Consider the following 57,671-nt stretch of genomic DNA (forward strand, 5'->3'; position numbering starts at 1 on the left):
CCAAGCCCTGCCGGATCCCGCGGGCATCAAGGTCCATCACACCCGGGCCGGTTAAGACCCGGCTGGCGGGGAAAATGTCTGTGAGGCACGGCCTCATTTCCCGGGGATCTTGACATGAGGCACTCCGATCCACAACCAACTTTCCCCACGTGACACCCACCACATACCTAGTCGCCCCGTTATCGGCCCCCCGGACTGTGCCCGGTGTTAGCGTCTGTCTATGAGTACGAAGTCCGATGATCAGTCATCCGCGCCTGTCGATCCGTCCGAGTCCGAGACCACAGCGGCCAACTCGACAGCCACGACCGGCGAGACTGCAGTCGCTGCAGATTCCAGGAGTCCGATTGCGGTCATCGCCGGGGCTTCGGGGTTCATCGGCGGCGAGGTTCTCACTGCATTGCGGTCCCGGGGATACGAGACTCGAATGATCGGCCGCTCCCCTGCCCGGTCCACCGTCACATGGGAAGACCCCGACGGTATCGCCGAACTCATCGACGGCGCCGACCTGCTCATCAACCTTGCGGGCCGCAGCGTCGGGTGCCGGTACACGGATGCGAACCGGCAAGTCATCTGGGACTCCCGCGTCGACTCGACTCGCGCTCTCCATGCTGCGGTGGCAGCCGCCTCGGCGCCGCCGCGTCTGTGGATCAATTCGAGCACGGCGACCATCTACCGCCACGCTATGGACCGCCCCCAGACCGAGGACGACGGTGACATCGGCGAGGGGTTCTCGGTCGACATCGCCAAAGCCTGGGAGAAGGAGTTCTTCGCCGGGTCCCTGCCCGCGACCAGAAGAGTCGCTCTGCGGATGGCGATCGTGCTCGGTGACGGAGCAGCGTTGAACATGTTGGCGACCGCGGCCAGGTCTGGAGCCGGCGGAGCCCAACATGAGGGGTGGTGGTTTCCGCACAGGCGCTATCGCGGGATCGGCCCGCAAGCGTCAGGGCCGACGGTCTGGCGTGGGCACCCGCCGACTCATGGGCGGCAGCGATTCAGCTGGGTTCATATCGAGGACGTGCTCCGCGCAATCCGTTTCATCGACGAGCATGAGGAGCTCAGCGGCCCGATCAACGTCTCGAACCCCCAGGTCTCTGACAACCGCTCGCTGATGAAAGCGCTGCGCAAAGCAGTGCGTATGCCGGTGGGGATTCCTGCCCCGCGGTGGCTGCTTGAGACCGGAATGATCGTCCTGCGCCAAGAGTCGGAACTCGTGCTCAAGAGCCGGTGGGTGCTGCCCGCACGACTCGAAGCCGCCGGATTCGATTTCAGATGGACCGATATCGAGGCCGCCGCCAAGCACCTGCTGCGCTGAGCTCGACGGCGGCCCACCATCCCCGGCTTGGTGAACCTGCAGCAGCTCGGCGCAGGGACCATGCTGCTGCAGGTTCACCGAACTGAAGCGATGCTGCGTGCCGACCAGCTGCTCGGGTCACGTCGTCAGCCGGCGGCCGCCTCGGCGGGGATCCCCTGCTCGACGCAGTCGACACAGTAGGGCTGCAGGCCCTTGTCCGTGCATTCGGCGCACCGCAGGTACTGCTTGCGGCACTCGAGGTTCGCACAGTTGACGAACTCCGGAGTCTTCGTATCGCAGGACACACAGTGGCCGATCGATTCGACGTTGTCGCCGAACTCGACGTGCATGCGCTTGTCGAAGACGTAGAGGGAGCCGTCCCAGTAGCCGGAGCTGCCGAAGGTCTCGCCGTAGCGGACGATACCGCCGTCGAGCTGATAGACCTCTTCGAATCCGCGGTTCTTCATCAGCACGGACAGCACCTCGCAGCGGATCCCGCCGGTGCAGTAGGTGACGACGGGTTTGTCCTTGAGGTCGTCGTATTTGCCGGATTCGATCTCGGCGATGAAGTCACGCGTCGTGTCCGTGTCGGGGACGATCGCGTCCCGGAACTTCCCAATCTGCGCCTCCATCGCATTGCGACCGTCGAAGAAGACGACGTCCTCGCCGCGTTCATCGAGGAGTTTGTGCAGGGCTCCCGGTTTGAGATGCTGACCGCCGCCTTCGACTCCGTCTTCTGTCACCGTGATCTCGTCCGGAGTGCCGAAGGTGACCAACTCGCTGCGCACCTTCACGCTCAGGCGCGGGAAGTCATCGCCCTGGCCGTTCGACCACTTGATGTCCGCACCTTTGAACGGCGCATAGGATTTCGTCGCCCGCACATACTGCTTCACATCGAAGATGTCCCCGCCGACAGTGGCATTGATGCCGTCCTTGGAGATGATGATCCGCCCCTTGAGCCCGAGGCTCTCTGCCAGGGTGTGCTGCCACAACTTGACCGCTTCGGGGTCGGGCAGCGGGGTGAAGACATAGAACAAGACGATCTTGGGAGTTGCCATAGCCCCCATTCTAATTGTGGACGCCGGGTGCTCCCTCGCCGAGGCGGCCGACCGTGGACGTCTCCGTTCCCTGACCGTGGCCGTCTCCCCTCCCTGCCCGGGGCCGGGCCGAGTTGTCCGTCGGCGGGCCGTGGACGCGCTTCGCCCGTGTGATGGCGACACGGCTAAGATTGGGCGAGAGTGCCGTGTCGTATGAAAGGGCCCCTTAGAGGACATGTCGTCAAACCTCAGTTCTGCGGATTCCACGCAGGTCGAATCCGCGCAGGACAATGCGAAGCAGGTCAAGGAGACGGTCGAGTTCGCTGCGGCGAATCCCGATGTCGATCAGCCTTACGCCGATCTCGGCCTCAAGGCCGACGAATACGAGCAGATCAAGGAGATCCTCGGACGTCGCCCCACCTCGGCGGAATTGGCGATGTACTCGGTCATGTGGTCCGAGCACTGCTCGTACAAGTCCTCGAAGGTCCACCTCTCGAAATTCGGTGACAAAGTCACCGAGGACATGAAGAAGCACCTGTTGGTCGGCATCGGCGAGAATGCCGGCGTCGTCGACATCGGCGACGGCTGGGCAGTGACGTTCAAGGTCGAGAGCCACAACAGCCCCAGCTTCGTCGAACCCCATCAGGGTGCGGCCACGGGTGTCGGCGGAATCGTGCGCGACATCATCTCGATGGGCGCCCGCCCGGTGGCAGTGATGGATCAGCTGCGCTTCGGACGCATCGACCACCCCGACACCGCCCGCGTCCTCCACGGCGTCGTTGCAGGCATCAGCAACTACGGCAACTCCCTGGGCCTTCCCAACATCGGCGGCGAAACCGTCTTCGACCCCAGTTACCAGGGAAACCCCCTGGTCAACGCCCTGGCCGTCGGTGTCATGCGGCATGAGGACATCCGTCTGGCCAATGCTTCGGGCCAGGGCAACAAGGTCGTCCTCTTCGGTGCTCGCACCGGTGGCGACGGCATCGGCGGAGCCTCGATCCTCGCGTCGGAATCCTTCGACGATACGAAGCCTTCGAAGCGCCCAGCAGTGCAGGTCGGCGACCCCTTCGCCGAGAAGGTGCTCATCGAATGCTGCCTCGAACTCTTCCACGCCGGTGTCGTCGAAGGCATCCAGGACCTCGGTGCCGCCGGAATCTCCTGCGCCACCTCGGAGCTGGCCTCGAACGGCGACGGCGGAATGCACATCGCGCTGGACGACGTGCTGCTGCGCGACGAGACTCTGACCCCTGAGGAGATCCTCATGTCGGAGTCGCAGGAGCGCATGATGGCCGTCGTCCGTCCCGACCGGCTCGAGGAGTTCCTCGCGATCGTCGGCAAGTGGGAGGTCGAAACCTCCGTGCTGGGCGAGGTCACCGACACCGGTCGGCTCATCATCGAATGGCGCGGCGACGTCATCGTCGACGTGCCTCCGCGTTCCGTCGCTCACGATGGTCCTGTCTACAACCGCCCCATGAACGAGCCCTCATGGACCGCCGAGGTGGCCGCCGACACCGTTGCAGCCGCGGGCCTGGCAAAGCCCGAGTCCGATGAGGAGCTGCGCTCGACGATGCTGCAGCTCGCCGGATCCCCGAACCTGGCCTCGAAATCGTGGATCACCTCCCAGTACGACAAATACGTTCAGGGCAACACCGCGCAGGCGTTCCCCGACGATGCCGGAGTCGTCCGCGTCGACGAGGAGACCGGGCTGGGCGTGGCCATCGCCACCGACGCCAACGGTCGCTACACATTCCTCGATCCGGCCCGCGGAGCCCAGCTGGCGCTGGCCGAGGCGTACCGCAACGTCTCCACCTCCGGTGCCATCCCGCGCGCGGTCACCGACTGCCTGAACTTCGGCTCGCCCGAGGATCCGGCGATCATGTGGCAGTTCGCGCAGGCAGTCGAAGGCCTCGCCGAAGCCTGCAAGGATCTGAGCATCCCCGTCACCGGCGGCAACGTGTCCCTGTACAACCAGACCGGCGGAGTCGCCATCCACCCGACCCCGGTCGTCGGTGTGCTCGGCGTCTTCGACGACGTCACCCGCGCCACCCCGAGCGGCTGGCAGGAGCCGGGTCAGACCATCTATCTGCTCGGCACCACCGAGGCAGAGCTCGACGGTTCCGCGTGGGCCGACGTCACGGCCGACCACCTCGGCGGGGTTCCTCCGCAGTACAAGCCAGCGGAGGAGAAGGAGCTCAGCGAGATCCTCATCAACTGCTCACGTGACGGAATGATCGATGCCGCCCACGACCTGTCCGAGGGCGGTCTGTCGCAGGCACTCGTCGAGTCCTGCCTGCGCTTCGGCACGGGCGCGCGGATCTGGCTCGACGAAGTGTGCGAGCGTGACGGCGTCGACGTGTTCACCGCACTGTTCTCTGAGTCGACGGCTCGGGCGATCGTGGCCGTGCCGCGTTCGGAGGAGGTCCGGTTCAAGGACATGTGCACGGCCCGCCGATTCCCGTTCGTGCGCATCGGTATGACCGACGCCGGTGATCCGGAGCCGAGCCTCGACATCGTCGATCACTTCTCGATCGGCCTCGACGAGCTGCGTGCGACCCACGAGGGCACCCTGCCGAACCAGTTCGGCGGAAGCGTTGCAGCGGTGACCGAAACCGCGGTCTGAGCGATAACCGCCGAACACTGACGCTGAGACGGCCTCTCGGCCCCGACATGACCAGCTGCCATTGGTCTCCTCGAGGCTGAGGGGCCGTTTCGCGTCTCGCCTTTTGCCCCGACAGTCAGGAAGTGCGGCAGCTAGGAAGGTGAGTCTGCGGGTGTCTCATTCCGGCCCTTGCTGCGGCGCCATCGATCACGCAGCGGTCCGACTATGCCCCAGACGAGCGCGGTGAAGAGGGCGACGATCGTCCAATAGATCAGCCAGAACGAGTCCGACCAGCCTGCGATCGCAATTCCGACTGCCAGCAGGGCGATGGTGATCGCCGAGGCGGTCAGGCACCGCAGCCAATAGGCGAGGCTGGTGCGGGTCGGCACCGGCGCGACGCGGGCATCGGTGGAGTGCTTCTTCGCGAAACGTCGGTCGACGCGGGTGATGACCTCGGGCCCGAAGACGATGGAGAAAGCGACGTAGAACGCGGCCATTCCATGGCTGAAGTCTGATGATGCGCCCCGGTCCAGATCGATGTACGTCAGGATGATGATGACGATGTCGATGATGGGAGTCGCAACAAGGAGAACCGTCGAGGCAGTGCGCCATCGCAGCAGGTACCTGAAACAGACTCCGGCGAGCAGGAGTATCCAGAACAGTGCTTCACCGGCGATGATGAATAGCAGCATCGATCTCCTCGCTCAGTTGTGTGAGCTTCTCGTGACTCCTTCTCGTCCGACTCTACTGATGATGCTGCGACCATTGTTCGGGCCCCGGCCGCCACTGATTCGGCTGGGACTGGACGGAGCCGCCCGACTGCGGATGCTGCTGCGCGGCGTATCCTTGGAGAGGCGCGTAGCCCTGTTGAGGTATATAGCCGTGCTGCGGAATCGGAGCCGACCCGCTTGGCATCGGCGTCGTTCCCCCGCGCACTCGACCGAGCAGATGACACAGGCCGAGAACCCCGAAAGTGGCGACCAGCCACACGGCTTGAACGACTACCGTGACGACGACTCCGCCTGCCAATTGAGAAGCCAGCATCTGATTGAAGATCGAGTTGACGACGTTGAGCACGACTGCGAGGGCGACGGCGATGACGAGGATCCACCATCGACGGTTGCGGGCGATGTTCCACCCACAGAAGACTGCGGACAGATAGACCCCGCTCACGACCCCCTGGATGACCGTCATGGTCAGCATCGAATCAGCCGGTCCGGCTCCGGTCATGCCGACGATCATCGACATCAGCGGGCTGAGGACCAGCAGGGCGAGGCAGCCGAGCACGAAGACCAACGCCCCGACTGCCCTGCGCACCCACGTCGTATTCTTCACCAGCAGGATGGCGATCGCGCCGAGGATCAGCCGCAGACCTCCGGCTACGATCATTCCGACGCTGAAGAGAACGATGGTGTCCTGTCCTCCGGTGAAGCTCAACGGGGCCAGCACCATCGCCGGGAGCGCCCCGACGATGAGCGCTGACCACAACAAAGACCGCGCGAGCCATCCGGGACGTTGCGATTCCTGCGCGCCGCGGGGTGCCGGTGCGTGCGATGACGGCGACGGGTACGTCGGCGATCCCGCCGCAGGCTGACTCTGCCAAGGGCCGTTGCTGTGACTGCTCTGTCCATAGCTCATGGTCCTACCCTACGATTCGACCGCCGGCACACGTGACCCAAGATGACAGCGAACACACATGCGCAGTCACGAATATGGTTGCCTGAAGGGGACTGTTGCGGCACAACCGCCGCGGCCATACCGCACGATCGACCAAAGGAGTCAGTCATGGCGACGATTCGCACATCCCACGCGGGATCCTTACCTCGCACACCCGAACTCATCGAGGCCAACAAGGTCAAGCAGGCGCAGAACACCGCCCGTCTGGCCGGCGAGTCGGTGTCGCAGGAGCAGGAGCAGGAATTCGACGAGCTCCTTGCCGCCAGCGTCACCGACCTCGTCAAGCGCCAGAAGGATCTGGGCATCTCACTGCCCAATGACGGCGAATACGGTCACGCCATGGCCGCAGACTTCGACTACGGCGCATGGTGGCACTATTCATTCGCCCGCACCGGCGGGCTCGAACTCCACGACATCGACCTCTGGGAGATCCCTGCCAACCGCTCGACGCCGGGCAATATCGTGCTCACGAGCATGCCTGACCGCCGCGACCGCAACCTCTTCCCGAATGTCTACACGGACCCCAATGCCGGCACCGACACCGGGACCCAGCCCCAGTTCCCGAAGGCGACGGGACCGATCAGCTACATCGGCCAGGACCAGGTCAATCGCGATATCGCGAACCTCAAAACCGGTCTGGCCGCCGCCGGATACGACGAACGCGCCGGCTACATCAATGCGCTGTCTCCCGGTTCGGCCTCCCGCATCGCCAACGAGCACTACTCAAGCGATGAGGAGTTCATCTGGGCGTGGGCCGATGTGCTGCGTGAGGAATACCTCGCCATCACCGAGGCGGGGCTGACCGTCCAGATCGACGATCCCTCCCTGGCGGAGAACTTCGACCAGATCAACCCGGAACCGTCGTTCGATGACTACCGGGCGTTCATCCAGATCCGCATCGAGGCGCTCAACCATGCGCTGCGCGGAATCGACCCGGCTCAGGTGCGTGTGCACACCTGCTGGGGTTCCTGGCACGGACCGCACGTCACCGACCTGCCGTTCAACGAGATCGTCGACCAGGTGCTCTCGATCAACGCCGCCGGCATCACCTTCGAAGCCGCGAACGTCCGGCATGAGCACGAGTGGCGGATCTGGGAAGAGAAGAAGCTGCCCGAGGGCAAGTACATCATTCCCGGAATCGTCTCTCACTCGACGAACGTCGTCGAACATCCCGAACTCGTCGCCGAACGCATCGGCCGATTCGCTGGTCTCGTCGGTCCTGAGAACGTCGTGGCGTCCACCGACTGCGGTCTGGGCGGACGCGTCCACCCGGACATCGCCGTCGCGAAGCTGCAGTCCCTGACCGAAGGTGCCGAGATCGCCTCGAAGCGCTTCTGACCCGCCCGAAACACAGTCCCCTCCGCTCGGCTCCCATGCCGAACGGAGGGGATCTCTGTATTACGCCCCTGTGCCGAGCTCCTCATCGAAGCAGTCAGCCAACGTCGGATGCGCGAACTGATATCCGGTCTCTTCGAGCTTCTCGGGCACCACCTTCTGATCGGCCAGTGCCAGTTCCTTCGCCCCATCGCGGCCGAGCATGAGCTCCGTGATGAATCCGGGTGTCGGGATCCATGCGGGGCGACGCAGGTGGGCGGCGAGCGCCTCGGCGAATTCCGCCTGTGACACGAGTTCGGGAGCGACGGCATTGACCGGACCGCGCACATAGTCATACAACACCGCATGCACATAGGCTCGGGCCACGTCGTCGAGGGAGATCCATGCCAGGGCCTGTTCGCCGCTGCCCAAACGACCGCCGGCACCGGCGAGGAACAGCGGCGCCTGCAGTTTGAGCAGACCGCCCAATGAGCTGAGCACGACCCCGGTGCGGATCGACACGCGCCGGATCCCGGCATCTTCGACACCCGCCGCGGTCTCTTCCCACTTCTGGCACACCTCGGCGAGGAATCCGTCGCCGACCGGCCCCGATTCGTCGACCGGCTCATCCGCCTTCGACCCGTAGTAGCCGACGGCCGAGGCACAGACGAAGACCGAAGGCCGCTTGGACTCGGGCAGACCGCGCATCGTCTCGACGAGCAGCCTCGTCGAGTCGATGCGCGAGGACCAGATCTCGTCCTTCGCATGTTTGGTGAATCGAGTGGCGATGGAACGCCCACCGAGGTGGACCACCGCATCCGCCCACGCGAGGTCGCGTGGATTGAGAATTCCCAGATCAGGGTTCCAGTGCACCTCATACGGAAACTTCGGGGTCTCGCGCACGAGGAGGCGGACGAAATGTCCGGCAGTGGAGAACAGTGCGGCCACCTGCCGTCCGATCAGACCGCTGCCTCCGGCGATGAGGATGTGCTTGCCCTTCTTCCGAGTCAGCAGGGGCGCGTTCGTCGATTCGAGGAAGTCGATGTCCATGAGCATGCGCCGGTGCCGGGCCTCGAACGTGGCCTCGAGGTAATGGGTGAGACCGCGATCGATGACATCGAAGCCCTGCGGTGCCATCGAGAACTCGACGTGGTCGTCGATCTTCGTTCCGCCCGCCACCGAGGTGAATTCGTGCGTGTGCTTCCACTGGCTCAGCGGACCCTTCTTCAGCTCGTCGACGAAGGAGAATCGCGACGGACCCTCCGAGTGCACGGAGCTGAATGGCCGTCGCACCAGTCCGTAGGTGCCGGGCACGCTCGTCTTCACCTGCGCCACCGAGCCCGGAGCGATCGGAGGATAGCTCTCTTCGACGATCTCCTGTGCCCAATGCGGTGAGAGACGGGTCAGCGCACCCGGTCGAGCATGCCAGTCGTATGTGGTCTCCGCGCCGAGCGGAACTTCAGATGTCGACTCAAAGATGGTCATGGCATCCCTCCTACCTCGAATGATGCCACCGGTTTCTGAGAATGTGACCCGCAACTCACCCATGTGCAAGTGAATTGTCTTCGATTGGGCACCGGCAGCCACAGCTCATGTCCGCGGCGTGGGGCCGACTGCAACCGCAATCACGAGCCCAAGCAATCCACCTCTCGATCATTTGTATGCGTTTCGCATATACTGGATCGTATGAGCAGAGACGAAAGCACACGGTTGGAAGCGGCCATCGGCGAATGGCATGCAGCGGTCAACGACGGGGACCTCTCTCGATCTGCTTCCGCCGTCGGCGATCCGATCGTCGTCCTCGGGCCGAAGGGTGCTGGCCCGATCACTCCCGCTCAGTTCAGCGAGTGGGTGGAGCGGTCGGGAATTCGGCTCGTCCCTCGTTCGTGGCATCCGATCAGCGACAGCCTGATGGTCGTGGAAGAAGACGCCTCCTGGCCGAACAGCCCTGCGGCATCACCGACTGACAGAGCGCAGCGCGTCGCCACCGTGTTCCGGGTCGGCGGTGGGAAGGTCACGGCCGCCCTGCGACTGCCGGATCTCAGGGCGGCCCTCGATCTTGCCTATGTCTGTTCAGAGATGGCGGCCACCGAATGACCCCTTCTGATGCCCCCGCTCGCGGTCAGGGAGACGAACTCAACGACGGATGCACTGTCGGACCGGGACAGCGCCTCTTCTCTTTCGTCCGCTATTGGTCGCGGCGACAGCTCTCGGCAAAGGCCGATACGACATCGCTGCAGGGCAGGCTCGTCCTCGTCGCCGAGGCGATTCACGGTCTGTCACAACGGGGCGCCCCAACCACCGTCAATGCCGTGGCGGCCGAGATCGGAATCGATCAGAGCGGTGCGTCCCGTCTGATCAACACCGCGAGAGAAGCCGGAATCCTCGAAACGCTTCCGATGGCTTCGGACTCGCGAAGCAGACCGACGCGGGATGCCAGGCGGCGGGAGACACGCGTCACCGGTACCGGTCTGTCCATGCTCGCAGATGCTCACGTCTGGCAGGAGCAGATCTTCTCCGAACTCACCGCGGGATGGACCCAGCGCAGGCGTCGTGAATTTGCAGAAGCGATGGAAGACATCATGAATCGCTCGCATGAGCTCGCCACCGGTCGCACAGGACAGACAGACGCTTCCGCTGCGGCACACCCATAGATGCAGATCGGCCGGTGAGCGCACTGCCCACCGGCCGATCCGGATGCTGTATGAGATCAGCTTTCGGCGGGGATCTTACCGAAGCGGAAGGCCGACCAGAAGTCTCCGCGCACGTAGCCGTGCTCCGGTTCCGGGTCGAAGTCCCAGTGACGGACCCGGCCGACCTTGAGCGCATCGGCGACGAGCTGACGACTGCGCTGCGATCCGAGCACATGGTCCTCGAGGTGCTCGAGGTCGTAACGTGATTCGAGCTCCCCGCGCATCTCCTTCAGCGTCTGGGCATAGGCCGGATCCGCGGCGCGATTGACCAGCTCATCGGGGTCCGACGCCAGGTCGAAGAGCAGCGCCGGGTCGCCCGGGCACACCGTGAGCTTGTGGTCCCCGCGCACCAGAGTGACCTGCGGACGGTAGGTGCCCTCGGCGAAGTACTCGATGACGACATCGCGATCCGCGGGTCCGAGCTCGCCGGCGGCTTCCCGACGGGCGGAATCGAGCATCGAGGTTCCGGTCAGACCTTCATCCGTCGCCGAGGCGGCCCCGGAGTCGGATGTCTCCGTGCCCTCGGCACTCCCGCGGGCGATCTCGAGCAGGGTCGGTGCGAGATCGACGAGGCTGACGGGGTTCGCATACCGTCCCGGGGCGATCACTTCGGCAGGTCCATTGATGATCAGCGGAACCCGGGAGGACTGTTCGTACGGCGACATCTTGAACCACAGCCCCTTCTCCCCCAGCATGTCGCCGTGATCGCTGGTGACGACGATGACCGTATTGTCCGCCAGGTCGAGTTCCTCGAGCCTCCGCCTGATCGCTCCGACGTGATCGTCGATGTAGTTCACCGCCGCATAGTAGGCACGACGGGCCCTGCGCACATCGTCGATGCCCGGTTCGCGTTCGTCGAAGCCGCACATCGTGCGCAGTCGGTGGCTGTGCGGATCCGCTGCCGGATCGGGAACCTCAGGATGTGCCGGATCCGGGATGGCCACCTCGGCGAATCGGTCCCAGTTGGCCTTCGGCGGCTCATACGGGTCGTGGGGGTGGATGAACGAAGTGACCATGAGGAACGGCTGATCGGTCCCGGCGGCCTGGTTCGCGCGCTTGCGATCGTTGAGGTGACGCAGGGTCTTGAAGATCACCTCGTCGTCGAAGTCCTGCTGGACGTTCGCGGTCGCGGCACCGGCGGTGAACACGGGCTCGGCTTCGTGGTACCACTGCAGCTTCTGCTCCAGAGGATGGTTCCAGTCGGGCACCATATCGAGGTCGGCCGGGTACACGTCCGTGGTCAGGCGCTCTTCGAAACCGTGGTGCTGATCAGGGCCGATGAAGTGCATCCGCCCGATCAGCGCGGTGTGGTAGCCGAGTATGCGCAGACGGTGGGCGAAGGTCGGCACGGAGGCGGCGAAGTCATCGCCGTTGTCCAGGCAGTCGATCTCCGAGGGCATCCGCCCGGTCATCATCGACGCCCGCGACGGCGAGCACAGCGGAGTGTTGCAGTACGCGCGGTCGAAGACGGCTCCGTCGGCGGCCAGGGCATCCATGTTCGGAGTCAGCGCGGCCGCGTCACCGTAGGCGCCCAAGGCCTGGGCGGCCATCTGGTCGGCCTGGATGACGACGATGTTCGGGGTGGTCATGAGTGGTCCTCTCTGCGGTCGGAGCTGGGGTCTGCCTCCGGGGCGGATTCGGTCGCCGAGGCGGTCCCGGAGTCCGCGCCGGTCGTCGCGGCGGCGGCCGCCTCGGTGTCGGTGGAGTCCTCGGACGTCGCAGCATCCTCGGTGTCCGTGGAATCGTCTCCGGGTGTCCACCCGTCGGCCCATTCGCCGGTTTCGTAGTCGAAGCCGACGGGGTCGCCGTTCTCGTCCGTGCGCTGGTACCAGTCGGTGTAGTCCTCGTGCTCGGAATCGATTCCGCCGTTCGCGCCGTCACCGGGCTCGGTGGGCACGACCTGGAGGGCGAAGTCGTCACCATAGGCGTCGGCACCGGCGACCACGGCGTTGTCCACCGCGTTGAGCGCATACCGACGTCGCAAGGCGAGCGGGTCTGTGCGCAGCTCCTTGAACCAGGCGACGATGATGAAGAGCATGACGAACGCGAACGGCACCGCGGTGACGATGACGAGCTGCTGGAGCCCCTCGAGTGCGCTGGCGTCGCCGAGGAGCAGCATCACCACGGCGATGCCCGACATCACCAGACCCCAGAACACGACGACCCACTTCTTCGGTTCCTGATCACCACGGCTGGTGAGCATGCCCATGACCACCGAGGCGGAATCCGCGGAGGTGATGAAGAAGATCGCCAGGACGATGATGGCGACGAAGGGCAGCCATTCGACATAGGGCAGGTTGTCGATGAGGGTGAAGAACACCTCGGGGGCTTCCATGCTGTCGGTGAACCCTGATGCTCCGGAACGGTACATCCAGATGGAGGTGCCGCCCATGATTCCGTAGGCGACGAAGAGCAGCGTCGAGGGAATGAAGATCGTGCCGAGGATGAACTGGCGGATCGAACGGCCGCGGGAGATGCGGGCGATGAAGGTGCCGACGAACGGCGACCAGGAGATCCACCAGGCCCAGTAGTAGACGGTCCACACGGACTGGAACTCCTGGGTTTCGGCACCCCAGGACAGGGACCGGCCCATCATGTCGAACATCGAACCGAGGTACTCCATGAGCGCAGACGGCAGCAGGTTGAGCAGGTAGAGCGTAGGCCCGAGGAACAGCACGAGTGCGACGATGCCGACGGTCAGCACGATGTTGATCGACGACAGGTATCGAATTCCCCTCGAGACGCCGGAGACCGCGGAGATGATGAAGCCGAGGGTGAGGACGAGGATGATGATGACGAGGGCGTTGTTCGTCATCGGTCCCGCGTCGGAGACGATGCTGACACCGGTGCCGATCTGCATCGCCGCGATGCCCAGCGCCGCGGCCGTGCCGAAGAGAGTGGCGACGATCGCGAAGATGTCGACGAGCTTGCCGGCGAAACCTTCGGTCTGCCGTTTGCCGAACAGAGTCTGGAAGATCGAGGACAGCAGCAGCGAGCGACCGCGACGGTAGGCGGCGTAGGCGATGGCACCGCCGACGAGGGCGTACATCGCCCAGGCATGGAAGCCCCAGTGGAAGTAGGTCTGGGCCATCGCACCATGGAGCGCCTCAGTGGTCTCCGGATCATTCGTCACAGGCGGCGGTGAGATGAAGTAGGTCAGGGGCTCGGACGGCCCGAAGAAGAGGACGCCGATGCCGATGCCCGCAGCGAAGAGCATGGCAACCCAGGAGAAGGTGCTGAATTCTGCCTTCTCCCCGTCCTTGCCCAAGGGAATCTTGCCGTAGGAAGAGAACGCGAGGATGAGCAGAGAGACCAGGATGATGATCGCGACGAGGTTGAACAGCCATCCCATGTTGAGCGTGGCCCAGTCATAGGCTGTCTGAGCGACGCCGGCGACGCTGGAAGGGCTGGAGATGCCCCAGATGACGAAGGCGACAGTGAGGCTGCCGGCGATGGCGAAGATGATCTTGTCCAGCGAGTATCTGCGCCGCTGTTCGTCGATGGCGATTCCGGGCACGAGGATCGGGTGGGTGTCGTGCGGGTAGTGGCCGTGTGTGTCTTCGAGATCGGCTTTCACGGGACCGCGCGGGCGACGGTAGTCGAACTGGCCGAGGTTGCGCCCGGTCTCGCGCCCCACGCGTTTGGCGTCGTCCCTCACCCTGCGGGCATCGGCCATGATCCGTTCGCGTGATGCACGGCGAGCCGCCTCGGTGGTGGCGTCGGACTGCTGATCCGGCCCCCGATCCTGTTCGTCGGTACGGGTGGAGTCATCTGTCATGTGTCGGTTCACACTCTTTCGATTGTTGCGGAAACTGCCGAAATCGATCGGAGCCTGCACGGAGGCATACGCATCGTGGCCCGATGGCATGAACGCACATCGGGGAGAAGTGGAAGATCAGTGGATGCGACCGGCCGGCGGTCGGCGATCAGGCAGAGGGTCTGCGGATCGGCGATCAGTGACTAGGGCTCTCCGCCCCACCAGCCGACGGCCACGGGTTCCCAGGAATCATTGGCGAAGCCGCAGCTCGGGCGCTCTCGATTCGGGGTCGACCATCCCCAGCGGTGGTGGTCGTCGAATCTGAGAGGGGTCATATCTTCGGACGATAACAGTTTCCTTGAGGGCTTCACAATAAATTCTCAGCAGCGAACGGGCGAACCAATGACCGTGCCGAGGCCCCTCAGACCTGTTTGGGCCCGGCCAGGTCAGCCGATTTCGGTCGGTGAACCGGGTCAGCCGATTTCGATCGGTGAACCGGGTCAGCCGATTTCGACGAGGATGACTCCGACGGTGATGAAGCCGATGCCGATGAGCGCCTTCCGCGTCAGGGGGTCCTTCCAGATCACGCGGGAGAGCAAGCAGACCAACGCGACTCCGCAGGCCGCCCACAGACCATAGGCGACGCCGAGTGGCATCCCCTCGGCAAGGGTGCGCGCGAGGAAGAAGAACGCTGCGGTGTAGCTGAGCGCCACGGGGATGAACCAGATCTTGCGCTGCAGTCCGGCGCTCGCACGCAGGCACAGGGTGCCGGCGACCTCGCTGAGGATCGACAGGGCCAACCACATCCAACTCATTCGGCCACCTCCGCATCGACGGCCTCGGATTTCCCGGAAGCGCCGGATTCGACGAGGATGACGCCGATGATGATGAGGGCGATGCCGATGATGGCGCCGATGCCCAAGAACTCACCGAAGAAGACAACACCGAGCATGGCGACGAGGGCGACCCCGCTGGCCGACCAGGTGGCGTAGACGGTGCCGAGCGGCATGCCGAGTCGCTGAGTGAGCCCGAGGATGAAGAAGGCTGCGGCATAGAGGACGACGACCCCGGGGATCCACACGGGGTCGGAGACCGAGGCACGCAGCATCAGGGTGGCAGCCACCTCGGCGAGGATGGCTGTGACGAGCAGCAGCAGACGCTTCGACTTCAATCGGCCACCTCCTTCTCGGCGGTTCTCTCAGCGGCATCGATGAGTGCGAGGGCATGCCTGCACACGGCGGCGAGATCATCGGAGGGAAACACGCCGGTGGCTTCGGACATCCATGCGCCGTCGGCGCAGAACCGAGCCGCGGTCAGCAGAGACACCGCCCCCTCATCGAGTCCCGTGGTGTCGAACCATGGGCCGAGGTGCTCGCCCCATGCCCGCGCGAGCTTCGGATGGTAGAGCGCGTCGGAGAAGATCCAGTAGTCGGCCCGGGAGAGCTCGGCGGTGGTGGCGACGGTGACATAGGCACGATGCCGCTCGAAGCTCGTCAGCTCGTAGCTCGGGTGCCCGGTGTGCGTGCGCAGTCGCTGCGCCCAGTCTTCGGCGGCATGGTCGACGAGCCCGAGCATCAGCGCTTCCTTGGACGGGAAGTGATACATCAGGCCCGGCTTCGTCAGCCCCGCCTGCTGCGCGACCGACTCGAGCGAGATCGTCACGCCCTGCACCGAATCATGCGCCTCGGCCAAGGTCTTCGCCGCCTGCAGGATCCGCATCCGTCCATCACTTGCCATACTGCTACTTTACCAACCGGATGGTAAAGCCCGCCAGTGCGGATCGGTACGAGCCTGAGTATGCAGAGAGGGCGGCCCACACCCTGTCGGTGCGAACCGCCCACTCGTCCGTGCCTGCAGGCCGTCGACCTGGCCGCGCGTGAAGTCTCGGTTCAGTTGAGCAGTGCCCGGTCGCCCAGTGTCGCTCCCTTGAGTTTCGAGAATTCGCCCAGCAGCGTCTCGACGGTCAGGTCCTTCTTCTCCTCCGACGAAGCCTGATAGATGATCCGGCCCTCGTGCATCATGATCAGCCGGTTGCCCAGCGCAATCGCCTGCTCCATGTTGTGGGTGACCATGAGCGTGGTCAGCCCGTCAGCTTCGACGATCTTCTTCGTCAGCGCCGACACCAGGGCCGCCCGCTGTGGGTCGAGCGCCGCTGTGTGCTCATCGAGCAGCAGGATCCGCGGCTGAGTGAATCCGGCCATGAGCAGGCTCAGTGCCTGCCGCTGACCGCCGGAGAGCAGCCCGACCTTCGTCTTCAGGCGGTTCTCCAGCCCGAGCTCGAGCGTGGCCAGCTCGTCCTTGAAGTGTTCGCGTCGCTCCGCGGTCGTCCCCCGTCCCAGTCCACGCGGCTTTCCGCGTTTGAGCGCAAGAGACAGGTTCTGTTCGATCGTGAGATCCGGAGCGGTGCCGGCCATCGGATCCTGGAAGACTCGGCCCAGATATCTCGCCCGCTTGTACTCGGGCATCCGGGACACCTCGGCGCCGTCGATCGTGATCGAGCCGGAATCGATGGGCAGACGTCCGGAGATGGTGTTGAGCAGCGTCGATTTTCCCGCACCGTTGGAGCCGATGACGGTGACGAAGTCGGATTCGTCGAGCTCGAGCGAAAGGTTCTGCAGTGCCTTGCGTTCGTTCACGGTGCCGGCGAAGAAGGTCTTGGAGATGGTGTCGATCTTGAGCATGGGTCTCAGATCTCCTTCCCAGCTCGTGCACCGGTCGCGCCGGCGGAGATGTCGGCGACCTCGGCAGGGTCCTTCATATCGGTCGTCCCCTGCGGCACCGAGGCGGCTGCGCGGTTTCCGCGGCCGCGCAGTGATGGGATCCGTTTGAGGAAGCCCCACCTGGGCAGCAGCAGTGCGATGACCACGAGCAGCGCGGTGGTCAGCTTCATATCGTTCGTATCCAGGCCCGCACGCAGAGCCATGAAGATGATGAGTCGGTAGAAGACAGAGCCGAGCAGCGCGCCGAGGCTGGCCATGAAGATATTGCGGCTGCCGAAGACGGCCTGGCCGAGGATGACCGAGGCGAGTCCGACGAGGATGAGGCCGATGCCCATGCTGATATCGGAGAATCCCTGGTACTGGGCGACGAGCGCACCGCAGAGGGCGACGAATCCGTTCGACAGCGCCAGGGTGAGCATCGTCGAATTGTCGGTGTTGACGCCGAGGCTGCGGATCATCTCTCTGTTGTTGCCGGTGGCCTGGATGGCCAGCCCGAGATCGGTGGTGAGGAACCAATCGACGGCGAATTTGAGGATGAGGGCGAACGCGAGCAGGATCGCAATCGATACCCAGCTGCCCAGCAGCATGTTCTCGCGCAGCGGGGTGAACACGGTGTCTTCTCGCAGGAGCGGCAGGTTCGCCTTCCCCATGATCCGCAGGTTGATCGACCACAGGCCGATCATGGTGAGGATTCCGGCGAGCAGCCCGTCGATGCCGCCTTTCGTGTGGAGCAGACCGGTGATGTAACCGGCGATGAGTCCGGCGCCGATCGCGGCGGCGGTGGCCAGGAAGGGGTTGACCCCGGCGATGATGAGGGAGGCTGCGGTGGCGCCGCCCGTGGTGAAGCTTCCGTCGACGGTGAGGTCGGGGAAGTTCAGGACCTTGAAGGTCAGATAGACCCCGAGCGCCATCGCGCCGTAGATGAGCCCGAGCTCCAATGCTCCGAACATGGGTTTCCGTTCATTTCTGGTGTGTGGTTCGTGGTGGCCCCGAAGCGCTCGGCAGGACTGCCGGTCGCCTCGGGGCCGGTGACGTCGGTGCGGTTGAAGAGTTCAGGACCCTGCGCACCGAGTCATGGGATGGGGCGAGTTCTGATCACTCGATGACGTTGTCGGCCTCGTCGACGAGCTTCTTCGGAATCTCGACGCCCTGCGCCTTGGCTGCCTTCGGGTTGACGACGAGTTCGAGGTTCGAGCTGGTTTCGACGGCCATCTCGGCAGGCTTCGTTCCGTCCTGGAGGATCTTCAGCGCCATTTCGCCGGTCTGTTCACCGAGCTTCGTGTAGTCGATGCCGCGGGTGACAGCGGCCCCGGATTCGACCTGGCCGGCTTCGGACCCGACGAGCAGAGCCTTGTTCTTCTCTGCCGCCTGGACCATCGTCGACACGGCCGAGACGACGTTGTTGTCGGTGGGCACGTAGTAGGCGTCGACCTTGCCGAGCGAGTCCACGGCCTGTGCGAGTTCGCCCGAATTCGCGATCGTCGCTTCCTTGATCTTCACATCGAGGTCCTTCGCGGCCTTCTTCGCGAGATCGACCTGCACCTGCGAGTTGACCTCTCCGGAGCTGTAGACGATGCCGACGGTCTTCGCATCCGGTTTGACGTCTTTGACCAGTTTGAGCTGCTCCTCGACCGGGTTGAGGTCGGAGGTGCCGGTGACGTTGCCGCCTGGTTTGTCGTCGGAGTCGACGAGTCCGGCCTCTTCAGCGTCGGTGACGGCGGTGAAGAGCACAGGCTTGTCTGTGATCGCCTGGGCTGCGGCCTGAGCAGCCGGGGTGGCGACGGCGAGCACGAGGTCGAGGTCGTCGTTGGCGAACTGCTGGGCGATCGAGGTCGCGTTGGCCTGTTCGCCCTGTGCGTTCTGCACATCCCACTCCACCTCGACACCGGCGTCCTCGAAGGACTTCTTGAAGCCTTCGGTGGCGGCATCGAGCGCCGGGTGCTGCACGAGCTGAGAGACGCCGATGGAAAACGAGTCGTCACTTCCGCCGCCGTCACCGCCATCGCCGCCGGAGCAGGCCGAAACCGCAAGAATCGAACCGACCGCCACAATCGCTGTGGCCAATTTCCTGAGACGCATTCTTCTCCCTTTCGGAATTTCGGTCCGCCGGTGCGGATCCGTCACGAATTCTGCATTCGACGCCGCCGCCCCTCGTGCTCAAGGGGATGCAGGCAATGCAGATGAATGATGTGCCGTCTGGCCTCAGACCCTTCTGAGATCATGACGCACATCACGTCGAATGTGATGATATCCACTCTATGGCCCGGCACTGACGCCGGGTGCCGATTCCGGGTTTTGGAGACAATCGTCCCAGTATCGTTATCTGCGGCGACAGTCGTCCTCTCAGGCCTCTGTTTCGATATCAGATCGTCCCAGCACATCGAGGATCCACGCGTACTCGAAGGCGATCTCCTTCCATGCGTCGTACCGTCCGGAGGCTCCGCCGTGGCCGGCGACCATTTCGGTCTTGAGCAGGGCGTCGGCACCGACCTCGCGGAGTCGGGCCACCCATTTCGCAGGTTCGACGTAGAGGACTCGGGTGTCGTTGAGCGAGGTCACGGCCAAGATCTTCGGATAGGCCGCCTCGGCGACGTTCTCATACGGGGAGTACGAGCGCATGTACTCGTAGACCTCCGGGTCGTGCAGCGGGTCGCCCCATTCCTCCCATTCGATGACGGTCAGCGGCAGCTCGGGCATGAGGATCGAGGTCAGTGCGTCGACGAAGGGCACTTCGGCGCTGATTCCGGCGAAGAGCTCGGGAGCCATGTTCGCGATCGCGCCCATGAGCAGCCCGCCGGCCGATCCGCCGCTGGCCACGAGCCGGTCCGGACTCGTCCAGCCGGTGTCGATGAGGTGGCGGGCGACGTCGATGAAGTCGGTGAACGTATTCTTCTTCGCCGTGGTCTTGCCTTCGTCGTACCAATGCCGGCCCATTTCGCCGCCGCCGCGCACATGCGCGATGGCGAAGACGACGCCGCGGTCGAGCAGCGACAGCCGTGAGACCGAGAAGTACGGATCCATGCTCGCTTCGTAGGAGCCGTAGCCGTAGAGAAGCAGCGGCGCCGGTTCCCCCTTCACTGAGGTGGAGCCGGCGTTCCTCGTCTCCCCGCCGTCGCCCGCGCCCGCCATCACCGAGGCGGAGCTGTCGTGATCGGCGATTCGGTGGAGATCCCTGCGACAGACGATCGAGATCGGGATATCCGTGCCGTCCTCGGCCTTCGCCCACAGCAGAGTCTCCGTGTAGGCGGCCAGGTCGACGGAGCCGAGAACCGGCTGACGTTTGAGAACCGTGTCAGTGCCGTCTGCGACGCTGTGGGAATAGAGCACGGCGGGTGTGGACATGGAGGTGAAGTGCAGTCGGATGCTCGTCTGCGCGAACTCGGGGTTGCCGCCCAGCAGCAGCGTTCCGGTCTCCCGGCCGAAGGGCAGCTCCTGCAGCGGGCCGAAGGGAGAGGCGGGATCGCCCAGGCGGATGATGCCGACGCGCGCGAAGCCGCCGCGGCGGTAGCTGAGCACGATGAAGTCGGCGAAGGCGTCGACGTCTTCGATGCGCAGGTCTTCGATGCGCAGCTCATGACTCCCGCCTGAATGGGCGCCGGGCGCGATGACCTCACGGCCGGTCGCGGTCGGCTCGCCGGCCGGGACGTCGACGAGGTCGAAGTCGGCGCGATTGCGGTTGTGGGTGATGAGGAACCGGTCCTCGCCGCCGATGACGGCGTGCTCGACGGTGTATTCGACACCGTCGACTCGGGGCCAGATCTCCTGCGGCTCTGCTTCGAGGTCGTCGGCGCTGAGGCTCCAATATCCGGTCGTCGTCTTCGATCCGGTGACGACGAACATCATCCGGCCAGAACGCGAGAATCCCGACCCGACGAAGAAGCGCTCATCAGGTTCTTCGAAGATGCACACGTCTTCGCTGCTGTCGGTGCCGACGGCATGGCGCCACACCTTCTCGGGTCGCCAGGCGTCGTCGACGGTGGTGTAGAAGACGAAGCGTCCGCTCGGGTCGAGGGAGGCTCCGGCGAAGGTGCCTTCGATCGTGTCGGCGAGGTCGTCTCCCGTGGCCAGATCGCGGACACGCAGGGTGTAGCGTTCGTCGCCGGTGGTGTCGACGCCGTAGAGGAGTCGGCTGCCGTCGTCCGAGAGTGAGAAGGATCCGAGGGAGAAGAATTCCTGGCCGGCGGCTGCGATGTTCGAGTCGAAGACGACTTCCTCTCCGGGCAGCGGCTCTTCTCCGACTTCCGGCGGGGTCCAGTCATCGGGTCCGGAGATCGGAATGCGGACGCTGATGCCGTAGTCGAGTCCGGCCTTCGTCCGGGAGAAGTACCAATAGCTCCCCCGCCGGTTGGGTACGGACATGTCGGTCTCTTTGATGCGCGTTCTGATCTCGGTGAAGATCGAATCCTGCAGTCCGTCAAGGTGAGCGGTCTGCGCACTCGTCCAGGCGTTCTCAGCTTCGAGGTGGGCGATGACCTCGGGCGATTCCTTCTCACGCATCCATTCGTAGTCGTCGATGAAGGTATGGCCGTGGTGCGTGCGCTCGAAGGGAATCTTCTTCGCCACCGGCGCCGCCGTCGGGGTCGTGGTCGATGCCGAGGCACTCCGGTTCGTGATCTGCGACGCGACACTCGGAGTCGTGGCCTGCGCTGTGGCAGCGGAGGCCTGAGAATCAGAATCAGTCATGTCCACTACCCTAGCGACTGCTCTCACTCACCGGAGCGGCTGATGATCACGCCTCCCACGACGAGTTCTTCGACCGCAGCGGTGAGCGAGCGGCGAACCAGCCAGTGCGCAGAATGCACTCAATGCGCTCAATGAGCAGAACGCGCAGAGTGAGCACAAGCTCGCAGTCGACACTCAGGAACCTCTAAGGTGAGTCTCACATCACACCTGCCTTCAAAGGAGAAGTCCGTGCCAGAGGCGTCACCTCCCGAGGGTTCCGTGCCGGAATCCTCCCATCCCTCGCGACGTATGTTCGGTCGCATCGCCTATGGGGCGATCGCCCTGGCAGCGATCGGAACGGCGACAACGTACTCGGTCAAGGCCGCCTCGGCGAAGGGTGACCTGGCCTCGAACCTCACGCTCATCGCTCCGGCCGGCGCCGGCGGCGGTTGGGACGGCTTCGCCCGAGAGACTCAGCAGGCCATGCGCGTCGACCGGCTCGCCAACAACGCCCAGGTCGTCAACATCCCCGGAGCCGGCGGCACCATCGGCCTCGGCAAATTCTCGACCATGCAGGGCCAGGCGGACACGATCCTCGCGACCGGTACCGCCATGACCGGCGGCATCGCACTGAACAAGTCTCCCGTCGGCTTCGACAACACGACGCTGCTCGCGCGGGTGGCAGAGGACTACGACGTGCTCATCGCCGCGGCCGACGCTCCCTACGACACGATCGACGACGTCATCTCGGCATGGAAGAAGAAGCCGAAGGACTTCGTGTGGACAGGCGGTTCGGCCGGTTCCGTCGACCACCTGACGATCGCCCAGCTGGCTCTGCTCGGCAAGATCCCCGCCGCGGACATCACCTACATCCCGAAGTCCGGCGGTGGTGAGGCGATCCAGACCCTGCTCTCAGGCACGACCGACTTCGCCTCCTGCGGCTTCAACGAGGTCTCCGACCAGATCGATGCCGGACGGGTCAAGGCCATCGGGGTGGCATCGCCCGAACGCGTCAAGGGCTTCGAAGACGTTCCGACCATGTCCGAGCAGGGCTATGAGGTCACGCTGACGAACTGGCGGGGTTGGCTCGGCGCCCCGGACATCACCGACGACGAATCCTCCCAGCTGCTCGAAGTGCTGCAGAAGACCCGCGGCAGCGCGGCATGGAAGGACGCACTCGATCGGAACCAATGGACCGATGTGTGGCTGACCGGCGACGAATTCGCCGAGTTCATCAAGGAGGACACCTCCCGGGTGGAGAAGCTGCTGAAGGAGCTGGGACTGTGAGCACGCAGACGAAGACGAACACGGCCCGGACGGGCCACCTCGGCGAAGGGACCTGGTGGCAGGGTCGGTCGGGACTGCTCGTTCCGCTCATCATGGGAGCGTTCTCGACCTATCTGCTCGTCGGTCTCCTCACCATGGAGGTCGCTGAGGACGCAGACAAGCCGGGTCCGCAGTTCTTCCCGATGATCATCATGATCGTCGGTTACGCGCTGACGATCCTGCTGGTCATCGCCTATATCCGCAATCCCGAACCGGTCGACGTCACTGACGATGTGCCGGCCTCGGCCGAGGAGGACAAGGCGTTCTCGACTCCGGTCACCTCGGCAGTGGCGGCTTCCCGCCTGTCCCCGCACGAGGAGGACGAGCCCGAAGACGACCGCCGCGCACTGGCCGCGGCTCGGGCTGCCGATTCGAAGCACCGCACGCACAGCGATTTCGTGTCGCTGGCGTGGGGCGCCGGCGGGTTCGCAGCCTTCGCCCTCATTCTCGAATTCGCCGGCTGGATCATCGCCGCCGCGCTCCTGTTCTGGTGTGTGGCCCGGTCGATGGGCTCGAAGAAGCCTCTGTTCGACCTCACCCTGGCTCTGACGTTCTCATCCCTGGTCTACATCGCCTTCGCGGTGATGCTGGGGCTCAACCTTCCTTCGGGAATTCTGGGAGGTGGCTTCTGATATGGACGCTCTCATGTCCCTCTTCGAGGGCTTCTCACACGCGCTGACGCCGATGAACCTGCTGTGGGTCCTCGTCGGCTGCTTCCTCGGCACCGCTGTCGGTGTGCTGCCGGGTCTCGGGTCGTCGATGGCCGTGGCGCTGCTGCTGCCGATGACCTTCGCGCTGGACCCCACGGGTGCGTTCATCATGTTCGCCGGCGTCTACTTCGGTGGGCTCTTCGGTGACTCGACGATGGCCATCCTCATGAACACTCCCGGTCAGGCCTCGGCGATCGCCTCGACCTTCGAAGGCCACAAGATGGCGAAGGCGGGCAAGGCCCCGCAGGCTCTGGCCACGGCCGCGATCGGTGCGTTCATCGGTGGGTTCATCTCCTGCTTCCTCGTCGTCTTCGTCGCCCCGGCGCTGGCGGATCTGTCGACGAGCTTCGGCCCGGCTGAGTTCTTCGCCCTCGCGCTCTTCGCCTTCGTCGCCACCTCCTCGGTGGTCGCCGATTCCGTGCTCAAAGGCCTCTTGGCGCTGGTGCTGGGCATCGGCTTCACCGTCATCGGCATCGACTCGGTCTCGGGCACGGAGCGCTTCACCTTCGGCGTCCCCGAGCTCTTCGACGGAGTCTCACTGGTCACGGTGACTGTGGGTGTGCTCGCCCTCGGCGAGGTGTTCTTCATCGCCTCCCGCATCCGCCGCGAGGCCAAGGACAACACGATCAGCTCGTCGGGGCGCCCGTTCCTCTCCCGCAAGGAAGTCGGCGAGGCGCTGCCGGCATGGCTGCGCGGCACCGCGATCGGCCTGCCCTTCGGTGTCATCCCTGTCGGCGGTGCCGACGTGCCGACGTTCATGGCCTACGGCCTTGAGCGCAAGCTCGACTCCCGGCGGAAGGATCCGCAGTTCGGCAAGGGTGCGATCCGCGGTCTGGCCGGCCCCGAGGCGGCCGGTTCGGCCACGACGGGCATTGCGATGGGTGCGCTGCTGGCTCTGGGGCTGCCGATCTCGGCGACAGCGGCGATCATGCTCGCGGCGTTCCGTCAGTACGGCATCCAGCCCGGACCGCTGCTCTTCGACCGCTCCCCCGAGCTCGTCTGGGGTCTGCTGGCGAGCTTCTTCATTGCGATGATCGTGCTGCTCATCATCAACCTGCCCTTCGCTCCCCTGTGGGCGAAGCTGCTGAAGATCCCGGATCCGTACCTCTACGGCGGCATCGCGGTCTTCTGCGGTCTGGGCATCTACGCCACCTCGGCGTCGACGTTCGAGCTCCTCATCCTGTTGGCCATCGGCGTCATCAGCTTCGTGCTCAAGCGCTACGGCGTACCGCTGGCTCCGCTGATGATCGGCATGGTGCTCGGACCGCTCGCCGAGTCGAGCCTGCGCGATGCCCTGCTGGCCTCCGGTGGTCAGGCGTCGACGCTCGTGTCCTCCCCGATCACGGTCGTCATCTACATCGTCCTCATTGCGGCGCTCATCTACACCGGCGTCGGTCGCGTGCTGGCGCGCCGGCGGCAGAAGGCCGCGGCGCAGGAGAGGCTCGCTCCGACGCGCTGACCTTCCGGCCCTCGTTCAAGCCGAAGCGCGGTGCTCGGCCGTCGATCAAGGCCAAGCGCGGATATCGAGTCGTGTACGTTTCGATATCCGCGCTTGGCCTTGATCGGGGGCATGTGGTGCGTTCGCCCGGCAACCGGACACCACATCGGGACACTTCTTGCGGCCGCTCAGCCGAACCTCGGCTCTGCGCATCGGCCGCTGCGCTCTTCGATGCGGTAAGTGAACGTCCCGGTGTATTCGTAGACGCGTCCGATGATCGGCGTATCGACGACAAGGGCCACTCTCTGCCGGTCAGAACTGTCATCGAAGGTCTCGTTCAAGGCGACGACCGGGCAGATCGCTTTCGGTACGGGCACCCGCAGCCGTCCGAGCCGAAGTGCGACCCGGCGGCTGCGCAGTCGCAGTCCCTCGTCGACCACATCGACGTCGAATTCGGCGTCGACGATGGACGGGCTCCCGAGCACGTCGATGACGCCGCCCCGAGACCCGCAAGCACTATTGCCGCCCCGAGACCTGCGCGCTCTGTTGCCGCCTGACCCTGCTGGGCGTCGACCGGGGACGAAGGAGACCGCATCCACCATCGACCAGGCACCCTTGTCGAAAAACAGCGTCCGCGTCGCGGTCTGCTTGCCGTCTTCCGTCCGGTTTTCGACACGGAACGGCACCTCGCGGTGCATGCCGGGCACGATCACCCGGCACCGTCGGGCAAGGGCAAGGATCGGCAGCAGCCACCGCTGTTCGGTGCCGAAACGGTCGAAGACTCCCTCGCCGATGCCGACCCATCCGGCAGGGATCGCCGCGAAGTAGCGGCGGAGCACAGGGTGCAGCTCATCGAGACGGGACCCGAGCGCCCGCTCGTACGGGGATCGGATCTCTCGGCTCATGCCTGCGAGTGTAGGGCATCGCCTTCGGTCGCCTCGGTATTCGCGCCGGTCATGAGCCGCCCGGCGCCCTTGAGCCCGAAGCTCGTGAGCACGGCGGCGATGAGAACGAGGACGACGGCAGCCCCGGCTGCCCACTGCACGCCGAAGTCGAAGGCTGTCACAGCCGCCTCGGTGATCCGCTCACCAGCCGATGCGCTCATCCCGGACGCGTATTCGAGGGCAGAGCCGAGCGTATCGAACTGGGCTTTGTCCGCTCTGTCCCCGATCGCGGACTGCAGCGCGGATCCGTACATGAAGGTCGAGAGCCCGCCGAGGACGGTCGTGCCCATGACGGATCCGAATTCGTAGGCGGTTTCCGAGATCGCCGAGGCGGCTCCGGCCTTGTGAGCGGGGACTGCGGCGAGGATGAGGTCGTTCGTGATGACTTCGGCCGCGCCGAGTCCGATGCCGAGGATGAGGAAAGCCAGCAGCATCCCCGCCACGGAGTGTTCGGGTGTGAAGGCGATGATGCCCATGCCGATCGCATTGAGCCCGAGCGCGCAGGGAACGACGACGCGCGGTTCGAAGCGGGAGATGAGCGGAACCGCGAGGTAGCCGGCCGCGACCGAGGTGATCAGGCCCGGGATGAGCACGAGGGCGGCGTCGATCGGAGAGAGTCCGAGCACGAGCTGGAGCAGTTGGGTGCCGAAATAGAGGAATCCGGCCAGTCCCATGATGCTCAGCAGGTTCGATACCACCGCCGAGGTGAACACGGAGTTCGCGAACAGGCGGACGTCAAGCATCGGGTTCGATGTGGCGAGCTGGCGGAGGACGAAGCTTGTTCCCGCGACGATCGCCACGGACAGACTGAGCCAGAAGAGGAAGTCCGCACCCGATGCCAGACTGTGCTTGATGGCGAAGACGAGTGGTGCCAGGGCCAGCATCGACAGGATGATGGAGAGCGGGTCGAAACGGCCGGGGTTCGGGTCGCGCGATTCGGGCAGCAGAAGTGCGGCCGCAGGGATGAAGAGCGCGATGAGCGGCAGGTTGATGAAGAAGACCGAACTCCAGTGGAAGTGTTCGAGCAGAAAGCCGCCGAGGATCGGGCCCAGCGCCGCACCGCCGGAGAACATCGCGGCCCAGGTGGCGATCGCGATGCGGCGATCCTTGTCATGGTCGAAGATGTTGCGGATGAGCGACAGCGTCGAGGGCATGAGGGTGGCCCCGAAGATGCCAAGCAGGGCACGGGCGAAGATGAGCATCTCGGCCGTGGTGGAGAAGGCTGCCAGCAGCGAGGCCGCACCGAATCCAGCGGACCCGATGATGAGCAGTTTGCGACGTCCGACCCGATCACCGAGGCTGCCCATGGCCACCAGCAGACCGGCGAGCATGAGCGCGTAGATGTCGACGATCCACAGCAGCTGCGTGCCCGTCGGGTGCAGGCCGGTGCTGATGGCCGGGATCGCGAAGCCGAGGACCGTGTTGTCGATCGAGATCAGCAGCACGGGGACCATGAGCACCGCCAGTCCGGCCCATTCGCGCCGTCCGGCCCGCAGCTGAGGAGTCAGTGTCGTCGTCATGCCCCCAACTGTACCGTCTAGACGGTACAGCGAAAAGTCAGACCGCGGCCTCGGCCCAAATGCTCAGCGATTGCGCAGGCTGCGCCGCCGGCCAGACCTCTGCGCGAGCGGATGGACTAGGCTCGACGTCATGGCACGCAATCCGACCGCAACCAAGGAGAAGCTGCTCGACGCATTCGATGCTCTCCTCGACGAGCACGGCACAGCGGGAGCGACTCTGGACGCAGTGGCTGCGAAAGCGGGGGTCTCCAAAGGCGGTCTGCTCTACCACTTCGGGTCGAAGGCAGAGCTCATCAAGGGCAGTCTGGACCGACTCGACCTATTGGTGGCAGAAGACATCGAAGAGATGAAGGCCGCCGGAGAGCGCCTGCACTACTACTACCTCGAGACCTCGGCCGAGGTCGGCACGCCCCTGGATCGCAGCCTCATCGCGGCCGGATGCCTCGCACTCGAGAACGAGGAGGCCAAGGCGGCTCTGCGCAAGACCCGGGAAACCTGGTTCAACCTGCTCAAGGGCCACCTCGGCGATGCGGATCTGGCGATGACGATCCAGCTCATCGGCGACGGCATGTACTTCAACCAGAACTTCGGGCTCTCGCAGGACGAAGCCCTCGACCACGTCAAGCGGATACTCGCGCGCCTCGGGCTCTAGAGGGCCTTCCTCCGCGCAGCTCCACCGGCAGACGCACTGGGTGGTCGAAATGGTCACGTTCGCCGCAACGCAACGTGAGCATTTCGACCACCCTAGAGCGGGTTTCCGGCCGCGATTCAGCTCAGGTGGTGGACCTCCTGCAGCCCATACACCGGGGTGTCGATTCCCTCATGACGGGCCTTGAGCTGGAGAGCCAGGTACAGCGAGTAGTGGCGTGCCTGGTGAAGGTTGCCGCCCATGAACCAGAGGTTCTCCTGCTGGGTCGGCTTCCACATGTTCCGCTGCTCGCCCTCCCACGGGCCCGGGTCCTTCGTCGTCTCCGATCCCAGGCCCCAGCACTTGCCGACCCTGTCCGCGGTCTCCTGATCGACGAGGTCGGCGACCCAGCCGTTCATCGACCCGTAGCCGGTGGCGTAGACGACGAGGTCGGCCGGCAGTTCGGTGCCGTCATCAAGGACGACGGCATGCTCGGTGAGGTGGTCGACCTGCCCCTTGGCCAGCTTCACTTTGCCGTCGGCGACGAGTTCGGCGGATCCGACGTCGATGTAGTATCCCGATCCCCGACGCAGGTATTTGAGGAACAGGCCGGACTCGTCGTCTCCGAAGTCGAGGTCGAATCCGGCGTCCTCCATCCGCTGATAGAAGTCCTTGTCCGCTTCCTTGATCTGGTCATAGAGCGGGATCTGGAACTCGTGCATGATCCGGTACGGCAGCGACGCGAAGATGAGATCCGCCTTCTCTGTCGTCACTCCGCTGTCCAGAGCGCGTTCGGAGTACAGGTCCCCCATCGCGATCTCCACGAGCGAATCGCTCTTGACGATATGCGTGCTCGAGCGCTGCACCATTGTGACGTCCGCGCCGTTCTCATACAGGGCTCCGCAGATGTCGAAGGCCGAGTTGTTGCTGCCGATCACAACCACCTTCTTACCCGCATAGGCGTCGGGGCCCGGATGCTGTGAGGAATGCTGCTGTTCGCCCTTGAAGATGTCCGAGCCCGGGAAGGTGGGGATGCTCGGTTTGCCCGACATTCCCGTGGCCATCACCAGATGGGTCGGGCGCAGTGTGACCTTCTCCCCGTCCCGTTCGACCTCGACCGTCCACTGGCCCGCCGCTTCGTCATATTTCGCCGAGGTGGCTGCAGTCGATGACCAGTACGGAATCTCCATCACCTTCGTGTAGAACTCCAACCAGTCCGCGATCTTGTCCTTCGGTGCGAACACCGGCCAATTGTCGGGGAACTTCAGATACGGCAGGTGGTCGTACCAGACCGGATCGTGCAGGCACAGCGACTTGTACCGTGACCGCCACTGATCGCCCGGCTTCTCCCACCGGTCGATGACCAGGGAGGGCACCCCGAGTTGGCGGAGGCGAGCGCCGAGGGCGATCCCGCCCTGCCCGCCGCCGACGACGAGGATGTAGGGATCGGCGGTCTTGCCCCAGGCGGCATCCTCCTCGGCGAGCTTCTCCGACCAGCTCTTCCGCTCGGGGTCGACGCCGTGTTCGGCACCTTTGACGCGTCGGGTGCCGCGCGGCTCCTCATGCCCGGTGATCTCCTGCAGCGAAGTGAGCACGGTCCAGGCCTTGGTGCCGTCTTCGTCGATGAGGCGGACGAGCCCCTTACCGCGCCCCACCGAGGTCGTGAAGGTGAACCACGCTTCGGTCACCCCGTCGGCAGTCGCCGCGGGCTCACTGAGCTCGAACTCCTCTGGTAAGACCCGGTCCAGATTGTGCGTGAGCAGGTCCGTGACCCCTTCGGGGTTCTCCACCGTTTTGAGATTCCAAGTGAAGGACACGAGGTCCCTCCAGTAGCTGTCCGTGGCGAACAGTCCGGCTGCGGCCGGAATATCCCGGCGGCTCAGCGCCGATTCGAAGTCCTGCAGCCACCTCATTGCGATGTCATCGGCAGTCAGCTGGGGACGATCAAGCGTCGTTGTCATTTCACTCCTCCTCGTTGAGCTGTGTGCACCCACGCTATGCCGCCGGGCGCGGTCCGCAAAGAGTTGCATCGGATTGCATGGCCGCGCACCGAGGTGGGATTCTCACGGACGCCTCGACCCCATGGTCAGAGGGTCCTTCCCGCCTTATACTCAAGGCATGCTTCAGCCGGATCTGGCGCACCTCGCCAGAGATCTGACACGCATTCACGATGCCGTGATCACCGGGGCTTCGCCGCCGGTGCAACCGCGCGCGCTGGTCAGGCGCTCGTGGGATCGGATGCTGCGCTGGGGCCTGGACCCCGACGGTGCGAACGCGCGAATCGTCGCCGACGGGGCCGAGCTGGAGACCCGGCGACGGAAGTCACGGCTGCGTCTGGTCGTCGAGGAGATGCGATCCGTTCTGCTGCGCGCCCCCGACGCAGCACCCTTCATCCTCGTCGTCACCGATGCCGATGGGGTCATACTGTGGCGAGACGGTGCGGCTTCTGCCAGGCGCCAAGCCGATGGGCTCGGATTCGTCGAAGGAGCGCATTGGTCCGAAGCCACGGTCGGCACGAACGCCATCGGAACTGCACTGACCGAGGAAGCGCCCGTCCAGCTGTTCTCCGCCGAGCACTTCGAAGCGTCACAGCATCCTTGGTATTGCAGTGCCGTGCCCGTGCACGATCCGCATGACGGGACCCTGCTCGGCGTCGTCGATATCAGCGGCCCGGCTCTGACTCTTCACCCTGCGGTGCAGTCTTTGGTGACGACGGCGGTGCGCCTGGCCGAGGCCCGGCTGATGATCGCTCAGCAGGAGGCGCTGAACACTCTGCGCGACCGGATGTCGGCGATGCTCGCCGGCTCTTCCGGTCCAGCGCTCGTCGTCGACGACGCCGGGTGGGTGGCGTACCAGCAGGGAGTGCGCAGCCGGGACCGCATCGAAGTGCCCGCCGCCGACCGTTCGATCCTCATCCCCGGCGCCGGTCTGTGTCTGCCGGAGAAGATCACCGGCGGCTGGCTGCTGCGCCCGTACGGTGACCGGCTGGCCTCCGTCGTTCTGCGCACCTCGGCGGATCCGCCCGTACTCGACATCCACTCCGGCGCCGAACCGCTCGTCGTCCCGCTCACGCCACGGCGGGCGCAGATCCTGGCGGCGGTCACCTCGGCGGGTGCTGCTGGGATCAGCGCTGCCGACCTCAGCCAGCGCCTCTACGGCGACGGCGACCATGTGGTCACCGTCCGCGCTGAGGTGTCTCGGCTTCGCCGCTCGGTCGGGGCGCTGCTGGCCACCCGACCGTACCGGTGGGCAGAAGGCGTCGACGCGCAGGTGGAGTGAGGGGCTCCGGCCAGAGGACCGCGTCGACCGCGGCGTACAAGGTCTCCGTCTCCGCTTGGGCGATCGTGTCCTCGCTCGGCAGCGCCCGTTTCAGGGCCAGTCCTTCGAGCACGGTGTTGAGGAAGCGGGCCCGGCGGGGGATGTCGTCTGCGGCCACAGCGTCCTCGTCGGCGAGCACGCGCAGCCAGTCCTCTACGCGGCGCTGACCGTCGCGCTCCATCGCCAGATAGGCCTCGCGCACCGGGGCGGTCTGCTCGACGGCGATGAACTCCCGGGTCAGGGTGGTCATGGCGTCGCGTGCCTGCTGACCGACTTTGGCCGACCCAAGCACCTCGCGCAGACACTCGACCAGCCGCTCCCGTGCAGGAACCGAGGTGTCACGGATGCGCTCTGCGGGGACCACCCAGTCGTAGATGCGCCCCATCAGCTCATCCCGTAGCGCCTGCTGGGTGGGGAAATGGTGACGAAGCGACCCTGCGCTCACCCCAGCTCGTGCGGCGACCCTGCGAACGCTGAGCCTCGCTGCCATGCCCTCCTCGCCGAGGATCGCCGCGGCCGCCGCGAGAATCCGCTCGCGAGTGCTGATCTCCTCCTGGTCGGTCATCCGGCTTCACACCTCCTACCAATCCACTCTAGCAACACACCGTATTAACACACTGTGTTAGTGTTGCAGTGTTCAACCAACACAGTGTGTTGGTGAGTCGTTGAGTGGTGAGGAGGCACCGTGATGCAGCCATCGTCTCGCCGGCACACCGAGATGCGCTTTCAGCCAGTTCGCGAACGCGTGCAGCGCCCGCACCGCCATCGCTGCGACAAGACCGCAGGAGGATGACCATGCCGACCTCACCGCACACCACCCGCCCTTTCGGCGCTCATCTGAGCATGGCCTGGTGGAGGCCGTTGCTGCTCGTTCCCGGGATGTTGGTCCTGTTCCTCGGGATGCAGGTCTCTTTCTACGCAGCCTCCGCACTGATCGACGGCCGAGACCAGGTGCTGACCCCGGACATGACTCCGACGATCCAACTCGCGAACAACCTCAGCGTCGCAGTGACGGCACTGATCGCGCTCATCGTGACAGCGCGTCTGGCGAAGGTCCCGTGGCGTAGCCTGCTCAGCTACCCGCGGACCTTCGACGTACACCGACTCTGGGTCTACGGCGCCGTCTCCGTGGTTCTGGTCGCAGTCGGGGCCGGGGCAACAGCGATGATAGCGCCCGAGACAACCGGCTGGGTGGGGTTCGGCCTCAGCGGGACGACGTGGGCGCTGCTGGCTGTGTCGGTGCTCACTTCGCCGTTGCAGTCCGCCGGCGAGGAGCTGATCTTCCGCAGCGCCATGATGCCCGTGATCGCTTCGTGGGTTCGGGCGGTGCGCCCGGCCATCGCCATCGGCATCGTGATCTCGAGCATCCTGTTCGCCCTCCTCCACGGCTCCGCGGACCCGTGGCTATTCGCCTACTTCACGGTCGTGGGCCTCGGCACCGCGGTGATGGCGGTGATCAGTCGGGGCATCGAGGCGCCTGTCGCCTTCCATGTGGCCAACAACCTCGTCACTTCGGTCCTGAACACCACGCTCGCCGCCGGCGAGGCACCGGTCTTCGAGCGCTCCGCCGGTGCCGGCTGTCCCTCCTACCTCATCCTCATTGCGGTCAACGTGGCCGCCGTGGGCGTGGTCTGGTGGCGCGAACGCCCCCGGAAAGCGGACCTCCGATGATCAGGAACTTGAAGCGCCGGTGGCAGATGGGCAAAGTCAGGCCCGGCGACGGAAGCCGTCTTAAGCCCTTCCGTTGGTGGCAACTGCTCAGCAGGTGCCTGTTCTACATCCGATTGATCGACCAGACCGGCCCACCGCACCTCTATGCGGTGGACGTTCACCACATGACCGATGCGAAGTCCAAGTCCGACCATGAAGCGGGTAAGGGCACAGCTCCCGCCGCGCTGTATCGGGACGGGGTGCAGATCGCCCGATCCAATGTGCCCACCATCTTCACCGTGCCCGGCGGGACCATCCAGGTCGCCACCAGCGGATTCGGCGTCAAACGCATGCACTACATCCCCGACGACGGCGCTGAGCACATGCTGCGCCCTGACCCTCGATCACAGGAAGGACGTCGCGCGAAGTTCGCCGACCGGCATCCTGCGCTGAGCAGAGGTGTGGGGCTCGTCTCGCTGGTGGTTCTGCTCTTCGCGCTGAGCTTGAGCATCCTGCAAGGTGTCGAGTCGATCACCGCGATACCACCGGTTGCCGAGCACATCGGAACGTTCAACTCACCGGTGAGGCTTCCCGCCTGGGCAAACATCGCAATGATCCTGGCCGGACTGCTGGCCGGATACGAACGAGCCACACGACTGCGTCACCATTGGCTGATCGACTCAGCTGCAACATGATGGGAATGCTTTCGCAGCCGCTTCATCATGTGGGACCCCTGCCTTGATCGGACGCTCACGTTGGGGGCTGACAATGACGATCCATCACGCCGTCGACGGCAGAGGTCGGCCCACTGGCAGTGGAAGTCACTGGTGGACAGAGCCATAACGGAGTGCCCCTGCCGCAGGTGCTGGCTGATATCCGAGTACCGCGGCATCTGAGCGGTGATCGCGGAGAAGAAGGACCAGATCGCAACTCGCAAGAAGCGCGACAGCAGAGGTGGACGACCGCCGAAATTCGACGCCGGTGCTTGCTCGTTTGCCTACGGCAGGCAATGGCGAGGATCAGCGACGAGATATGACAAGCTCGCCATCACCTTCCGTGCGGCAGTCGTGATCAGCGCGATCCCGATATGGGTCCGCCGATAAAGGAGACATGCACTTGCTCCGGCCGGTCTACGTAGACGCCCCGCAGTAGGTGCCCACCGACCACAGCACACCTTCGGGGTCCTGGATGCTGAAATCGAGCGATCCGTAGTCCTGTTCGGTCAGCCCCATGACCTCGGCGGCACCGGCGGCGAGCGCACGCGAATGAAGTTCACGGACGTTTCCGGAGGCCAGATAGACCGACCCCGAGGCGACTCCGGTCCTGGTCATCACCCCACCGTCATCGCGGACGGACCCGAGCATCACTCCCCCGCCCTCGGGCCAGGCCAACTCGGCGTGGTCGACGCGGTCCGGATTGTCAGCATTCGTATATTCGGCGATGACTTCGAAGCCGAGCGCCTCCTGCAGAAATGCGATCGCGGCTTTGGCATCACGGTATCGAAAGGTGGGCCACACGCTGCATGACTGAGCGTTTGCGGATTCGGCGGACATGGGGACTCCTTCTCTGTGGGTGTTCTGGAACCTCCATCATCGGAGCTCCCTTCCAGCCGGGTCTTGGACGAATGGGAACAGTTCAATCCCTCGCCGAGGCGGGCCCTTCCGAATCTGTTCCCGCCGTGTGCCTTCGGGCCACGTCATCGGCGGCCAACCACCGGCTCGGACTGAGACCGACGAATTCCCGGAAGTCTCTGTTGAGGTGCGCTTGATCGGCGTAGCCGCAGTCCACGGCGATCTCCGCCAAACTGGCCCGGCCCTCCGGGATGAGACGCCGCGCCCGGTCGAAGCGCACGATGCGTGCGGCATCCTTCGGACCGATCCCGTATTCGGACCGGAACTGGCTGCCCAGATGGCGTCGGCTCCACCCGATGTCATCGGCGACGAGGGAGACGGGCACACCGCCATGGCTGCCGATTATCCGATGCCAGGCGGCGACCACCTCGGCGCGGGGACGATTCGCATCATCGATCGTGCGGATGAGCACGTCGTCGATGGCGGCGAAGCGAGCGGACCATTCCGTCTCACGGTTCACCCGCTCATGCAGTTCCGCGGTCAGTGGTCGCGAGATCCGAGCAAGGTCGACACTGTGGTGAGCGAACTCTGCGGCGGGGATTCCGAACAACGCCCGCGGTGCCATCGGACTGAAGTTGATCTGGATTCCCGACATGGCACCGTCATGCCTGATGAGCGTCCTGCGCAGGTGGAGCCCGGCGAGCAGCACATCATAGGCGTCGGCACCGTCGGTCGCCTCGTCGACCTGGAGAAGCGGGCGGTCGAGCGCGACGATGAATGTCAGCATCCCCGATGGCAGGCCGAGATGCGTCCCCGCGGGCACGCCTGCGATGTCGTAGCCGACGTAATCGCCGACATAAGGTCGCAGACGCGGATGCGGGGCACGAACGAGGCCATCGGGTCGCACCGCGGACATATGGGCAGTCTAGACCTCAGAGCGCTGGATGCCTTCGATGGAAGTCGGTGACCTGTTGGAAAGCATCGGCGATCCTCACCAGCGTCCTTTCACTCAACGCCCTTCCGACGAGCTGCCCAGCGACCGGGAGTCCCTCATTCGCCGTGAAGCCTGTGGGGAATGTGATTGTAGGCATTTGACTCATTGTGAACGGCACAGTGTAGCGGTGCACTTCGGCCAGCTGGTCCGCTCCCATCGTCATCATGTCGGCAGCAGGCGGTGCTTCATAAGGCAAACCTGGAATCAACATCGCATCGACTTCGGACAGCACGTGTGCGACAGTACCTTTGAAGTCTTCGCGCCGCCGGAGCACCTCCTGATAGTCGACTGCCGAAACGTTCTTTCCGATGTCGATCACTTCTGCGAGTGCATCCCCATATTCGCCACGATGAGCCTCGAACCAATCACCGTGCGCACGAGCTGTCTGGACTCCACACACCGTGAACCAGTCATCATTGATCAGCTCCGGATCGGGGAAATTCACGGGCACGACCGTAGCCCCAAGTTCTTCCAACGTCGCCACAGCGGACAGCAGACTTCGGCGTACTGTCTCCGACACACCGGTCAACGCCCACCAGTAGTCGATCCCGAGGCGCACACCGCTCAGGTCCCCACTCGAGCGAGTTTCGAAGTCCTCGACCGGAACCGACAGTGAGGTGGGATCGTTGGGGTCGAATCCGGCAATTGCACCGAGAATGATCCCGGCATCGCGCGCCGATCGCGCCATCGGGCCGACGTGGTCGAGAGTGCCAGCCAATTCGAAGACACCGTAGCGGCTGCATCTCCCCCACGTGGGTTTCAGGCCGGTCACTCCGTTTGCCGACGACGGCATGCGGATTGACCCTCCGGTGTCAGACCCCAAAGTGGCTATTGCCAGACCCCCTGCCGTCGAGGATCCGCTGCCACTCGACGACACACCGACCCATCTGTCCAGGCCCCACGGGTTCCGAGGTGGTTCAAATGGAAGCGTGTGTTCCCCGTACACGCCCTCAGTGGTGTGGACACGACCGAGGATGACTGCCCCGGCCTCGCGGAGACGTTCGACCACTGTAGCTGTGACTGATGCGTTGAGCCCTCGACGACTCGGCATTCCGATTTCAAACGGGCGACCAGCGTCTCCGTAGATGTCTTTGATGGCAATCGGAACACCGTGAAGCGGACCACGCCAAACCCCTTGGGCGTAGGCTTCGTCAGCGCTCCGTGCTTCGGCTAGCGCCGCATCTTCATCAATAGACGAGTATGCCTTGAGAACTGGATCCACTTCGCCGATCCGGCTGAGCATGTGCTCGATGACTTCGACAGAGCTGAGCTCCCGTCTGGCAATACGCCCGGAGACTTCTTCGATTGATTCGTAATGCAGTTGATCACTGGTCATTGACTTCTCCTTCAAGAATCGTGTTGTCTTCAGTCGTTGCCTTCCGCGAATAGAACCGCCCCTGGGTCATTAGCGTCAGTAGGATGTGAATGACAGGGCCGACGAACATAGCAATGAACGACGCGTAGTAAACCGGGTAGAGGCCGGCGAGTCCGCAGCCGCCGATCGCCACGGCAACTGCCATCGCGATCATGCCGCATGGGTTCCAATCGCGAATCGCTTGCTCGTCGTACTCGATCTTCTCCGATGGCGCGAATTTGAAGCACTTCCGGCAGATGAAATAGTCAGCGAGAAGAATGAAGATCCACGTGTTCGTCATGATCCCTGTAACTGCCAGGAAGGTGTCGGTGTACTGAAGAACATTCACCGGATAGAGAATGATGCCCAACAGCAGAAGCCCGACCATCCACCAATTTCGCCGGATCGGCTTCTTCGCAAATGCATCCCACGTGTTCGAAAACGCCAGTGAACCCGAGTACAGGTTCATCACATTGATTCTGATCTGCGTGATGATTGCGAAGACCACTCCGAGGAAGCCCATGACGAGGGCGAAGACGAAGCCGGGATCCGTTGAGTAGAGCACAGGATCGCCTTCGGTGATGCTCGGATAAATGGTGAAGGCGATGAGAGAGCCGAGCACCAGAACGACGGCGATCATGATCATCTCACCAAACATGATTCCCGCGGTACCCCGGTAGCCGATCTGCGGTCGCGAGAACCTCCCATAGTCGGTGGCAAGCAGTGCTTGGAACACGATCTGTCCGTTCACGAGAGAGAAGGCCTGCCACATGACAGTCGGATCGTCAGGAGAGAGCGATTCCCACTGTCCTGGCCCAACGATTCCATGCCCCTGAGAAAGCATGAAGATGCCGACGATGAACAGCACCAAGAAGATCGGCATCCCGAATTTCTGCAGGATGTTCATCGAATGCATCCCTCGCCAAGCAAAGAAGAGAGCCGCTGCCCCGACCAGAGCGAAGATGATGCTGGCGGTTACCGATCCTTGTCCAACGCCGAAGTACTGGCTGAGGGCATGCGAAACGATGCTTCCTTCGAAGATGAAGTAGAAGATGTAGTTGATTCCGTAGATGAATGACGCCACCGCTGAACCCTTGGCTCCAAAGCCGAGCCCGCGGGTCAGCAGGACGAGGCTCAGCCCCTCCTTCGAAGCTATTCGCATGATCAAGGATCCGAGGACAGTTGACACGACGACAAGATAACCGATCGGAACGAGCATCATCGGCCAGCCGACCAAAAAGCCGATCTGCCCACCAAGGGTAAACCAGAACATCGCGGTCACATTTCCGGTCAGAATCAGCAGAATGGCGAAAGCGGGCCATCTCTGAGAGCGGGGAACTCTTTCTGTTGCGTAACTTTCCATCTGGTCGTCCAGCGACGTTGCTGGGCTCTGGAACGCGTCTTTGAGCGCCAATTGGACCTCTTTCTTAGAAGGTTCCTGCCAGACTCACACCGCCGCCATCGAACCGCAATAGTTCCGGACACATCATCTCGGGCCTTAAGACTGCATTTTTACACAGCAATTGTGCGCGGTTTGCTATCAATACATGTTTCCGCAGAATTGCGATAATACGAACGTGTCGAGAGAAACCGAAATCACCGTCGCCGTAGACGGTTAGGAAACGAAATCAACCTGAGCGCCCCCGCCTCACAACCGTCTTGAAGTAAAATCGCACCAACGGATCTCAGACTTCGACGAACGGTTCCCCCTACATTGACTCTCTCCGAACAGGCCTACGGTGCCATCGAGGACATGATCATCCACGGCAGACTCGAGGCCGGGTCCTATGTCACGGAGAACCAGATCATTGAGAAGGTCGGCCTGGGGCGCACCCCGGTTCGTGAGGCGTTGCAGCGTCTCTCGCACGAACATATGGTGACGATCCGTCCGCGCAAGGGCATCTACATCCCCATCCTCGACTTCGAAACCGAGCTGCGGATCCTCGAGGTGCGACGCGAGCTCGATGTCGTCGCCGTCCGCCTGGCGGCGAAGCGCGCCACCGAGGAACAGCGGATACAGATGCGAGCCATGGCCGAACGTCTCCAGCACCTCGACGCCGACCTTGCAAACTATGCCGAGACTATCCGCGAGACCCACCAGCTGCTCGCCGATGCCACGAAGAACCCATACCTCATCGAATCCATGTTGCCGTTGCAGAATCTCTCGCGGCGCTACTGGGTCTCGAACATCGTCGACCCCGCCCCGGAGATCGCCACCACCGCCGACTGCCACGCGCGGATGCTGCGAGGCGCGGCCGACCGTGACCCGGAGTCAGCCGAAGCCGCCGCTTACGAACTCAACGACTACCTCGTCGATTTCGCCACCAGGTCTGCCCGCGATTCCTGATCGCGGCAAAGCCCTGCTGTGACCGATCCCTGACAGCCGCGGAACATTGATCCGGGCCCACGCCTCGCACCGATCCAGCCCTCAACGTAGTGAGGACCGAAGCCGGGATTCACAGCAGACTCCGGACCCCATTCACGAAGCGAACGCGAACTGACTCAGGTCGGGTTTCCCGACAACCCCGCCTGCGCGTCCCCATCGGCACCCGGCACGCGCATCTCGAAGGTCTCGGTGACGACGGTGTAGTCGAAGTAGCCCATCCGCGCGATCGGCTTGGCCTTGAGGATGTCGATCTTCCCGTCCTCCGTGACGTAGTCGTCGTTGAGGTGGATGCGCTCGACCGAGGCGTAGACGATGTCGATGCTTCCCACCTTGGAGTTGCCGGGCAGCCGGTGGGTGGAGATGTACTTACACTCGTACTGGAACGGGCTCTCGGCAATCATCGGCGTCGCGGACAGGTCGGCAGACCGGCGGGTGACGTCCATCTGATCGAACTCCGACTCATGAGCACCCATCACCTGGGCACTGATGTTGACCTGTTCGCGCAGATCCCACGTGGCCATATTCCACACGAACCAGCCGGTCTCCTCGGCGTTGAGCACGGTGTCCTTGCGACGACCGTCGGGGTACTGATTGGCCGCGAACATCACCATCGGAGGGTCGAAGGTGAGGTTCTGCCACTGGCTGTATGGGGCGATGTTCTCCACTCCATCGGTGCTGACGCTCGAGAGCCAACCGATCGGCCGCGGCACCGTCAGTGCCTTGAATGGCGAATGCGCGAGCGGGCGGTTCTTCGACGAGGGATCGTACTTCATCTGGTGTTTCCTTTGTTCGTGGTTAGGTCGGGGGAACAGAACGTGTGCCGGTCTATACGGCGGACCTGAGGCGACGGCGCAGCTTGCCGGTCATGAGGAAGTAGAGAGCTGCGGAGACGACGACGCCGAGGATCCAAGCGATCTCGGCTCCGTTGAGCAGGTAGGCGATTGGGCCGACGTAGACCGCGCTGTTCATGAACGGGATCTGCACGATGACACCGGCAAGGTAGGCGACATAGGCGATCCAGTTGAACTTGCCGTAGATCCCGTTCGGGTCGAACAGCGCCTCGATGTCGTACTTCTTATGCCGCACGAGGTAGTAGTCGACGAGGTTGACCGCCGACCAGGGGGTCATGAAGTACAGGAGGAAGAGCAGGAAGTTCTGGAAGACGGTGAGGAAGTCTTCGCTCGCGGCCAAGGCGATGACAAGGGCGATCACGGTGACGCCGAGGATGAACAGCGTACGTGTGTACGGCCGCAGCTTCTCCTGCTTGGTGAATGCCGAAACGATGGTCGTGATCGACATGAAGCCGCCGTAGGCGCTGAGGGTGTTGCCCGCGAGCTTGCCGAGGATGACGGCTAGGAGGACGATGACGCCGAGTCTGCCGGCCAGATCGGTGATGAAGCCCACCTCGCTGCCGTTGAAGGCATCGCCGCCGAGGAATGCTGCGAACGCGCCGACGGTCATCGCGAGGCTGGCGCCGAGGACGCTGCCGAAGAACGTCCATCCCACTGTCGCGTTCTGAGAGGTGGTCTCCGGCAGGTAGCGGCTGTAGTCGGCGATGTAGGGCCCGAAGGTCAGCTGCCAGGAAGCCGAGAGCGAGACTCCGAGGACGAACGGAGCCAACGCGAATCCATTGCTGGCGCCGATCGCCTCTCCCATGTCCCCTGTCGACATGACGACGATGAGCCAGACGAAGACGACGGCACTGAGAAATGCGGGCAGATGGGAGAATCGGTGGATCCAGCGGTAGCCGACGATCGCAGAGACCGCACAGAAGACGGCGAAGAGTATGGCCCCGATCTGCGGAGTCACGTGGAAGAGCAGCCCGAGGGCCTGCCCGCCGAGGACGAGTCCGGTCGCATAGAACCCGATATAGATGAAGAGGGCGAGGATCAGGGGGAGGATGGCTCCGTAGAAGCCGAATTGGGCCCGGCTCTGGATCATCTGAGGCACGCCCAGCTGCGGCCCCTGGGCCGAATGCAGCGCAGTGATATAGCCGCCGAGGATGTTGCCGAGGATGATCGCAGGAATCGACCACAGAGCGGAGTTGCCGAGAATCGTCATCAGAGCGCCTGTGACCAGCGCGGTGATCGAACTGTTCGCGGCGAACCAGACGAAGAACAAGGACACAGGGCGTCCATGCCGCTCGGTTGCCGGGATGTAGTCGATCGACCGCTTCTCGACGAATTTCGGTTGGGGCGCGGGTGCTGCAGTCATCATGTCCTCCGTTGCACAGCTGCGTTGGGTGCTGTGCCGTGAAATATATCACCAATATATTTAGTGACACAAGACTCCTGCAAGAGGAACCTGGCACCGAGGCTGACCGCTCAGGCCCAGCAGGACCTCGTCAGGAGACCTCGACCCGAGCCCAGATCAGATCCGTGATTTCGCGCCGAAGTTCGACCCCGAACTCCGTACGCAGCACGTCAGCGAAGTCAGCGGCGTCGGTGACCTTCCGTTCGCGGCGCTCGGGTTCGTCACCGGGTCGCAGGCTGCGCAGGTGGCGGCCCTCGAGCGAGACCTTGCCGCCGTTGTCGAGCGTCTTTGCCACTACAGGCGCACCGGTGAAGCGCGTGCCGGGCTTGGTCGCGGTGAACCAGTTCGACACCTCGAGGTCGGCCTGTTCACGGGGGACGTCTGCGAAGGCATAGACGGTGCGGAACTCCTGGTCAGAGCTTGTCCGAGACTGCAGAGCCCATTCGGCTTCCGCGCGCATCGCGGGCTCCAGCACTGTGTCTGCCGGGACCAGTCTGTGCTCTCCGTGCTCGGTCATGCGCGGTCTCGACTCCGCATCGAGTTCGAGTGCGGCCTCCGGAGTCCCGCCTCCGAATCCGGGGTCGACGAGGAACCGCCGTCCCGCGAGGTCGACGATCGTCGCCTGGTGCGTCTGTCCTCCTGGTGCGGTCCTCCCGTCGCCGAGGTGGACGCGAGCGAGGATCGGGTACGCGCTCAGCCCGAGTTCACAGAGCACGGCGCGGATGAGTGTCGCGTGTTCGTGGCAGTAGCCGCCGCGGCCGGCATCGAGGAGCTTCGCCGTCAGAGAGTCGAGGTCGGTGGGTATGCTCCGAGCTTCCCCTGCGGCGAGTGTGGCGATGACGTCGAGGTTTTCGAAGCAGATCGCCCGCACGTGGGCGGCCAGCAGTTCGTCGATGAGGTCGACGACCTCGGCGGGCCTCCCGCGAGCCCGACGCCGCAGATCCTCTTCTGTGTTGTCCAGTTCGAGCCGACGGGCGTACCGGGCGACGAGCGAAGACGATGACATGCGATTCCTTTCGAAGGTGGGCCGCGCTCAGGCCCACGGCTGGGGACGGAGTCCGTGGCCGCCGCGATAGTTCGGGGACGTCGGTTCGGTCCACTCGCCGAGGAGGCGCTCGGGCAGCCGATAGACAGTGACGTTCAAAGGGTGGCAGTTCTCCACCGGGTCTGACGAGCCGTCCCCGAACATAGGCGCAGAGAGGTCGCCTCCGGGGCAGGTCGACAGTGCCGCGAGCAGGTCCTGCTCGGCGAAGAACTCGAAGTAGTCTCCTGGTCGCGCAGGGCAGGTCTTCATGAAGTATTCGTCGCGGTCGTTCAGTCCTGTGCATTGGAAGACGTTGAGCACATCGTGGACGTCGAATTCGGTGAGCCCGTACGGCAGGATCGCGCGGACGAGGTTGGAATGGCAGTGGTAGTCGAAGTCCACGCCGCTCAGCATCTGCGACACATAAGGATCGCATCGGGTGCCCAGGGTGTCATGCAGCCGACCGCCTTCCGGGTCGGTGCCGTAGTCGGCCAGGGTGTCACCGACGATCGTGGCCATGGGCCGCAGGAACGGCAGCGTCGACCACAGACGGTCGAAGGTCGAGACATGGGCGGCTTGCAGCTGCCGGGTCCGTGCCGCCCAGAATCGTTCCCTTGGGTCGTGGCGGTTCCACAGGTTGAGGTCGCCGACCTGTGGGCCGTCGACGGTGGAGATGCGGCAGACATGGCCGGCAGGGACCTCCCACGCCTGTCCCGAGCGGATGGGGATGGTGACCTCGTCGACGATTTCTCGTGACTGTGTGTGGTCACCGATCTGTGAGTAGAAGTCCCGGTCGACGTCGAGTGCGGCACCTTGATAGGCGGCTTCCTGCAGACGGTTCTGTGTCACTGTGCGCGTCCTCCTCCGTGGCGATGTTGCCTGTGTTGCCTGCGTTGCCTGTGTTGCCTGTGTTGCCTGCAACGATGCCAGCTTCTGCACTGCTTCCCAAGGGGCTGTTCGTCGGGTCTATGCTGAAAAGAGCGAACCGACGCAGCTGAGTGGGCCGCGCCGTCGCGTGGGCCGAACCGCGTGTACCGAGCATTGGGAGGTCGGAATGGCTGAAGAGAAGATCGACGTCGAGATGCAGGACACGGGAGAGTTCCTGGCCAGCATCCACACGGCGGCAGGAACCGATGAGATCGTCCTGATGTTCGCAGATGCCGAAGAGGCCTCCGACGGCGTCTTGGGCAATGATGAAGCCACTGCTCGCGCGGCTGTGGAGTTCCTGTTGCGCCATCAGCCCTCCGGCGACCTGCCGGACCGGATCGACCTCGTCGACATCGCCGCCGCCTACGACGGCGCCATCGAGTCCATTCGCAAGCTGCGCGACTAGGGTATGTCTCCTTTATTGGCGGAGCCATGTCAGGATCGCGCTGATCACGACTGCCGCCCGATAGGTGATCGCGAGCTTGTCGTATCTCGTCGCTAACCCCCGCCATTGCTTGACGTAGGCAAACGAACGCTCAACGACGTTGCGGTTCCGGTAGACACCGGCGTCGAACGCCGGCGGTCGCCCACCATTCCTGCCGCGCTTCTTACGAGTCGCGATCTGGTCTTTCTTCTCCGGGATCACCGCTCGGATGCCGCGGGAACGCAGGTATTCGCGGTTGCTTTTGGACCCATAAGCACGATCCGCCAGAACAGCGTCCGGACACGTGCGAGGACGACCACCGCCGACCCGCGGTACTCGAATGTCAGCCAGGACCTGCGGCAAAATCACCCCGTCATGTCGCTGTCCGCCGGTGACCACGACAGCTAAAGGCCGACCCTTACCGTCGACGGCATGATGGATCTTCGTCGTCAGCCCACCACGTGAGCGACCGATGCCGTACCCGGCCGGTTCACACTCCGAATCGGGCAGATTCTTGTAATTCGACGTAGCCCCCTATGTCCTGATCGGGGCGCGTCGTGTTCGTCGCGTGCTGGTGAGCACGATTGATGGTGCCATCGACGGAGACGTTCCAATCGATGTCACCGGCAGCATCAGCATCAGAAAGCACGTTGGCCAGGACTCGGTCCCAGGTGCCGTCAGCGGCGTAGCGGCGGTGACGTTTCCATACCGTCTGCCAGGGACCGAAGTGCTCACGAGGCAGGTCGCGCCAGTCGATGCCGGCACGATATCGGTACACGATTCCCTCGACGATTCGACGGTTGTTCTCAAACGGTCGGGCTCTCTTACCGGCATTCGAGGGCAGAAGAGGTTTGATTCTCGCCCACTGCTCATCAGTGAATACTCGGTGTCTAGGGCATGTCTCCTTCATCGGCACAGCCACGTCAAGGACGACGTGATCCCGTAAGCCTCTGGATACGTTCGCTGTCGGAAGTTTGCCATACCGCATTGCTGAGATGCGCCAATGCTAGACGTAGGGAAACGAACGCTAGACGACGTTACGGCTCCGCTACGCAGCAGCTTCGCTTGCCGGCGTTCAGGGGAAGAAGAGGTCCGATTCGCGCCGACTACTCTTCAGTAACGACTTGATGACGATGCTGTGTAGTCGATTATCCAGCCCGACGGCTCCACAATCTCAAATAGAAGGACATGCCCTTTCACGTGTGATGTAAGTGTCATCTGAGTCGGAGGACAGGGCCGGCGAGGATAATCTCGCTGGTGGAGTAAGCGGCACGTTAGGCATAGCGAGTCGCCAGGTCGCGAAACTACGTGAATCGGTTGAAGCACCACTCGACCAAGTTCCAGCGTTTAAATTCCTCTCGTTTGTGTAGAGAAGCAGCAATCGGTAGCGCACGTGGAACGAAGTGGTGTGTAACCTCGCGACATCGTAGACACTGAATCTCACCACTTCCGGGACAATCGATCTCAGAGCTTTGTATATTTCATTACACGCGTGCTAACGAAAACCTGTTCTCTACAGTTGATCGCCTTCCACACCTTCCGCACCCCGTAACAGGAATAGTTCGCCCCATAGACCTCCTGGATGACCACCATCAGCGCCTGGTCCCGACGGGCCCTGGCTGATAGTTCGCGTTTCTTGAACGCGTAATACGAGCTCACAACAATCCGTGCAACAGTCCCGGATAGGGCGCGCACGATTGGCTCGACTCCGAACTCGTGACGATTGTCGTCGGTGAAGGCGACGATCACTTCGATGGGCGGTCGAGCTCCGCCGCGAAGAAAGCCGAGGCTCTCTTCAGAATCTCGTTGGCCCTCTTCGCTTCAGCCAACTCAGCCCGCAGCCGACGGTTCTCCGCTTCCAAATCGACTGACTCAGCTGGTGTGGCCTTGCCGGAGTCTTCACGCTTACGCACCCAGACTCGCAACGTCTCTTTACTCACACCGAGCTCGCCGGCGACACGAGTGATCGCCCCGTTCGCGGTGTCCAGATCGGCCTGGGCGTGGATGACGAGTTCGACGGCACCAGCCTTGAGCTCGTCGGTGTATTCCACTGGCAAGAGAGAATCTCCTTCTTCCAATCTCCCTGCCTCTATTATCCCCGGGGCGATGCATTCTATCGTTTTAGTGGTTTCGTTATCTTTTTTGAAACAGCCATCGCTCCCAATGGTGCGAAGCTCGTCTCCCGTATAAACAGAAAAGCTGTAGCACCGAGCATGGCTACAGCAGTCGGATAGATCCACACCAGATTGAGATGACCACCCTCTGCGATAGCTGTGATGAACAATGGTGCAGTGCCACCAAACAGCGCCACCGCGATGGCGTAGGGCAGACCGATACCGGTCGAACGGACGCGGGCCGGAACATGTTCCACCAATACCGACGTAAGTACTGCCAGATAGGGGGCCAGGATAAGAACCATGGTGAACTGTGTCAGGAAGTAGGCCACCAAACCGTTGCCGATTAGCGTGAAAGCTGGCCATGACAGGCATACGCTACCGATGGTGGCAAAAAGTAGCAGTGGCTTACGCCCGACACGGTCGGACAGGTAACCGAACAGCGGCAAGACTACAACGAGTAATACTGTAGCTAAGGTTTGCGCCATGAGAACTGTTTCTAGAGCATACCCGTAGGTTGTAGAGGCGTAAGACGGCAGGTAGGTGACCCAAATGTAATGCAACAGAGAAATCGGTGAAGCAATGAAGATCACCCAGAGTACAGATTTAAAGTGCTCGGTGAAAAGCATCTTCACAGGAGCTTTGATCACTTCCTGCTCTTGCCTCATTTCCTCGAAAGTCTCGGACTCTCCAACGTTACGTCGATATAGATAGGCCGCGAAACCCAAGGCGGCAACAGCAAGAAAACCTATGCGCCAGCCGAAGGAGCTCATCTGCTGATCATCGAGGGCGACAGTGAGGATGCCTGCGATAACGCTGGCCAGCAGAATGCCCAACGAAATTGATACCTGCTGGAATGATCCACTCAGGCCCCTGCGCTTTGCTGGTGCTGACTCCACCATGTATGTCATCGAGGTGCCGTATTCGCCGCCAGCAGCAAACCCCTGGGCCAATCGGCCAATGAGCAGGATCAAGGGAGCGGCTAGACCAATGATCGAATATGTAGGCGTAACAGCAATCAAGACGCTGCCACCAGACATAATGAGGACAGAAATCGCAAGCCCCACTTTGCGGCCAATGCGATCGCCCAGGGAGCCGAGCATTGCACCGCCCAGCGGTCGCATCACAAACCCGACGGCGTAAATGACCAGTGTCCCGAGTAGTGCTGCAATGGGGTCCCCTTCGGGGAAGAACTGGGAAGCAAAGACCGGAGCCAGTAGGCCGTAGAGAGCCCAGTCCACGTACTCTAACGAGTTGCCTATGGCCCCAGCGGCAATTCGCTTCTTCTGGTCAGGGAGAAAATGGGTATCGTCCCGTATTGATTCTTTCATAGCAACTGATGGTCCTCTGCACTTGTGCGTGTTCCGCCCGTAGCTTCGGTCTCAACATTGAGTGACGAGCTGACGGCGATTTTGGAAATTTTGATGCTTCCGTGATTTGCAAGATGAGCTTCCCACCCGGATTGGACAACGATAGTGGTGTCCGCTTGTTCGATGACCGCAGGCCCTGCAATAGACTCCGTAAAAGCGGATCTGTTAATGATCCTCGCTTTGACGTAACTATTTTTTGCAGGGTCCCAGAACGGCGCCGAGGTCTCGGTGGCAGCGCTGTCGTCGAAATTCTCGCCACTGGGTGGAGGCACTGGTCGATAGCCAGTGACGGCGATCTTGTATCCTGTGATCTCGCACTCGCTGCGGTCATCGAGTTGGCCGTATCTGTCGAAATGCATCTCATCGAAATCTGAACGAAGGCTCGCAGGAGCCTCTGCGTTGAGGATCGGATCGATGTCGATTGGCAGATCAAGCTCATGCGATTGCCCTAGGTAACGCATGCTCAGAGTCACCGAGGTCACGACTTCTTCGGAGTCCGCTGCCTTACAGTCTGTCTGGTCCTGTGCCTCGCTAATTGCTCTAGCCAGCTCGGCATGTAGCAGTGTCAGCTCGTCGTGGACCAACCTGGTATGCCAGGTCTTCCATACATTTGTCACAGTGTCTGAAGCCAGTAGTCCATAGGCCGAAAGCACCCCTGGGAATGGTGGGATGATGATGGTGTCAATACCGAGTTCATCAGCGATTCCGCATGCATGCATCGGGCCGGCACCACCGCAAGGGAAGAGCGCATAGTCGCGAACATCGATACCTCGTTTGATTGAAACGACCCGTGCTGCGTTGGCCATACCAGCAACTGCGACACGATGGATGGCCCAGGCGGCCTCGGCTGTAGTCTTTCCTAACGGTTCGGCTATTTTCTTTGAGATCGCTTCTTCAGCTAGCTCCCTGGAAAGCGACATTGAACCATCAGCCAATTCCTCATTCGGCAAGTAGCCGAGGACTACGTTCGCATCGGTGACGGTGGGCAACGTTCCACCGTGTCCGTAACACGCTGGGCCGGGGTCAGCCCCAGCGCTTTCCGGGCCGACTTTGAGTCCTCCCGAGATATCGAGTTCGCCGATCGAGCCTCCACCGGCCCCGACGGTATGTACGTCGACACTGGGGAGACGAACATCGAAGCTTCCGACTGCGCCCTCATCGCTGAGAGCGGACGCCCCGTTGTCAATCAGGATGACATCCGTGCTCGTGCCACCCATATCTACGGACAAAAGATTGCGCTCACCTAGCACCCCGCCTACCTTAGCTGCGCCAATGGCACCGCCGGCCAGTCCCGACATCAGCACGGATACAGCGGCTTCTTCGAGCAGCTCGGCATCGATGATGCCGCCGTGAGATTCCATCATGTACAGGGGCTGGTGCACGTCGAAGTCAGTGAGCTTGGCGCGCAGTTTTTGAACATAACGTGACACCAGTGGTCTGATATAGGCATCTAGAGCGGTGACGACCAACCGTTCGTATTCGCGCACTCGGGGGTCAATGACTGACGAGCAACTTACGTAGATGTGGGGATATCTCGCATTGATTCGGGCGGCGATGTCCTGCTCAACCTTCGGTGCCGTATAGGAGAACAGTAGATTGAGCGCAATAGAGTCAACACCCTGGTCATTGACTAGATAGTCGACTGCCTCATCAATCTCGGCCTGACTCGAAGATGCGGTGAGCTGTCCCTGTGGATTGAGCCTGGTGGCAATTTCCACGGTGTCCTGGCGCTGTGCGAGGAAAATGGGGGTCTGATAATCTAGCCGGAAATCGTACATCCGCTTCCTCTTCGCCCGGCCTATTGCCAGAGTATCGGCGAATCCGGTTGTGCAAATGACACCGACCCGGGCTCCTCGCCGCTGCAGGAATGCATTAATTCCCACTGTCGAGCCGTGCACCAAACGACTTACTTCTTGCGGAGTGGAACCGGCTTTCTGTAGGCCCGTCTGCAGACCGTTCATGAATGCAATCGATGGATCTTCCGGAGTGCTTTGTACTTTGGTGGTGGTCATTCTTGCGCCGTTCTCGGCGTAGACCACGACATCGGTGAAAGTACCGCCAACGTCAATGCCAACCCACGTGCTCATTCCATCTCTCCCGTCGTTGTCGTGTTCATCTCGCTCCGTAGGCGAAGGGTTGATTCTTTACTGACCGTGCCGTCGTCGTTGAGAACCACCCCGTATACATCGTGGGCAATCAGGCGACTAACGCGGCTGTTTCGCGCATCGCGAGCAACATCCTCCGCGCTCCGTGACAGTGGATCGCCGTAACCCCCACCTCCGGAGAGGTGGATTGTGAGTTCATCGCCGGTATGTAAATCCAACATCTGTTTCGATCTCAACTGCTCAACTGTGCCGTTGGCTCGGCTGATTTGTGCTGATGTGTGTGCGGCTGCCATTCCGCCTTGCGCACCCCACGGAGCGGTAGTGTGGCGCTCTCCTCGATAGTTCGCCACGATGTCATCGCTTAGGACCTTGAAAGTCTTAGAGGTGCCAAGTCCGCCACGCCATCGTCCGGGGCCTGCGCTGTCCGTGGTGAGCGACCAGTCCATGACCTGAATAGGGGCTTCCAATTCCAGCGTCTCGGCTGGGACGTTCATACAGTTTGTGGCATCGGTTTCGACGGCGTCTATGCCGTCAAGGCCCAGGCGGCCGCCCATGCCACCCACGCCGAGTTCGCTACTGACAAAATAACCACCGTCTTCGGTGCGACCAGCGAAGTTCATGACCAGCAGTTGCCCGCAAGATGCGGCCGGAGCCTCGTCGGGAACGATCTGCGTAAAACAGCCAAGTAGTGTGTCACCAATACGCCGGACGGTCGCGGTGCGGGAGTTCACAGGCGCAGGGCGGTGAGGGTTGACGATGGTGCCTTCGGGAAGACGCAGAGTCAATGATTGGTAGCAACCGCTATTGTTGGGCACATCGTCGCCAATGACTGCTCGCAACACATAGTACGTCGCGGCGATCGAGGACGCGGGAACACAGTTGAATGGGCCGCGCACCTGCGGGCTGGTGCCAGTGAAGTCGATTGTCAGGCTGTCACCGTGGATTTCGACGGTGGCAGTAATCGCGATCTGTTGGCCGACGTCAACACCGTCGTCGTCCATGTAATCTGTGAAGGTGTATTTGCCATCGGGCATTTGTGTTAGCCGGTTTCGGGTGAGGATGTCAGCCTGCCGGATCAGACCGTCGATCGCAGCGCGCAGATCATTGAGCGGTAGGGTCTCATTGAGCTCCTGGAGTTTTTCGTCACCGACTTTGCATGCGGCCAGTTGAGCCCGGAGATCACCCAACACGACGTTCGGGGTCCGCACGTTGCGTTCCAAGATCTTAAATACTTGGTCGACGGGTTGCCCGGCGTCGACGAGTTTCATCGGTGGTAGTTGCAATCCTTCCTGGAAGATTTCAGTAGCATCCGTGGGCAGACTACCGGGCGTCTTGCCACCGACTTCTTGATGGTGGGACATGGTCACGGCGAAGCCGAAGAGTTCATGAGACAAGAAAATTGGCTTAATGATGGCGATATCAGGAAGGTGGGTACCGCCAGCGTAAGGGTCGTTCAGGATATAGATGTCTCCCGGGTTGATGGTCTCGGGAGGAAAGTCTGCAACTATGCGCTCAACTGCGGGGATCATACATCCCAGGTGAATCGGAATCGCTGCTGCTTGCGCGATGTTGCGCCCGTCCTTATCGAAGATGCCGGCTGACGCGTCGAGTCCTTCTTTGACGATGGAAGAATAGGCGACTCGCAGCAGGGTGTGTTCCATTTCATCGGCGATGGCGGTGAGGCGATAGCGCACTACTTCTTGAAGGACGGGGTCGATAGTCACTTCAATGGGAGATATAGACATCGGCTGCCTTCTTTCTATTTGGTCACCAGCATTTGGTGCTGCTGAAGAGTGCTGAGTTGAGTGCGTCACAAGACGGCATTCGGAGCTTTGAATGCTCCGGCGTTGAACCTGTCAAGGCGAAAGTTGCTGAGATCGAATGATGACTGGCTACGCAAGACGAGGTCGCAGATGATTGGACCCAATGCTGGTACCAGACCGTAACCGTGGCCGCTGAACCCGGTAGCTATTACGAGGCCGTCGGGGCCGCCTTGCGCGTCTATGACCGGCAGAGTGTCCGGGGTGGAATCGATGACACCGGCCCAGGAATCTTGCAAACGAGCGTTTTCCGTCCCCGTCAAAGTCTGTTGTAGCTGTTTGAGCGCTCGGATCGGTTCACTCGTGCGAACGCGAGCCGCAGGAGGTCCGATCTCACGAATCGTCTGTCCTCCACGAATCACAGCGTTGAGATCCTTGGCTGGTCGTATGCCCGGTCGCAATGCGAAACGGCGCCAATTCTTGCGAAAGGCAGAGAGAAATAGTGGTGCTTGCAGGATCGAGTCCGTATTGAGTCGTACCACGCCGCCGCCGCCGACCGAACAGACGAACCGACCGTCGCGGCGCTGTCGGAAGGAGAAGCCCCCTCCCCATACGGTGGCATTAGTCAGCGGTGCCACCGGAGTGGTCAGGGCGACCGAACCAACCACGTAGTTCTGTGGCAGATCGATGCCAGCAGTGCTCAGCAATTGTCGAGACCAGGCGCCGGCCGCGACGACCGTAGTTCCCGCCTGGAGTATTCCGGCTTCGGTCTGGGCACCAATGATGGTGCTGCCGCGACGTAACAAGGTTCGTACTGGGGTATCGGCCAGAAGTTGGACACCGACTTCTCTACATGCAGCAATGTAGGCGGCGACCACGGTTTGCGGGTCTGCGTGGCCGTCCTCACCGGCAAAGATTCCGCCGCGTACAGAACGTTTCCAGTTCGGAATGTGCTGCTTGATGCCGTCAAGGTCCAAGTAGTTGGTATCGATACCGCGGCTGCGTCCCTCCCGCATCCACTGTCGGTAGCTCTCTTCTTCGTCTGGGGTATCGAAGACTGCAAGGTTTCCACCTTTCTCCCAAGACACTTCCTGCTCCAGGAGATCGCTGAGTTCTTGCCAGCGCTTGTTGGCTTCGATCATGAGATCAAGCTCGCCCAATCCGCGACCCTGCTGCCGAACGAACCCCCAGTTCTGAGAGGATTGATGCTCTCCGAAGTGGCCGGAATCTACACAAATCACCTTGGCGCCTGCCCTGGCCAGAGAATGCGAGGCCGCCAGTCCGACAAGCCCGCCCCCTATAATCAGAACATCCGCATGGAGATTTTTCTCGTTGCTCATTGGGCTCCAGTCCATGAATTTCTTCCTTGAATTTCTTCGACAGTGAACCATCTAAGTCGACTTCAGAGCGGTACACAATGTCTCAAATGGGACACGTTCCGCCAGCGGGTGTCCGCATTGGGAAAGGAGAATAAGTGTTGACTCTGGATGAGATTTTGCAGTTTGAACCGTTACTCCAAGCGCAAGCTGAAGTGCTGGTGGGAGGCGAGTCACTTGACAACGCCGTCGTCTGGGTGCATATCTGCGAAATGGAGAGTCTGGCGCATATTTTTGATGGCGGAGAACTACTACTGACGCAGGGCCGCGGCATACCACGCACTCCCCGACGTCAACGGGCCTGGGTTCAAGCCTTAGCGGATGCGGGGGTCTCCGGCGTTGCCATCGAGCGCGGTCATGTCCTTGACGAGGTGCCAGCTGCCATTGTCGAGCAGGCCGCGGCGTGCAGTTTGCCTTTGATACACATGCAACGGCCTGCCTACTTCATTGAGATCACTCGGGCCGTGCACTCAGTCATCATCGGTAGTCAACACGATGCTTCTATGCGAGTGGAGGAATTTAGCCGCCGACTCGCCCGACTAATGATGGCCGGTGGCGGCTTGCAAGAAGCCTTGGATGAGGTTGCTAGCGCGCTCAGCCACCCAGTGGCTCTTACCGGGCCCAACCACTTTCTTGAGTTCGTGTCGCCTCGCAATGATCCCGGCGACACAGCCGGTTACGACTGGCGCAGACATACCAAACATGATCACGATCTAAGCGGCAGCAAAGGTGCTTGTGTGACCATGCAAGACGGAGGCCGTTGCCTACATCGCGCCATCGTCTTTCGAGGAGAAATTTGGGGTTGTTTGCATGTGCTTCTGGGGGACTGGGAGCCGAATGACTTGCTGTTCCGTGTCCTTGATCAGGCGGCGATATCGTTAGGTCTTTCGCACGCTGTGCAGCAGAACCTCAACTCTGTGGGAACTGATTATCGCAGCGAAATCATCCACGAGCTGATCACGACGACCAAATCATCAGCCAATGATTTGCAGCGGCGCCTACATTGGCTGGGTCTCGATCCTTTTCAGAGCCTGCGGGTCGTTCTCGCTGCGCCGATCGACTCTGTTAATGAGAATCGCGCGATTGCGAACGAGCGCCGTCGGTTCGGTGCTCTTCAGGCGTTGGGCGAAGACTTTCGCGATGCATTGGGGCCTGGTGCGGTAGTTGGCTATTTGGACGATATGGTGGTCGCGCTAGTAGCCGATGATGGAAGTCTCGAATCCTTGGGAGCCTGGGTCGAAAATGAGAAAACAATGGCCATCATCGGTGCCAGCGGGCAGTCGAGCAGTGTGCACTTAGTTCGTGCTCGGAAAGAAGCTAATGAGGCAGTCCTATATGCACAAGAGTCTGGACAGGGAGCTGGCCTCTACTGGGCAGAACGCTTGGTCTTGCAACGTGCCCTACTCAAACTCAATGAGGACGGCACTCTCAATCGGTTAGTCGAACAGGAGCTTGAACCCATCCTTGACTACGACGAACGGGCACAGACTTCATTGCTCCTGACTCTGGAGGCCTACTTCGACTGCGTGGGTCGAAGAAATGAAATGGCGCAGGTTCTGCACGTTGATCGACGTACGGTCCATCATCGGATGGCTCGCATCAGCGAACTTATCGGAGAAACGTTTGATCAAAGCGATAAGCAACTCTCGCTTCATATCGCGGTGCGTGGGTATCGACTTCTGGCCGTTCACAGATAGAGCTTTGTGGTCGTACGTGATGTGAGGTCGGTGGAAGGAACCTGAGACTCCCGGGAACGGGTCGGTGGTACCGACGGCATTCCATCGAAGTAGCCAAGACATTGGCCGGAGTGGGCGGAAAATCGGTCCGTGGATGCGTGTAACAATGTGCTCCCTGCTGACGGTTCAGGCCCTGACCAGGTCGCAACCGGCCTCAGGCTTTCCCAACGACGGTCGGCGCTCCGGAACGTCGCAGCCATCTCTATGTCCGGCACGGCCTCAAGCCTCAATGAATCCTGCGAGAATGAGACAAGCAGCCTGAGCGCCCAGACGGGTGTTCCCACCCATCGGGCAGATGCCGAAGGGCGGAGCCGACGCACTGTCAGTTCCGCCCTGCGCCAATTGATTCGATCCGAGATGCTCCCGGGAACCTGCTCAGTCCAGCAGGTCGTGGCGCACGATGGACTGCTCGCGGTCGGGTCCGACGCCGATGACCGACATCCGACAGCCCGAGAGCTCCTCGAGCGCGAGCACGTACTTCTGCGCGTTCTCCGGCAGGTCGTCGAAGGTCCGGGCCTTCGTGATGTCCTCGGTCCAGCCGTCGAAGTATTCGAAGATCGGCTTCGCGTGGTGGAACTCGGTCTGGGACACCGGCATCTCGTCCTGGCGCACTCCGTCGACGTCGTAGGCGACGCAGACGGGGATCCGGTCGATGCCGGTGAGCACGTCGAGCTTGGTCAGCACGTAGTCGGTGAAGCCGTTGGTCCGTGCCGCGTAGCGGGCGATGACCGCGTCGTACCAGCCGCAGCGGCGGGGCCGTCCGGTGTTGACTCCGAACTCGCCGCCGGCCTTCTGCAGGTATTCGCCCATGTCGTCGAAGAGTTCGGTCGGGAACGGACCGGCACCCACACGGGTCGTATAGGCCTTGACGATGCCGACGACGCGGTTGATCCGGGTCGGTCCGATGCCCGTGCCCACACAGGATCCGCCGGCGGTCGGGTTCGACGAGGTGACGAACGGGTAGGTGCCGTGGTCGACGTCGAGCATGGTCGCCTGACCGCCCTCCATGACGACGACCTCACCCCGGTCGAGCGCCTCGTTGAGCATGAGCTCCGTCTCGGCGACATAGGGGCGCAGACGTTCGATGAAGGGTTCGAAGTATTCGACGATCTCTTCGACCGACACTGCCCGGCGGTTGTAGACCTTGACGAGCAGCTCATTTTTCTGCCGCAGCGATCCTTCGATCTTCTGGCGCAGGATGGACTCGTCGAAGATGTCCTGGACGCGGATGCCCAAACGCCCGATCTTGTCCATATAGGCCGGTCCGATGCCGCGGCCGGTGGTGCCGATCGCCCGCTTGCCGAGGAACCGTTCGGTCACTTTGTCCAAGGTCTGGTGGTACGGAGCCACGAGGTGGGCGTTGGCCGAGATCCGCAGCTTCGAGGTGTCCGCACCGCGGGATTCGAGTGCGTCGATCTCATCGAAGAGCGCCTCGAGGTTGACGACGACGCCGTTGCCGATGACCGGAGTGACGTTCGGTGACAGGATTCCGGCGGGCAGCAGCTTGAGTTCGTACTTCTCTCCCCCGACGACAACCGTGTGGCCGGCGTTGTTCCCACCATTGGGCTTGACCACGTAGTCGACGCTGGTGCCGAGGATGTCGGTGGTCTTACCTTTACCTTCGTCGCCCCATTGAGCGCCGACGACAACGATTGCTGGCATGAGAGTACTTCACCTCGAAGTGAGAGGGGGATTGCATTACGCGCTAAGTCTACTGGGTCACACCGACACGGCCGCCATCGGGCGCTGTCCCTCACGAAGGCGGCCGCGGGCAGGAGACGAAAGCCTCCCACCCGCGGCCGCACCGAGACCCGAAAACGGATTCCCGAACCCGGACTCACTCCATGCTCATCCCCTTGGCCGGAGCGATCCTCGACATCGACCGGGCCGGTATCGCCGAAGCGAGCACGGCCGCGAGCACCGCCGCAACCCCGATCAGCCCGACCTGCACCCACGGCACGGACAGCACCGGATCCGCCGAGGCGGGCATCAGCGATGCTGTTCCGACCCAGCCGAAGAACGTGCCTACCGCGGCTCCGACGGCGAGTGCGATGAGCGTCATGAGCAGCGATTCGATCGTGATCATCCGCGACATCGCCGCCCGGGTGAATCCCAGCGCGCGCAGTAGCGCACCTTCCCGACGTCGTTCGATGACCGAGAGCGTGAGTGTGTTGCTCACGCCGATCACGGCGATGACCACGGCAGCCGCCAGAAGTCCGAGCACCACGCTCAGTGCGACCTGGAACAGCGAGGCGAACTGCGCACGATTCTGCGCCGCAGCGTCATCAACTTGAGCTCCGACGGCATCGAGTTCGGAGGTCAGGGCCTCGATCTGTGAGCTCGACGCGTCATCGGCGATCTTCGCCCAGGTCTGTTCGGCCACATCGTTGCCGGCCGCCGCGTCGAGGGTCTTCGCATCGGCGCCGCTGACCAGGGCCGTCCCCGCGGGGACGTCGACGGAGGTTTCGATCGTGAGATCGAGATCCTGCCCGCCGAGGCGGACGATCGCAGTCTGTCCGTCGACTTCGGTGTCCGCCTCCTCGAGTCCCACCGACCTCGGGTCGATGACGATCGTGCCCTCATCGACGTCGTATCCGTGACTGCGCATCACCGAGGAGTCGGCGGCCGCCTCGGCGCTGGTGATCGCCACATCACCGGACCCCTCGGTCCCGCCGATGTTCACCTCTGCGGTGGGGGCCGGGACGTTCACGCGGTTCTCGACGATCGGCGAATCATCGAGCACGGAGCCGATCTTCGCCTCGTCGGCACCGCCCTGACCTGCAGCGGAGACCACGAGGTCGACCGGAGTGTCCTCGGCGGTGGCGAGCTCGAGGGTCCGCTGCAGGCTCGCCGAACCGACGACCACGGCCGTGACGAGGGTGATGCCGATGAGCAGAGCCCCCGTCGTCGAGGCGGTGCGTCCGCCCGCGGTGCTGGCCGAGCGTCCGGCCAGCTTCACCGCCGGCGAGCGCCGAGTGACGAGCCCGACCACG

At 62.8% G+C, this 57,671-nt stretch carries 49 protein-coding genes and 1 other annotated feature (1 of these 50 running past the window's edge); of the genes, 15 read left to right on the forward strand and 34 right to left on the reverse strand.

What is annotated here, in order from left to right; genetic code table 11:
- The first annotated feature begins 220 nt into the window (after positions 1 to 220).
- Positions 221 to 1,312, forward strand: coding sequence for an epimerase (locus EB835_RS10150; protein WP_135809354.1), 1,092 nt, complete (start codon positions 221 to 223; stop codon positions 1,310 to 1,312).
- 125 nt (positions 1,313 to 1,437) lie between these two features.
- Here EB835_RS10150 and EB835_RS10155 read toward each other — a convergent pair whose 3' ends face one another.
- A complete protein-coding gene (locus EB835_RS10155; protein WP_135809355.1) occupies positions 1,438 to 2,349 on the reverse strand; it encodes an oxygen-dependent tRNA uridine(34) hydroxylase TrhO in 912 nt (303 codons plus the stop codon).
- A gap of 214 nt (positions 2,350 to 2,563) precedes the next feature.
- Between EB835_RS10155 and purL the strand changes: the two genes are divergently transcribed.
- Positions 2,564 to 4,948 (forward strand): phosphoribosylformylglycinamidine synthase subunit PurL, encoded by a 2,385-nt coding sequence (gene purL / locus EB835_RS10160; RefSeq protein ID WP_135809356.1) that lies wholly within the window; start codon positions 2,564 to 2,566, stop codon positions 4,946 to 4,948.
- 131 nt (positions 4,949 to 5,079) lie between these two features.
- On the opposite strand, the gene EB835_RS10165 is transcribed toward purL, so the two are convergent.
- Both EB835_RS10165 and EB835_RS10170 read right to left on the reverse strand, forming a co-directional pair.
- Entirely contained in the window at positions 5,080 to 5,619 is a 540-nt protein-coding gene (locus tag EB835_RS10165) for a hypothetical protein (protein ID WP_135809357.1), read from the reverse strand.
- A gap of 52 nt (positions 5,620 to 5,671) precedes the next feature.
- On the reverse strand, positions 5,672 to 6,565 hold the full coding sequence (locus EB835_RS10170; RefSeq protein ID WP_135809358.1) for a hypothetical protein: 894 nt from the start codon (positions 6,563 to 6,565) through the stop codon (positions 5,672 to 5,674).
- 147 nt (positions 6,566 to 6,712) lie between these two features.
- Between EB835_RS10170 and EB835_RS10175 the strand changes: the two genes are divergently transcribed.
- On the forward strand, positions 6,713 to 7,942 hold the full coding sequence (locus EB835_RS10175) for a cobalamin-independent methionine synthase II family protein (protein ID WP_135809359.1): 1,230 nt from the start codon (positions 6,713 to 6,715) through the stop codon (positions 7,940 to 7,942).
- Positions 7,943 to 8,002: 60 nt separating this feature from the next.
- On the opposite strand, the gene EB835_RS10180 is transcribed toward EB835_RS10175, so the two are convergent.
- Positions 8,003 to 9,403 (reverse strand): TIGR01777 family oxidoreductase, encoded by a 1,401-nt coding sequence (locus EB835_RS10180; RefSeq protein ID WP_135809360.1) that lies wholly within the window; start codon positions 9,401 to 9,403, stop codon positions 8,003 to 8,005.
- A 201-nt stretch (positions 9,404 to 9,604) separates the two neighbouring features.
- Between EB835_RS10180 and EB835_RS10185 the strand changes: the two genes are divergently transcribed.
- Both EB835_RS10185 and EB835_RS10190 read left to right on the forward strand, forming a co-directional pair.
- Positions 9,605 to 10,015 carry a hypothetical protein gene (locus tag EB835_RS10185; protein WP_135809361.1) on the forward strand — a complete coding sequence of 137 codons (411 nt, stop codon included), beginning with the start codon at positions 9,605 to 9,607 and terminating at the stop codon, positions 10,013 to 10,015.
- Positions 10,012 to 10,572: a MarR family winged helix-turn-helix transcriptional regulator gene (locus EB835_RS10190; protein WP_135809362.1), complete on the forward strand. Its 561-nt coding sequence runs from the start codon at positions 10,012 to 10,014 to the stop codon at positions 10,570 to 10,572. Before EB835_RS10185 ends, EB835_RS10190 begins: the two co-directional genes overlap by 4 nt.
- 56 nt (positions 10,573 to 10,628) lie before the next feature.
- Here the strand turns inward: EB835_RS10190 and betC are convergent, their stop codons facing one another.
- From betC to EB835_RS10235, 10 genes are all read right to left on the reverse strand, one after another.
- Positions 10,629 to 12,200 (reverse strand): choline-sulfatase, encoded by a 1,572-nt coding sequence (betC, locus tag EB835_RS10195; protein WP_135809363.1) that lies wholly within the window; start codon positions 12,198 to 12,200, stop codon positions 10,629 to 10,631.
- Entirely contained in the window at positions 12,197 to 14,389 is a 2,193-nt protein-coding gene (locus tag EB835_RS10200) for a BCCT family transporter (RefSeq protein WP_240688665.1), read from the reverse strand. The genes betC and EB835_RS10200 overlap by 4 nt, the downstream gene beginning before the upstream one ends.
- 182 nt (positions 14,390 to 14,571) lie before the next feature.
- Positions 14,572 to 14,703 carry a hypothetical protein gene (locus EB835_RS20780; RefSeq protein ID WP_276605997.1) on the reverse strand — a complete coding sequence of 44 codons (132 nt, stop codon included), beginning with the start codon at positions 14,701 to 14,703 and terminating at the stop codon, positions 14,572 to 14,574.
- A 165-nt stretch (positions 14,704 to 14,868) separates the two neighbouring features.
- Positions 14,869 to 15,183: a DMT family transporter gene (locus EB835_RS10205; RefSeq protein ID WP_135809364.1), complete on the reverse strand. Its 315-nt coding sequence runs from the start codon at positions 15,181 to 15,183 to the stop codon at positions 14,869 to 14,871.
- Entirely contained in the window at positions 15,180 to 15,539 is a 360-nt protein-coding gene (locus EB835_RS10210; RefSeq protein ID WP_135809365.1) for a DMT family transporter, read from the reverse strand. The genes EB835_RS10205 and EB835_RS10210 overlap by 4 nt, the downstream gene beginning before the upstream one ends.
- Positions 15,536 to 16,105, reverse strand: coding sequence for a TetR/AcrR family transcriptional regulator (locus EB835_RS10215; protein WP_135809366.1), 570 nt, complete (start codon positions 16,103 to 16,105; stop codon positions 15,536 to 15,538). The genes EB835_RS10210 and EB835_RS10215 overlap by 4 nt, the downstream gene beginning before the upstream one ends.
- 152 nt (positions 16,106 to 16,257) lie before the next feature.
- Positions 16,258 to 17,049 carry an ABC transporter ATP-binding protein gene (locus EB835_RS10220; protein WP_135809367.1) on the reverse strand — a complete coding sequence of 264 codons (792 nt, stop codon included), beginning with the start codon at positions 17,047 to 17,049 and terminating at the stop codon, positions 16,258 to 16,260.
- 5 nt (positions 17,050 to 17,054) lie between these two features.
- Positions 17,055 to 18,038 (reverse strand): ABC transporter permease, encoded by a 984-nt coding sequence (locus EB835_RS10225; RefSeq protein ID WP_135809368.1) that lies wholly within the window; start codon positions 18,036 to 18,038, stop codon positions 17,055 to 17,057.
- Between the two features lie 145 nt (positions 18,039 to 18,183).
- Positions 18,184 to 19,167, reverse strand: coding sequence for an ABC transporter substrate-binding protein (locus EB835_RS10230; RefSeq protein ID WP_135809369.1), 984 nt, complete (start codon positions 19,165 to 19,167; stop codon positions 18,184 to 18,186).
- A 264-nt stretch (positions 19,168 to 19,431) separates the two neighbouring features.
- Positions 19,432 to 21,771, reverse strand: a complete 2,340-nt coding sequence (locus EB835_RS10235; protein WP_135809370.1) for a S9 family peptidase — start codon at positions 21,769 to 21,771, stop codon at positions 19,432 to 19,434.
- 228 nt (positions 21,772 to 21,999) lie between these two features.
- Here EB835_RS10235 and EB835_RS10240 point away from each other — a divergent pair, with 228 nt between their 5' ends.
- From EB835_RS10240 to EB835_RS10250, 3 genes are read left to right on the forward strand one after another with little or no spacing between them, the layout of a single operon-like run.
- On the forward strand, positions 22,000 to 23,037 hold the full coding sequence (locus tag EB835_RS10240; protein WP_240688666.1) for a Bug family tripartite tricarboxylate transporter substrate binding protein: 1,038 nt from the start codon (positions 22,000 to 22,002) through the stop codon (positions 23,035 to 23,037).
- Positions 23,034 to 23,708, forward strand: coding sequence for a tripartite tricarboxylate transporter TctB family protein (locus tag EB835_RS10245; protein ID WP_240688667.1), 675 nt, complete (start codon positions 23,034 to 23,036; stop codon positions 23,706 to 23,708). The genes EB835_RS10240 and EB835_RS10245 overlap by 4 nt, the downstream gene beginning before the upstream one ends.
- Before the next feature lies 1 nt (position 23,709).
- Complete coding sequence (locus tag EB835_RS10250; protein ID WP_135809372.1) at positions 23,710 to 25,245, forward strand: tripartite tricarboxylate transporter permease; 1,536 nt, start codon at positions 23,710 to 23,712, stop codon at positions 25,243 to 25,245.
- A 167-nt stretch (positions 25,246 to 25,412) separates the two neighbouring features.
- Here the strand turns inward: EB835_RS10250 and EB835_RS10255 are convergent, their stop codons facing one another.
- Together EB835_RS10255 and EB835_RS10260 are read right to left on the reverse strand one after the other, a co-directional pair.
- Positions 25,413 to 26,129 (reverse strand): DUF4166 domain-containing protein, encoded by a 717-nt coding sequence (locus EB835_RS10255; protein ID WP_135809373.1) that lies wholly within the window; start codon positions 26,127 to 26,129, stop codon positions 25,413 to 25,415.
- The gene (locus EB835_RS10260; RefSeq protein ID WP_135809374.1) at positions 26,126 to 27,688 is read right to left on the reverse strand and encodes an MFS transporter; all 1,563 of its coding nucleotides are present in this window, start codon (positions 27,686 to 27,688) and stop codon (positions 26,126 to 26,128) included. The genes EB835_RS10255 and EB835_RS10260 overlap by 4 nt, the downstream gene beginning before the upstream one ends.
- A gap of 130 nt (positions 27,689 to 27,818) precedes the next feature.
- Here EB835_RS10260 and EB835_RS10265 point away from each other — a divergent pair, with 130 nt between their 5' ends.
- Positions 27,819 to 28,340, forward strand: a complete 522-nt coding sequence (locus EB835_RS10265; protein ID WP_135809375.1) for a TetR/AcrR family transcriptional regulator — start codon at positions 27,819 to 27,821, stop codon at positions 28,338 to 28,340.
- 116 nt (positions 28,341 to 28,456) lie between these two features.
- Here the strand turns inward: EB835_RS10265 and EB835_RS10270 are convergent, their stop codons facing one another.
- Entirely contained in the window at positions 28,457 to 30,277 is a 1,821-nt protein-coding gene (locus tag EB835_RS10270) for a flavin-containing monooxygenase (RefSeq protein WP_135809376.1), read from the reverse strand.
- A gap of 157 nt (positions 30,278 to 30,434) precedes the next feature.
- Between EB835_RS10270 and EB835_RS10275 the strand changes: the two genes are divergently transcribed.
- Positions 30,435 to 31,595: a GAF domain-containing protein gene (locus tag EB835_RS10275; protein WP_135809377.1), complete on the forward strand. Its 1,161-nt coding sequence runs from the start codon at positions 30,435 to 30,437 to the stop codon at positions 31,593 to 31,595.
- On the opposite strand, the gene EB835_RS10280 is transcribed toward EB835_RS10275, so the two are convergent.
- A complete protein-coding gene (locus tag EB835_RS10280) occupies positions 31,492 to 32,199 on the reverse strand; it encodes a TetR family transcriptional regulator (RefSeq protein ID WP_135809378.1) in 708 nt (235 codons plus the stop codon). The two genes, EB835_RS10275 and EB835_RS10280, sit on opposite strands and share 104 nt — an antisense overlap.
- 230 nt (positions 32,200 to 32,429) lie before the next feature.
- On the opposite strand from EB835_RS10280, the gene EB835_RS10285 reads away from it, so the two are divergent.
- Together EB835_RS10285 and EB835_RS10290 are read left to right on the forward strand one after the other, a co-directional pair.
- Positions 32,430 to 33,305, forward strand: a complete 876-nt coding sequence (locus EB835_RS10285) for a CPBP family intramembrane glutamic endopeptidase (RefSeq protein ID WP_240688668.1) — start codon at positions 32,430 to 32,432, stop codon at positions 33,303 to 33,305.
- Entirely contained in the window at positions 33,302 to 33,979 is a 678-nt protein-coding gene (locus tag EB835_RS10290) for a hypothetical protein (RefSeq protein ID WP_135809380.1), read from the forward strand. Before EB835_RS10285 ends, EB835_RS10290 begins: the two co-directional genes overlap by 4 nt.
- A gap of 435 nt (positions 33,980 to 34,414) precedes the next feature.
- Here the strand turns inward: EB835_RS10290 and EB835_RS10295 are convergent, their stop codons facing one another.
- From EB835_RS10295 to EB835_RS10310, 4 genes are all read right to left on the reverse strand, one after another.
- A complete protein-coding gene (locus EB835_RS10295; RefSeq protein WP_135809381.1) occupies positions 34,415 to 34,837 on the reverse strand; it encodes a VOC family protein in 423 nt (140 codons plus the stop codon).
- A gap of 82 nt (positions 34,838 to 34,919) precedes the next feature.
- Positions 34,920 to 35,771, reverse strand: a complete 852-nt coding sequence (locus EB835_RS10300) for a helix-turn-helix transcriptional regulator (protein ID WP_135809382.1) — start codon at positions 35,769 to 35,771, stop codon at positions 34,920 to 34,922.
- 16 nt (positions 35,772 to 35,787) lie between these two features.
- The gene (locus EB835_RS10305) at positions 35,788 to 37,185 is read right to left on the reverse strand and encodes an amidase (RefSeq protein WP_135809383.1); all 1,398 of its coding nucleotides are present in this window, start codon (positions 37,183 to 37,185) and stop codon (positions 35,788 to 35,790) included.
- Positions 37,175 to 38,617, reverse strand: coding sequence for a purine-cytosine permease family protein (locus EB835_RS10310; RefSeq protein WP_135809384.1), 1,443 nt, complete (start codon positions 38,615 to 38,617; stop codon positions 37,175 to 37,177). The genes EB835_RS10305 and EB835_RS10310 overlap by 11 nt, the downstream gene beginning before the upstream one ends.
- Before the next feature lie 300 nt (positions 38,618 to 38,917).
- Here EB835_RS10310 and EB835_RS10315 point away from each other — a divergent pair, with 300 nt between their 5' ends.
- Complete coding sequence (locus EB835_RS10315; protein WP_135809385.1) at positions 38,918 to 39,550, forward strand: GntR family transcriptional regulator; 633 nt, start codon at positions 38,918 to 38,920, stop codon at positions 39,548 to 39,550.
- A gap of 155 nt (positions 39,551 to 39,705) precedes the next feature.
- On the opposite strand, the gene EB835_RS10320 is transcribed toward EB835_RS10315, so the two are convergent.
- From EB835_RS10320 to EB835_RS10335, 4 genes are all read right to left on the reverse strand, one after another.
- Positions 39,706 to 40,362, reverse strand: coding sequence for a flavin reductase family protein (locus EB835_RS10320; protein ID WP_135809386.1), 657 nt, complete (start codon positions 40,360 to 40,362; stop codon positions 39,706 to 39,708).
- 52 nt (positions 40,363 to 40,414) lie between these two features.
- Positions 40,415 to 41,803, reverse strand: coding sequence for a purine-cytosine permease family protein (locus EB835_RS10325; RefSeq protein WP_135809387.1), 1,389 nt, complete (start codon positions 41,801 to 41,803; stop codon positions 40,415 to 40,417).
- 130 nt (positions 41,804 to 41,933) lie between these two features.
- On the reverse strand, positions 41,934 to 42,848 hold the full coding sequence (locus tag EB835_RS10330; protein ID WP_135809388.1) for an arylamine N-acetyltransferase family protein: 915 nt from the start codon (positions 42,846 to 42,848) through the stop codon (positions 41,934 to 41,936).
- 27 nt (positions 42,849 to 42,875) lie between these two features.
- Complete coding sequence (locus EB835_RS10335; protein ID WP_135809389.1) at positions 42,876 to 43,715, reverse strand: urea carboxylase-associated family protein; 840 nt, start codon at positions 43,713 to 43,715, stop codon at positions 42,876 to 42,878.
- Positions 43,716 to 43,920: 205 nt separating this feature from the next.
- On the opposite strand from EB835_RS10335, the gene EB835_RS10340 reads away from it, so the two are divergent.
- Entirely contained in the window at positions 43,921 to 44,199 is a 279-nt protein-coding gene (locus tag EB835_RS10340) for a hypothetical protein (RefSeq protein ID WP_135809390.1), read from the forward strand.
- A gap of 12 nt (positions 44,200 to 44,211) precedes the next feature.
- Here EB835_RS10340 and EB835_RS10345 read toward each other — a convergent pair.
- The 6 genes from EB835_RS10345 to EB835_RS10370 form a co-directional block, all read right to left on the reverse strand.
- A protein-coding gene (locus EB835_RS10345; protein WP_240688677.1) for an IS5 family transposase occupies positions 44,212 to 45,127 on the reverse strand; the annotation gives its coding sequence in 2 pieces (ribosomal slippage) (positions 44,212 to 44,751 and positions 44,753 to 45,127; 915 coding nt in all).
- Between the two features lie 755 nt (positions 45,128 to 45,882).
- Positions 45,883 to 46,002: a sequence feature (AL1L pseudoknot), on the reverse strand.
- Positions 45,963 to 46,268, reverse strand: coding sequence for a transposase (locus EB835_RS20280; protein ID WP_240688678.1), 306 nt, complete (start codon positions 46,266 to 46,268; stop codon positions 45,963 to 45,965). It overlaps the preceding feature by 40 nt.
- 62 nt (positions 46,269 to 46,330) lie before the next feature.
- Complete coding sequence (locus EB835_RS10355) at positions 46,331 to 47,662, reverse strand: MFS transporter (RefSeq protein WP_135809392.1); 1,332 nt, start codon at positions 47,660 to 47,662, stop codon at positions 46,331 to 46,333.
- Complete coding sequence (locus EB835_RS10360; RefSeq protein ID WP_135809393.1) at positions 47,659 to 49,788, reverse strand: hydantoinase/oxoprolinase family protein; 2,130 nt, start codon at positions 49,786 to 49,788, stop codon at positions 47,659 to 47,661. Before EB835_RS10360 ends, EB835_RS10355 begins: the two co-directional genes overlap by 4 nt.
- On the reverse strand, positions 49,785 to 51,551 hold the full coding sequence (locus EB835_RS10365) for a hydantoinase B/oxoprolinase family protein (protein WP_135809394.1): 1,767 nt from the start codon (positions 51,549 to 51,551) through the stop codon (positions 49,785 to 49,787). The genes EB835_RS10360 and EB835_RS10365 overlap by 4 nt, the downstream gene beginning before the upstream one ends.
- Before the next feature lie 65 nt (positions 51,552 to 51,616).
- Entirely contained in the window at positions 51,617 to 52,906 is a 1,290-nt protein-coding gene (locus tag EB835_RS10370; RefSeq protein WP_168216697.1) for an NAD(P)/FAD-dependent oxidoreductase, read from the reverse strand.
- A 134-nt stretch (positions 52,907 to 53,040) separates the two neighbouring features.
- Here EB835_RS10370 and EB835_RS10375 point away from each other — a divergent pair, with 134 nt between their 5' ends.
- Entirely contained in the window at positions 53,041 to 54,639 is a 1,599-nt protein-coding gene (locus EB835_RS10375; protein WP_135809396.1) for a PucR family transcriptional regulator, read from the forward strand.
- A 414-nt stretch (positions 54,640 to 55,053) separates the two neighbouring features.
- Here EB835_RS10375 and EB835_RS10380 read toward each other — a convergent pair whose 3' ends face one another.
- Both EB835_RS10380 and EB835_RS10385 read right to left on the reverse strand, forming a co-directional pair.
- Positions 55,054 to 56,340, reverse strand: a complete 1,287-nt coding sequence (locus tag EB835_RS10380) for an adenylosuccinate synthase (RefSeq protein ID WP_135809397.1) — start codon at positions 56,338 to 56,340, stop codon at positions 55,054 to 55,056.
- A 175-nt stretch (positions 56,341 to 56,515) separates the two neighbouring features.
- Positions 56,516 to 57,671, reverse strand: partial view of an ABC transporter permease gene (locus EB835_RS10385; protein ID WP_135809398.1) — the final stretch only. The gene runs 1,388 nt beyond the window's last position; the window shows 1,156 of its 2,544 coding nt (coding positions 1,389-2,544); its start codon lies beyond the right edge, outside the window; it ends in the stop codon at positions 56,516 to 56,518.

The organism is Brevibacterium sp. S22, assembly GCF_004745485.1.
Lineage (GTDB): Bacteria > Actinomycetota > Actinomycetes > Actinomycetales > Brevibacteriaceae > Brevibacterium.

Coding starts and splice junctions, on each gene's coding strand:
- EB835_RS10250 (WP_135809372.1), top strand. CDS start 23,710: ATGGACGCTCTCATGTCCCTCTTCGAGGGCTTCTCACACGCGCTGACG.
- EB835_RS10275 (WP_135809377.1), top strand. CDS start 30,435: ATGCTTCAGCCGGATCTGGCGCACCTCGCCAGAGATCTGACACGCATT.
- EB835_RS10295 (WP_135809381.1), bottom strand. CDS start 34,837: ATGTCCGCCGAATCCGCAAACGCTCAGTCATGCAGCGTGTGGCCCACC.
- EB835_RS10170 (WP_135809358.1), bottom strand. CDS start 6,565: ATGAGCTATGGACAGAGCAGTCACAGCAACGGCCCTTGGCAGAGTCAG.
- EB835_RS10340 (WP_135809390.1), top strand. CDS start 43,921: ATGGCTGAAGAGAAGATCGACGTCGAGATGCAGGACACGGGAGAGTTC.
- EB835_RS10215 (WP_135809366.1), bottom strand. CDS start 16,105: ATGGCAAGTGATGGACGGATGCGGATCCTGCAGGCGGCGAAGACCTTG.
- EB835_RS10330 (WP_135809388.1), bottom strand. CDS start 42,848: ATGTCATCGTCTTCGCTCGTCGCCCGGTACGCCCGTCGGCTCGAACTG.
- EB835_RS10305 (WP_135809383.1), bottom strand. CDS start 37,185: ATGACCAGTGATCAACTGCATTACGAATCAATCGAAGAAGTCTCCGGG.
- EB835_RS10365 (WP_135809394.1), bottom strand. CDS start 51,551: ATGTCTATATCTCCCATTGAAGTGACTATCGACCCCGTCCTTCAAGAA.
- EB835_RS10260 (WP_135809374.1), bottom strand. CDS start 27,688: ATGACGACGACACTGACTCCTCAGCTGCGGGCCGGACGGCGCGAATGG.
- EB835_RS10325 (WP_135809387.1), bottom strand. CDS start 41,803: ATGACTGCAGCACCCGCGCCCCAACCGAAATTCGTCGAGAAGCGGTCG.
- EB835_RS10285 (WP_240688668.1), top strand. CDS start 32,430: ATGCCGACCTCACCGCACACCACCCGCCCTTTCGGCGCTCATCTGAGC.
- EB835_RS10265 (WP_135809375.1), top strand. CDS start 27,819: ATGGCACGCAATCCGACCGCAACCAAGGAGAAGCTGCTCGACGCATTC.
- EB835_RS10220 (WP_135809367.1), bottom strand. CDS start 17,049: ATGCTCAAGATCGACACCATCTCCAAGACCTTCTTCGCCGGCACCGTG.
- EB835_RS10150 (WP_135809354.1), top strand. CDS start 221: ATGAGTACGAAGTCCGATGATCAGTCATCCGCGCCTGTCGATCCGTCC.
- EB835_RS10205 (WP_135809364.1), bottom strand. CDS start 15,183: ATGAGTTGGATGTGGTTGGCCCTGTCGATCCTCAGCGAGGTCGCCGGC.
- EB835_RS10355 (WP_135809392.1), bottom strand. CDS start 47,662: ATGAAAGAATCAATACGGGACGATACCCATTTTCTCCCTGACCAGAAG.
- EB835_RS10185 (WP_135809361.1), top strand. CDS start 9,605: ATGAGCAGAGACGAAAGCACACGGTTGGAAGCGGCCATCGGCGAATGG.
- EB835_RS20780 (WP_276605997.1), bottom strand. CDS start 14,703: ATGACCCCTCTCAGATTCGACGACCACCACCGCTGGGGATGGTCGACC.
- EB835_RS10370 (WP_168216697.1), bottom strand. CDS start 52,906: ATGAGCAACGAGAAAAATCTCCATGCGGATGTTCTGATTATAGGGGGC.
- EB835_RS10165 (WP_135809357.1), bottom strand. CDS start 5,619: ATGCTGCTATTCATCATCGCCGGTGAAGCACTGTTCTGGATACTCCTG.
- EB835_RS10175 (WP_135809359.1), top strand. CDS start 6,713: ATGGCGACGATTCGCACATCCCACGCGGGATCCTTACCTCGCACACCC.
- EB835_RS10155 (WP_135809355.1), bottom strand. CDS start 2,349: ATGGCAACTCCCAAGATCGTCTTGTTCTATGTCTTCACCCCGCTGCCC.
- EB835_RS10380 (WP_135809397.1), bottom strand. CDS start 56,340: ATGCCAGCAATCGTTGTCGTCGGCGCTCAATGGGGCGACGAAGGTAAA.
- EB835_RS10230 (WP_135809369.1), bottom strand. CDS start 19,167: ATGCGTCTCAGGAAATTGGCCACAGCGATTGTGGCGGTCGGTTCGATT.
- EB835_RS10255 (WP_135809373.1), bottom strand. CDS start 26,129: ATGAGCCGAGAGATCCGATCCCCGTACGAGCGGGCGCTCGGGTCCCGT.
- EB835_RS10190 (WP_135809362.1), top strand. CDS start 10,012: ATGACCCCTTCTGATGCCCCCGCTCGCGGTCAGGGAGACGAACTCAAC.
- EB835_RS10225 (WP_135809368.1), bottom strand. CDS start 18,038: ATGTTCGGAGCATTGGAGCTCGGGCTCATCTACGGCGCGATGGCGCTC.
- EB835_RS10300 (WP_135809382.1), bottom strand. CDS start 35,771: ATGTCCGCGGTGCGACCCGATGGCCTCGTTCGTGCCCCGCATCCGCGT.
- EB835_RS10270 (WP_135809376.1), bottom strand. CDS start 30,277: ATGACAACGACGCTTGATCGTCCCCAGCTGACTGCCGATGACATCGCA.
- EB835_RS10180 (WP_135809360.1), bottom strand. CDS start 9,403: ATGACCATCTTTGAGTCGACATCTGAAGTTCCGCTCGGCGCGGAGACC.
- EB835_RS10235 (WP_135809370.1), bottom strand. CDS start 21,771: ATGACTGATTCTGATTCTCAGGCCTCCGCTGCCACAGCGCAGGCCACG.
- purL (WP_135809356.1), top strand. CDS start 2,564: ATGTCGTCAAACCTCAGTTCTGCGGATTCCACGCAGGTCGAATCCGCG.
- EB835_RS10280 (WP_135809378.1), bottom strand. CDS start 32,199: ATGACCGACCAGGAGGAGATCAGCACTCGCGAGCGGATTCTCGCGGCG.
- EB835_RS10290 (WP_135809380.1), top strand. CDS start 33,302: ATGATCAGGAACTTGAAGCGCCGGTGGCAGATGGGCAAAGTCAGGCCC.
- betC (WP_135809363.1), bottom strand. CDS start 12,200: ATGACCACCCCGAACATCGTCGTCATCCAGGCCGACCAGATGGCCGCC.
- EB835_RS10360 (WP_135809393.1), bottom strand. CDS start 49,788: ATGAGCACGTGGGTTGGCATTGACGTTGGCGGTACTTTCACCGATGTC.
- EB835_RS10320 (WP_135809386.1), bottom strand. CDS start 40,362: ATGAAGTACGATCCCTCGTCGAAGAACCGCCCGCTCGCGCATTCGCCA.
- EB835_RS10200 (WP_240688665.1), bottom strand. CDS start 14,389: ATGACAGATGACTCCACCCGTACCGACGAACAGGATCGGGGGCCGGAT.